This is a genomic window from Neisseria sp. HMSC056A03, from assembly GCF_001815685.1.
Classification (GTDB): domain Bacteria; phylum Pseudomonadota; class Gammaproteobacteria; order Burkholderiales; family Neisseriaceae; genus Neisseria; species Neisseria subflava.
The window spans coordinates 1-57,671 of the sequence record NZ_KV821587.1; the positions used below are offsets into that span (position 1 = coordinate 1).

Sequence of the window (57,671 nt, forward strand, 5' to 3'; positions counted from 1 at the left end):
AATTTGACGAAACGAAAAATTATGCGAACTTAGACTAGTGTGATGTAATAGTCTTTTCTACAGATTATGGCCACAACCAAGCCCATGTGCTTCGTTCTTCTCCTTGCAGTAAAACCAAAGTTCGGCAAGCTGAGGCTGTGTTCATGCATTCGAAGCCGATTCCGTAGGCTGATAAGGCTACGGTAATTTTTGGATGTAGGAATTGTTGTTTTGCTCCTGTACCTATAATAATGACTTCTGGACGGTTTTCTGCTGTTTCAATTGCTGATATAAAAATTTGTTCGTTTAATTCTTCGATGGTTGCTTGAGGAATGATGCTAATTTTGCCATCTTGCCAGCAAATGGGTTCTGAGTATGTTTGTTCACCGATTTGCAATATGCCTTGTGAGGATGAAAAAAATGATGCGGTTTCATCAATATGGTTTTCTGTGATTTTCATGGCAATTCCTGTTTTTATGGTAGAACGATTTTCAGACGGCCTTGGGAAACCTTGCAAAAAAAGGTGCAAAATCAAGCAATATCAGGTAGGATTCAACGTTTGACCTTGTGCATTGATGCTTTGCTCTGAATTTACGATTGCAAGCGATTATAACAAGCCTTGGTTTTTCGTGAATATTTTAAAGTATCGGCTCAAAAGGAGACACAATGAAGCCAGTAAATATCGGTCTTTTAGGTTTGGGTACAGTTGGTGGCGGTACGGCCACTGTATTGCAGGACAACGCTGCGGAAATCAGCCGTCGCTTGGGACGTGAAGTCCGTATTTCTGCTGTTTGTGATTTGAGCGAAGAAAAAGCCAAACAAATTTGCCCGAATGCTGCTTTTATCAAAGATCCGTTTGAGCTGGTTCAACATCAAGATGTTGATGTCGTTGTTGAATTGTTTGGCGGTACCGGTATTGCCAAAGATGCGGTATTAAAAGCGATTGAAAACGGCAAACACATTGTTACTGCCAATAAAAAACTGTTAGCTGAATACGGCAATGAAATTTTCCCTTTGGCAGAAGAAAAAAATGTCATGGTGCAATTTGAAGCTGCTGTTGCCGGCGGTATCCCTATCATCAAGGCTTTGCGTGAAGGATTGGCTGCAAACCAAATCCGCAGTATCGCCGGTATTATTAATGGTACCAGCAACTTCATTCTTACTGAAATGCGTGAAAAAGGCAGCGCGTTTGCAGACATATTGAAAGAAGCTCAGGCTTTAGGCTATGCAGAAGCTGACCCTACTTTTGATATTGAAGGTCATGATGCCGGCCATAAAATCACCATCATGAGCGCATTGGCATTTGGCACGCCGATGAACTTTTCTGCCTGCTATTTGGAAGGTATCAGTAAACTCGACAGCCGCGATATCAAATACGCTGAAGAGTTTGGCTATCGCATCAAATTGTTGGGTATTACCCGTAAAACCGACAAAGGCATCGAGTTGCGTGTACACCCTACTCTGATTCCTGAAAGCCGTCTGCTGGCTAACGTTAACGGCGTGATGAATGCTGTCCGCGTCAATGCTGATATGGTTGGTGAAACCTTGTATTATGGTGCGGGCGCCGGTGCATTACCAACCGCCTCTGCCGTGGTTGCCGACATCATTGATATTGCCCGCCTGATTGAAGCGGAAACCGATCATCGTGTCCCTCACTTGGCATTCCAGCCTTCGCAAGTTCAAGCGCAAAATATTCTGCCTATGGATGAAATCACCAGCAGCTACTATCTGCGCGTTCAAGCAACTGACGAACCGGGCACTTTGGGTCAAATTGCCGCACTCTTGGCCAAAGAAAATGTTTCTATCGAGGCTCTGATTCAAAAAGGCGTGATTAATCAAAGTACTGCCGAAATTGTGATTCTGACCCACACCACAGTGGAACACAATATCAAACGCGCTATCGCAGCGATTGAAGCTCTGAGCTGCGTGGATGCTCCGATCACCATGATCCGCATGGAAAGCCTGCATGACTGAGCAACAACCGGAAAGGCCGTCTGAAGAGCAACTGGCGGCCAGAAAGAAAGCCAAGGCAAAAATCCGCACCATCCGCATTTGGGCATGGATTATTTTGTCTTTGCTGACTCTGACCGCCCTGCTCTCACAATGCGCCATGAACAAGCCGCAGATGAAGCAAAATGTGGTGGAGTCTTGCGTGAAAAACATTCCTTTTGCTGAAAAATGGCAGACTGATTTGAAAGCAAAAGGTTTGGATGCGCAAAACGAGAAATTGGCTCAAGACTATTGTGTCTGCATGTGGAATCAGCCCTTAAGCAAACTCTCTGACGAGCAAATCCGTAACTTCGGCAAAATCAGCCCTGAGGAGCAACTCAAACTCTTGGGTGGCGCGGAAGCTTTTGAGGCACGCGATAAGCAGTGCGTGGCTGATTTAAAGGCTGAGTAAACCAAAATATCGGTTTAAGCCAAAGCTACAAGGCCGTCTGAATTTCAGACGGCCTTTCTTATACTGAATAAATAGTAATAAGAATTGATTTCATTATATTTTAAGTTTAAGATAGCTAGGTGAATTGCTTTTCTATGGTTATTGCCATGCGTTACCACTTTCCTATTGCCGTTGATATTTATGATTTTTTGTATACCGGCCGATTTGACTATCTGGAAATCGGACAATCGGCGGAGTCTATTTTGCAGATGTTTCCTGCGCCTGATTGCGTCCCTAAAGGCTTGTTGGTGCAAAATGGCTGGAATATTTGGCTTTATGGCGATATCGAACTGCATTTCTCCGACAATCGGCTGACTCAGATTCGCGCTGATTTTCAGCCTGATGCTGCATTAAGCGGTGGCCGTTGGGTAAAGTTGAATCCGTGGTTTTTTGCAAATGGCTGCCTTGATGTTTATGCTGTTATTCAGCGATTGGTGCAACGCAATATTGACTTTATTAAAACAGAAACGCATACCAATTTAATTTTGCAGCTGCAAAGCGGGGTTGAATTAATTTTTGAAAAATGTCGTGGTATGAAACTTGCCTCGTTCCGCAAACAAAAAGCCTCCCTGCCCCATTGGGCGCGAGAAACAGCTTCTTAAATAAACAATGCCGTCTGAAAACATCATTTCAGACGGCATTATCAGTTACAAACCATTCAATAATTGTCGGATTTTCGTCATCGTCATAGAAGTCTGTTCATTACAGCCCTCAGTCCCTATTCCACTATCAAAGCAATCAATGCTGCTGACGCTGCAAAAGTGGGCATAGGCCATTTTTAACTCCCTAGCCAAAACGGCTTCGGGCATGCCGGTCATACCGAGTACATCTACGCCGTCACGTCGATAACGGACGATTTCTGCGCGGGTTGGACGGCGCGGGCCTTGCAGACAGCCATAAACGGCGGAGTCGTAAATCGGCACATTGTGCGCTTTCGTGATATTCAACAATTCTTGTCGTAATTCATCGCAATAAGGGTTGAAAAAATCGGTATGGACAACCGGACATTCTTGGCCTTCAAAAAAAGTATCTTTACGGCCATAGGTATAGTCGATCAAATCGTCCGGCAACACCAAACTGCCGTTTTCAAAATCGGGATTGATACCGACGACTGAAGAAATGGCAATGATGTTTTCGACGCCTAAAGAGTGTAACGCCCAGATATTGGCGCGGTAGTTGATTTCATGCGGCGCGATGGTATGGCTAAAGCCGTGTCGGGCGAGGAAAACAATATCCAAGCGCCCCAACCTGCCGAACAAAATAGGGCTGCTGGTTAAGCCGTATGGAGTGCGTACAATTTTTCGTTCAGTAATTTCAAGTTCCGGCAGTTTGGTCAAACCGCTGCCACCGATAATGGCTAACATATAGACTTCCTTTGTTATCAATGGCCGTCTGAAACTTGGATTTCAGACGGCCTTAATATTATTGATTTATTTATGTTTGTAGAAATGGCTGCCGAAATAGGCAGATGCGCCTTCACGCAATAAAACCAATGTTACGGCGGCAAGCGGCAGGCCGGCAAGCATACCGACAAAACCCATCAGTTGTCCGAAAGCCATCAACGAGAAAATTACCCAGAAAGGCGACAAACCGATGCGGTCGCCGACGATTTTAGGTGTAATGAAGAAGCTTTCCAAGAATTGGCCGACACCGAATACAGCCCAGACCATCAACAAGCCCTGCCATGAGCCATATTGCAAAAGCGCGGCGATTGTTGCCAGCAAAAGGCCGGTAAATGCGCCCAAATACGGAATAAATACCAAAATACCGGCAATCATACCGATGGCAAAGCCGGAATCCAAACCGACCAGCATCAAGCCCAAGCCATAAACCAAGCCCATAATCATCATAACCATCAGCTGGCCGCGCAGAAACTCGCCCAAAACTTCATCCATATTGCCGCTGATACGCGTGTAGGTCTCGATAAAACGGCGTGGAACCAGTTTGCTGATTCCGGAAGACCAGCGTTTCCAATCCAACAAGAAGTAATATAGCAACAAAGGCAACAACACCAAATTGCTGACGCCGCTGATCACGTTGCCGCTTTGACGCATCAAGGTAGGAATCCATTCTTTGAGCGTATTGCTCAACTCATCCGTATGCGACTGCAACCATGCAATAATCGATTCTTGATCGATTTGAATATAATCCCCGCTGACGCTGTTGAGCCACGGCAGCAGTTTGTTTTGAACAAAGCCCACGATTTGTGGCAGGCGTTCGGCCAGATTGTTAAACTGGTTCAACAACATAGGTACGATAATCAAAACCAACGACAGCAATATCAGCAAAGCCAGTGCCATAATAATCATAGAGGCCGGCGCGCGACGGATACGCTTCAATTGCAGCCACTCAACCAAGGGATTCAAAACATAGGCCAAAACGGCGGCCACAATAAACGGCGTCAAAACATCGCCCAAGGCATATAAAAGCCAAATAAAGGCTGCGATGACGCAAGCCATAATAATCCACGGTTTTGCGCCGCGCGTTTTCTTTTGATACATAAAAAGGTATTCCCCAGTTGATGCTTAAGGTTTTCAAAATAAATAAGCAGTATAACAGATTCACAAAGGCCGTCTGAAAGTGAGACGGCTATTAAGATAAAATAAAAATTGTTGACAATAATGCCAAAAAATTCAGCCTGAATCCTCCAATTTAAGATAAAATACGCTCCGACAATCTACCCCCATACCCGAATAAGGAAATCCAATGAGCACTTCTTTGAGCTATCGTGACGCAGGCGTGGATATCGACGCAGGCGATCAACTGGTCGAAAACATCAAACCTTTTGCCAAGCGTACAATGCGCCCTGAAGTGTTGGGTGATTTGGGCGGTTTCGGCGCTTTGGTCGAAATCGGCAAAAAATACAAAAATCCGGTATTGGTTTCCGGTACGGACGGCGTCGGCACCAAGCTGAAACTGGCATTCGACTGGGACAAACACGATACCGTCGGCATCGATTTGGTTGCCATGAGCGTCAACGACATTTTGGTTCAAGGTGCAGAACCTTTGTTCTTCTTGGACTATTTCGCTTGCGGCAAACTGGATGTTGCCCGCGCGACTGATGTGATTAAAGGCATCGCCCAAGGCTGCGAAGAATCCGGTTGCGCTTTGATTGGCGGTGAAACTGCCGAAATGCCGGGCATGTATCCCGAAGGCGAATACGACTTGGCCGGTTTTGCCGTCGGCGTGGTTGAAAAAGAACGCGTCATCAACGGCCGCAGCATTCAGGCCGGAGACGTTGTTTTGGGCTTGGCTTCCAACGGCGCACACTCCAACGGCTACTCTCTGGTACGCAAAATCATCGAGCGCGACGACCCCGATTTGGATGCGGAATTCGACAACGGCAAAACCTTGCGCGAAGCTATCATCGCCCCTACCCGCCTGTATGTGAAACCTATCCTTGCCGCTTTGGAAAAATTCACCATTAAAGGCATGGCCCATATTACCGGCGGCGGCATTACTGAAAACGTACCTCGCGTTTTGCCTGAAAATACCGTCGCACAAATCGATGCCAAAGCGTGGGAATTGCCTAAACTGTTCCAATGGCTGCAAAAAGCAGGCAATGTGGAAACCCAAGAAATGTACCGTACATTTAACTGCGGTATCGGCATGGTCGTTATCATTGCCAAAGAAGATGCCGATGCGGTACAGGCATTCTTGAGCGAACAAGGCGAAACCGTTTACCGATTGGGCGCAGTTCGTGAGCGCAACGGCGACGAACATCAAACCCAAGTGGCTTGATTAAGATGTAATTAAAAAAGTGCGGATGATGAATCCGCACTTTTTATTGTTTATGGTCTAAGAAAATCTCCGCTCTAGCCTGCTTCTTCCATAAAGCCGGCCAATTGAGCCGTATCATGGGCAATCATCAGCTCTTCATTGGTTGGAACGACCAAAACAGCCGGCATAGAACCTGTCGGGCTGATGATACCGGAGTTGCCGTAGCGTTTGTCCATATTGGCTTTGGTGTCGATGTGCAGACCTAAGAAATCCAAGTAGGAAACGGTTTTGGCGCGGATATTACGCGAGTTTTCGCCGATACCGCCGGTAAACACGAGCGCGTCAACGCCGCCACAAGCTACTGCCATCGAAGCAATGTATTTGGCAAGGCGGTAAGTCATTACTTCCAGAGCCAAGCGTGCGCCTTCATGGCCTTCATCTGCAGCGATTTCCAAAGAACGACAGTCGTTGGAGAGTTCGGAAATACCGAGCAAGCCTGATTTTTTGTTCAGCATTTCATCAACTTGTGCAACATCCAAACCGGCGTGTGAAGTCAGATAGCTGTATACGCCCGGGTCGATGTCTCCGCAGCGCGTACCCATTACCAAGCCTTCGATCGGCGTGAAGCCCATACTGGTGTCAACGGATTTGCCGTTTCTAATGGCGGTAATGGATGCGCCGTTGCCTAAGTGGGCAATAATCATGCGGATATCTTCCAACGGTTTGCCCAAGATGCGTGCAGCTTCAGGGGCGACGTAACGCATACTGGTACCGTGGAAACCGTAGCGGCGGAAAGCGTATTTTTTACGCAATTCGCGCGGAACGGCATAAGTGTAGGCACGCTCGGGCATGGTTTGGTGGAATGAAGTATCCATCACGCCGACATTGGGCAGGCCTGGGAAATGCTCTTGTGCAGCCAAAATGCCGTTGATATTGGCAGGGTTGTGTAGCGGAGCGAGCGGAATGCAGGCATTGAGCTCGTCCATTACCGCTTGGTCGATCAAAACAGACTCGCTGTATTTTTCGCCGCCGTGGGCAATACGGTGACCAATGGCTTTAATACGGTCGTGCAGGCCGTGTTTTTCAAGCTCTTTCAACAGCATACCTACGGCACCGGCATGATCGTTACGGCTGGTCAAAGCTGTTTGGCATTTTTTGCCGTCTTTGCTGAACGTAATGACTGCTTCGGGCGTACCCAAACGTTCGCCGAGACAGCTTAAGAGAACTTTACCGTTTTTACGGTCGATAACGGCACCTTTGAGTGAAGAGCTGCCGCAGTTCAGAACAAGAATGAGTTGGTTGGACATGGTGTTTCTCCTTTGAATTTTTGATTGTTTTTTTGGTTTCAGGCCGTCTGAAAAGAGCAAAAACATTTGAGAGCTTTCCAGATTGCCTTTGGTTTGGTGTTTAGTCAGGCTTCATGCCCAATCCTAATCTCCATTGCAGGTATCGCTACCTGACTAAAATCTGCTTATTTGGTTTTCAGACGGCCTTGTTTAATGGCTTGGCCGTCTGAAAACTTAAAAGCAATCTTCCGGCACTCGGACTTGTCCTTCCATAATCACGCGTGCGCTACGGCTCATGACCGCTTTGGTGGCCGTCCATTGTCCGTCCTGACATTCGGCGGCGGCACCGACACGCAGTGTGCCTGACGGATGACCGAAACGGACTTCTTTACGCGCTCCGCCTCCGGCTGCAAGGTTGACCAGCGTTCCGGGCACGGCGGCGGCGGTAGCGATGGCAACTGAAGCGGTGCCCATCATGGCGTGGTGCAATTTGCCCATGCTCAGCGCGCGTACCAATAAGTCGATGTCGGCAGCTTTGACGTTTTTACCGCTTGAAGCGGTGTAATCGGCCGCAGGGGCGACAAAAGCGACTTTCGGAGTATGGGCACGAGTGGCAGCTTCGGATACGTCGCTGATCAAACCCATTTTCAGCGCGCCATATGCGCGGATGGTTTCAAATTTTTCCAGGGCTGCGGCATCGTTGTTGATGTCGTCTTGCAACTCTTTGCCTGTATAGCCCAAATCTGCGGCATTCAGGAAAATGGTTGGAATACCGGCATTGATAAGCGTGGCTTTCAGACGGCCTATATTCGGCACATCAATTTCATCGACCAAATTGCCGGTTGGGAACATACTGCCTTCGCCATCGGCCGGATCTAAAAATTCGATTTGTACTTCGGCAGCCGGAAACGTTACGCCGTCAAGCTCGAAATCGCCTGTTTCCAAAACTGCGCCGTTTTGCATCGGTACATGGGCAATAATGGTTTTTTCGATGTTTTTCTGCCAGATTTTGACGGTACACAGGCCGTCTGAAGGGATTTTGGATTTATCGACCAAGCCTTGCTCGATGGCAAATGCGCCCACGGCGGCGGTCAGATTGCCGCAGTTGCCGCTCCAATCGACAAAAGGTTTGTCGATGGAAACTTGTCCGAACAAATAATCGACATCGTGATCGGTGCGTTCGGATTTGTCCAAAATCACGGCCTTGCTGGTGGACGAACTGGCATTGCCCAAACCGTCAATCTGTTTGCCGTAAGGGTCGGGGCTGCCGAGTACGCGCAAGAGGATTTTGTCGCGTGCCTCGCCTGCTTCCTGCGCTGCGGCCGGCAGATCGGTACGTTTGAAGAAAATGCCTTTAGATGTACCGCCGCGGTAGTAAACGGCTGGAATTTTAATTTGCGGCATTTCGAGTTCTCCTTTGTATTTCTAGTATGGTTTTTTCAGACGACCCCTCAAACATTCGAGGCCGTCTGAAAACCTTTTTGAGCGTAGCCCGGGCATTTTGACGATACCCGATTTACCTTACGCTGCATTTCCTTCTAAGAAGTCTTGTGCGAAACGTTGCAACACGCCACCGGCTTCATATACCAACACTTCTTCTGCGGTATCGAGGCGGCAGGTAACCGGAACTTCGACGGTTTCGCCGTTTTTACGGTGAATCACGAGGGTCAGGTCGCAGCGCGGTCTGCGTTCGCCGACAACGTCGTAGGTTTCCGTACCGTCCAGTTGCAGGGTGCGGCGGTTGGTACCCGGTTTGAATTGCAGCGGCAATACGCCCATACCGATCAAGTTGGTGCGGTGGATACGCTCGAAGCCTTCGGCAACAATCGCTTCCACACCGGCGAGGCGTACGCCTTTTGCAGCCCAGTCGCGGCTTGAGCCTTGACCGTAGTCCGCACCGGCAATGATGATGAGCGGCTGTTTACGGTTCATATAGGTTTCGATGGCTTCCCACATACGCATCACTTGACCTTCGGGTTCAACGCGTGCCAGCGAGCCTTGGCGTACGCTGCCGTCTTCATTTCTCACCATTTCGTTAAACAGTTTCGGATTGGCGAAGGTTGCGCGTTGGGCGGTCAAGTGGTCGCCGCGGTGGGTTGCGTAAGAGTTGAAGTCTTCTTCAGGCAAACCCATTTTTGCCAAATATTCGCCTGCAGCACTGCTGGCCAAAATCGCATTGGATGGCGAGAGATGGTCAGTGGTGATGTTGTCGGGCAAAATCGCCAGCGGGCGCATACCGCTCAATGTGCGTTCCCCTGCCAGTGCGCCTTCCCAGTAAGGTGGGCGGCGGATATAGGTGGACATAGGACGCCAGTCGTACAGCGGGCTTGGTGCTTTTTGCGCCGTGCCGGTGTCAAACATCGGGATATAAACGTCGCGGAATTGTTGCGGTTTCACATATTCGGCAACGATGGCATCAATTTCTTCATCGGTAGGCCAAATATCTTTCAGGCGGATTTCTTTGCCGTCTGCAACGCCGAGTACGTCGTTTTCAATATCGAAACGGATGCTGCCTGCCAGCGCGTAGGCAACGACCAACGGAGGCGAAGCGAGGAAAGCCTGTTTCGCATACGGATGGATACGGCCGTCGAAGTTGCGGTTGCCTGACAATACGGCGGTGGCGTACAAATCGCGGTCGATGATTTCTTTTTGGATTTTCGGATCCAGCGCGCCGCTCATGCCGTTACAGGTGGTACATGCGAAGGCAACAATACCGAAGCCGAGTTTTTCCATTTCAGGCAGCAGGCCTGCTTCTTTCAAATAGATTTCGGCTACTTTTGAGCCCGGGGCAAACGAAGATTTCACCCAAGGTTTGCGTTGCAAGCCAAGACGGTTGGCATTACGTGCCAACAGCGCGGCGGCGACAACGTTGCGCGGATTGGAAGTATTGGTACATGAAGTAATCGCGGCAATAATCACTGCACCGTCAGGCATTTGGCCGTCTGAAGGCTCTTCGTAAGGTTTTGCCAAGCCTTTGCTGGCCAAATCAGCAGTCGCAAAACGGGCATGTGGGTTACTTGGGCCTGCCATGTTGCGAGTTACGCTGCTCAAATCAAATTTCAAAACGCGAGGATAAACGGCGGTTTTCAAGGCATCTGCCCACAAGCCTGCGGTTTTGGCGTAGATTTCTACCAATTTCACTTGCGCGTCGTCACGACCGGTCAGTTTCAAATAATCAATGGTTTGCTCATCAATAGCGAACATCGCGGCAGTCGCGCCGAACTCAGGGGTCATGTTGGAAATAGTGGCACGGTCGCCGATGGACAGGCTTCTTGCGCCTTCGCCGAAGAATTCGACAAATGCGCCAACCACGCGCTCTTTACGCAAGAATTCGGTCAGTGCCAACACAATGTCAGTGGCAGTAATGCCCGGCTGGCGTTTGCCGGTCAGCTCAACGCCGACAATATCAGGCAGACGCATCATGGATGCACGGCCCAACATTACGGTTTCGGCTTCCAGACCGCCCACGCCTACGGAAATCACGCCCAATGAATCGACGTGCGGCGTATGTGAGTCAGTACCGACACAGGTATCAGGGAACGCTACGCCGTTTTTAACTTGGACAACCGGCGACATTTTTTCCAAGTTGATTTGGTGCATAATGCCGTTGCCCGCCGGAATCACGTCCACATTTTCAAATGCGGTTTTTGTCCAGTTAATGAAGTGGAAACGGTCTTCGTTGCGTCTGTCTTCGATTTCGCGGTTTTTGCGGAAGGCATCAGGATCGTAACCGCCGCATTCAACGGCCAAAGAGTGGTCAACGATAAGCTGGGTTTGCACCACCGGATTCACTTTGGAAGGATCGCCGCCTTTTTCGGCAATCGCATCGCGCAGGCCTGCCAAATCCACCAACGCTGTCTGACCCAGAATATCATGACACACCACGCGTGCCGGATACCAAGGGAAGTCGATTTCCTGTTTTCCCTCAATCAGCTGGCCCAGCCAGCTTTGCAGCGTAGGCAGGTCGACTTTGTCTGCGCGGTTGACCAAGTTCTCAGCCAAGATGCGGCTTGTGTACGGCAGCTTGTCGTAAGAGCCTGGTTTGATGTCTTCACACGCCTGACGCGCGTCGTAATATTCCAAATCCGTACCGGGCAAAGCTTTGCGGTAGCGTTGGTTGGCAGTCATGTCGGTTCTCCTAAATCTATTATTTTTTTGGTTTGAGGTTTCAGACAGCCTGTTGATTCGGACCTTCAGGCCGTCTGAAATCATAAATTCTGTTTTATTGCTTGTTGTCTGAAATCTATTCACGGTATGAAAAAAAATTGCTGCTCCGCTACCATCATTCCCGTATAGACGGAAATCCAAACTTAAATCTTTCAGTACTCTTTACAGCAGAACATTTCACCTTTTGAATTTCTGCCTGTATGGGAATGACGACAGCAGAGCAGCATGTTTTCCAAACGGCCGGCTCTCTCTCTCGCATACTGCACTAGGCCGTCGAAAAACGAAAACATCATTTATTCATTGTTTTCAAACGGCATTTCGAGATGGGGCGGGCAGGCGGCCCACCCTGCTGTTACGCATATTAGCGGTTTTCAATCTCCACGAATGCCAAATCTTCAGGGCCTGTGTAGTTTGCGCTCGGACGGATGATTTTGCCGTCTTTGCGTTGCTCGAGAACGTGTGCGCTCCAACCGGTTGTACGGGAAATCACGAACAGCGGTGTGAACATAGCGGTCGGTACGCCCAATTTTTGGTAGGAAACGGCAGAGAACCAGTCCAGATTCGGGAACATTTTTTTCTCTTCCCACATCACGCTTTCCAAGCGTTCGGCAATGTCAAAGAGGCGCATATCGCCGGTTTCGTTACTCAAACCGCGTGCCACTTCTTTAATGACGACGTTGCGCGGGTCGGAAATGGTGTACACCGGATGACCGAAACCGATCACGATTTCTTTGCGGCCGATGCGTTCGCGGATGTCGGCTTCGGCTTCGTCGGCATTGCGGTATCGTTTTTGAATATCGTAAGCCACTTCGTTCGCGCCGCCGTGTTTCGGACCTTTCAACGCACCGATTGCACCGGTAATGCAGGAGTACATATCAGAGCCTGTACCGGCAATTACGCGGGCGGTAAAGGTAGAAGCGTTGAACTCGTGTTCTGCATACAGAATCAGTGAAACGTGCATGGCTTTGATGTGTGATTCGCTTGGGCGTTTGCCGTGCAACAGATGCAGGAAATGACCGCCGATGGTCTCTTCGTCGCTTTCAACTTCAATGCGTTTGCCGTTGTGCGAATATTGATACCAGTACAAGAGGATGCTGCCGAGGCTGGCGATCAGTTTGTCGGCGATGTCGCGCGCTTCGCTTTCCGGATGGCTTTCGCGTTCAGGATGAACGCAGCCCAGCATGGATACGCCGGTACGCATCACGTCCATCGGATGGGTATGTGCAGGCAGGCTTTCCAAAACTTTAATCACACGGATAGGCAGGCCGCGCATGGATTTGAGCTTGGCTTTATAAGCGGCCAGCTCGAATTTGTTGGGCAAATGACCGTGAATCAGCAGGTGGGCGACTTCTTCAAACTCGCATTTTTGTGCCAAGTCCAAAATGTCGTAACCGCGATAGCTCAAATCGTTACCGGTACGGCCAACGGTACACAATGCGGTATTACCGGCCGCAACGCCAGAAAGCGCAACGGATTTTTTAGGTTTGAACGTTGGGGTTTGAGTAGTTTCAGTCATGGTATTTCTCCTTTGTATTTTTATGGGTTTTATTTTTCAGACGGCCGATGCGGATTTGTTGAAAGGCCGTCTGAAAGCGGTTACTTATTTTTGAAACAATTTATCCAGTTTTTGCTCGAAGGCATGATAGTTCAGATGCTCATACAATTCGGCACGAGTTTGCATAGTGTCAACCACTGCGGCTTGAGTGCCATCGCGCATAATCGCTTCATAAACATTCAGAGCGGCTTTGCTTGCTGCGCGGAACGATGACAGCGGATACAGAACCAGCGACACGCCGTTTTCAGCCAGCTCGCTTTGGGTATAAAGCGGAGTAGAACCAAACTCGGTAATGTTGGCCAATACAGGCACTTTCACTGCATCTGCAAATTGGCGGTACATTTTCAAATCGGTCATGGCTTCAGGGAAAATCATGTCCGCACCGGCTTCGACACAAGCCTGAGCGCGTTCGATAGCGGCATCCAAACCTTCTACCGCCAGCGCATCGGTACGCGCCATAATCACGAAGTTCTCATCAACACGCGCATCTACGGCAGCTTTGATACGGTCGACCATTTCATCTTTAGAAACGATGGCTTTGTTCGGACGGTGGCCGCAGCGTTTTTGCGCTACCTGATCTTCGATGTGAACCGCTGCAACACCAGCGCGTTCAAAGTTACGAATAGTACGGGCAATATTGAATGCACCGCCCCAACCTACATCGATGTCCACCAGCAAAGGCGTATCTACGTTGTCCGTAATGCGTCGCGCGTCAATCAGCACGTCTTCCATTGTGGTAATGCCCAAATCAGGGATACCGCAAGAGCAGGCTGCCACTCCGCCGCCGGACAGGTAAATCGCTTTGAAACCGCTTTGAGTAGCCAATCGTGCAAAATAAGCATTGACGCAACCGACTACGGCAAGTGGATTTGATTCTTTCACAGCTTGACGGAAACGCGCTCCGGCAGAGTGTTGGCTCATCATAATTTCTCCTTTATAGACTTTTTTCAGTATTAATCGGACGGCTCGGTTTTTCACAACTTAAAACGAACCGTTTAAAAAGAAATAATCGTTTTAAAAACTGTTTTCAGACGGCCTATAAAATTTCAATCATCAACCATCCAAAAAATTTAAAACCAATAAATACAAATAGTTATCAAGACCAATAAATACAATAAGGCTGAAGCGGGGGGTATACGTTTTTTAATTTTTATTAATCAATATATGAATGACTGTTGGGGATACAGATATTTTAAAACCCGAAGCGTTCGTAGGAATGCGGAAACTGGATTCGGGTTGAGAGCCTTCAGACCGTCGGGACTGCCAATAAACTGGCGGCGACGGGAGTGGCAGAGACGGGAGAAAATCTATAACAAGAGAGAGTGGTTTGATACAGATTCATGATGATGTTCCTTTGTAGTGCGATGTAGTTTTTATTTATGGAAACAAATTTAAAAAATAAAACCGGTCTTGTCAAACACTTTTTTCAAAAAAATTATAAAAAATTCAGTTATTAATAAACGATTTTTTTGCAACAAATGTAAAAAACGGACAGGCTGTACCACATCAAATCCTTATGTGGCCTAGCTTCTGTCCGTTTTGTACTTTTGACTGATAGTCAGAATGATTGTAAACAATCTATCTAAAAATAATTTATAATTAATTCATTTATAAAGAACTTTTAAATATGCCGTCTGAAAAAAATTAAAATTTTTGCCTTTAAATTTTCAGACGGCCTTTGCCTGATGACTACTCTGCACTAAATGCCGTCTGAAAAGTCTGTTTGCCAATGGTAATGTCGACAGTGTAATCATGGCGGCCTTCGACGCAAAACGGCAAGCGGACTTGCACAGCCTGCCAACTTTGCGGCGATTGTTGCGTCAGGTTGTAGCGATTGAAGCCCATGTCCATGTTTTTCATACTGAAACTGATACTGACCGCGCCCGTATTCTTCGGCACATTCTCAACCACAATATCAAAAGGCTCGTGTGTATTGATGGAGGTCGCTCGTACTTTTGAACCGTCAGGCAGGACGCAGCCTTGTGTCAGACTACATTCGACTACATTCGCTTTTGACTGTTGCCGTTGCCACCAATCCAGGAGCAGCAGTTTGGCCGCCGCAAACACAATCAGTAAAACAGCGGCAATCAGTAGTTTTTGATTTTTACTCATTTCAGACGGCCTCAATGTCATTATTGGTCAAAACGGCATGCACACCCATGCTCTGCCACTGTTCACGATAAATGGAAACCATACTCTCGGGAGCTGCCGCAATCAACGGCGTAGCCACACCTTGCGCCAAAATATCGACAACTTGCTTGGCTGCCGCTTCATTCGCTACTTTCCATACGACAGCATCGGCATTTTGCACCTGCTGCCATTGTTCGGCATTTTCAATGATTGGCCATACGCTGGGTGCTTCTATCGGCTTGCCTTGTTGCCAATCGGCAAAATCCAGCAATACGGCAGATGCGGTTTGATGCTGAGCCGACAGATACGGTGCAACATGATATTCGCCCATGCTGTTTTGACCGCAGAATCCGCTTTTCAGACGGCCTTGAAGCTGGCGCGGAATAGAGAGGGAACGTAATAATGCGCTATTGGCAGGCAACATCGGCGCAACGGTAAAATCCCCTGCCTTTTGCCATGCCCATTTCTGCCCTTCCCTCGATTGGATTTCGCCCGTCCATTGGTTGGCTTCCACCCATAAAAAATGCAGGCGTACATGTGCGTGTTCGTAGGAATGGACTTTGGTCAGCCACGGCGTAGCGGCAAGGATACGGATGCCGAGTTCTTCTTCAAACTCGCGCTGCAAGGCTTGAAAATCGCTTTCGCCTGCCTCAACCTTGCCTCCGGCAAATTCCCAATAACCGGCATACGGTTTACCCTCTGGGCGGGAACTGAGCAGGTAGCGGCCGTTTTGGTCGAGTAAAATTCCGGCTACCACTTGCACCAATGGACGTGTGTCTTCAGTCATCATGAGCTTATTCTTATATGCGGCAGGCAGCGACACCTGCCGATTTATGCGTAAAAAAACGATGTCGGGCCTATACGCCCGACCTTCAACAAATACCTAACCCTTCAGGCCGTCTGAAAAGAATTTTCTATTTCAGAATACTTAAATCCGGCCTTATTTTTCCGCAATGACAAAAGCCATAACGGTATCCTCTTCATCGCTCATACTGAGATGGCAGCTTCGGATACCCTGTTCTTCCAGCCATTTGGTCAAAGCAGGTGCAAAAAACAACTCTGGTTTGCCCAATGCGTCATGTCCGACACCGATATTGCGGAAAGACACCACGCCGCGTATACCCGTACCGACGGCTTTGGCAAAAGCCTCTTTGGCGGCAAAGCGTTTGGCAAGATAGTTGACCGGTTTGCCTGCCTGCGGAAATTCCAACAGCTCTTCCGGGCTGAGAATGCGTTGCGCAAATACCAGTCCGAATTTTTTGTTCAGGCGGATAATGCGTTTGAGGGAAACAATGTCTGTACCGATTCCGTAAATCATGGGTCTGCTCCTTGTTTAAATAGTCAGGCCGTCTGAAAGTGTGAATACCGGCCAAAGCCAATTGCCTTAGCCGGTATGGCTGATGCCGTTAAGGCAGCATTCTGGCTCTGAACATGACTTCCTTCATCTGGCGGACAGCTTCTGGCAGGCCGAGGAAGAGTGCTTGGGAAATCAGTGAATGTCCGATGTTCAGTTCGCGGATGGCGAGGATTTGAGCGATCGGCGTAACGTTGTGAATGGTCAGGCCGTGTCCGGCGTTGACGACCAAACCCAAATCGCTGGCGTAATGCGCGCCGTTTTGAATGCGCTCGAATTGTTTCATTTGCTCGGCGTGGCCGTGCGCATCGGCATACGCGCCGGTGTGCAACTCAATAACGGGCGCGCCGACATCATAAGCGGCTTGGATTTGCGCGTTGTCGGCATCGATAAACAAGGACACGCGGATGCCTGCATCGGTCAGGATTTTGGTGAACTCGGCCACTTTATCCTGTTGCGCCAATACGTCCAAACCGCCTTCGGTGGTCACTTCTTGGCGTTTTTCAGGAACGAGGCACACATCCTCCGGCATGACGTTGAGCGCGTTTTCCAGCATTTCTTCCGTCAGCGCCATTTCCAAATTCAGGCGCGTGCGGATGGCGTTTTTAACGGCGAACACGTCCGCATCTTTAATATGGCGGCGGTCTTCACGCAAGTGCATGGTAATCAAATCTGCGCCGTGGGTTTCCGCAATCAGCGCCGCTTCGACAGGGCTGGGATAAATCGTACCGCGCGCATTGCGGACGGTGGCAATATGGTCGATGTTTACGCCTAACAACATAATAATGTCCTTTCTTTAAGGTTTCAGACGGCCTGAATCTTCACCTACCAAAGGCCGTCTGAAAAAATTCAACTGCCCAAACCAAACTGCTGCAACTGCTGCAAAACCTGCCGAGATTTGATGCCCTCGGGGAGAAGGTTGTCAATCAAAAGCCGCGTTACTTTCAAAGCCTGACCGAGGCTTTCCTGATGAACAAAACTGCCTTCCCTCAAATCGATTAAAGTCGCGCCCAATACGGCCACGCCCTTATTGAGCGCATGGAAACGGTCGGCCTCGGCCAGGGGAACCACAGCTTCTTCAGGCGTGAGCCAATAAGTTTCATCGCTGTTGATTTCATTGCCGTTGCCGTCATGGAACAAATCGGGGGCAAATCCCAAGCGTGTCAACAGCGACCACTCAAAACGGCGCAAAGCGGCAATATGGTTGGCCTCGCAGCAGATGGTTTTCATGGTTTCCGCCAAAACATCGTAAAGCTCGGGCAACGGATCTTCGCGGACGGTCAATTTCAGCATCAACTCGTTCACATACAATCCGCTGAACAAAGCCCTGCCCTGTGGCTGCGGCCACCCGCCTATCCATTCGGCGCGATGCAAAGTCTTCAACTCTTGCGAGCCATACCAAGACGCGCTCACCGGCACAAACGGCACCAACACGCCGCGCAATTCACTCTGCCGTTTGCGCGCGCTTCTGGCCAACAAAGCCACCCGCCCATAACGGCGGCTGAAAGCCTCCACCCACAAGCTGCTCTCGCGCCACGGGGCGGAAGCAAGCAGAAAGATAGGTTCGTGGTTGATGCGGTTTGGTTGCGCCATAAGGGTTTGGAAAGATAAAGATTGTGTCGATTATAACGGAAAATCGACGCAAAAAGGCCGTCTGAAAATCCGCCTTCTATAAAGGCCATCTAAAAACCTTTATAATCCGTTTTGAATGAACAACCGACTTTCCTGTGTTTATGCCGAAATTCCCTTTTAAATCCGCTCTTTCCCTGCTCTCCGCAGCCCTATTATCCGCCTGCTCGCTGGTGAAATATCAGCCTGTCACCGGTATTGATACGGTCGACCTGCAACGCGGCTACCGCTTTGAAACCAGCCGGCTTCAGCGCAACGACGAAGACGATACGCTTATTGTATTGATGTTCTCCGGAGGCGGCACGCGCGCGGCGGCATTGGGTTATGGCGTGTTGGAGCAGCTTCATAAGCAACAGATTACCATCGGCGGCAAAAAACAATCTTTGATGTCGCATGTCGATGTGGTGGTCGGCGTATCCGGCGGTTCGGTTTTGGCGGCTTATTTTGCACTCAAGGGCGAAGAAACCATTCCCTTGTTTTATAAACGTTTCCTACACCAAAACTTCCAACGCCAAGTCGTCAAACAAGCCTTTTCCATGTCCAACCTGCCCCGACTGGCCTCGCCTGAATACGGACGCGGCGATCTGTTACAGGAGCAATTTGAAAACTACCTTTTCGGCAAAACCACTTTCCGTGATTTGGAAAAAAATGCCAAAGGCCCGTTTGCCATCATTTCCGCCACCGATATGGGCATAGGCGAGCGTTTTAATTTCACGCAGGAATATTTCGACCCGATGTGTATCGACTTGGCCGACTTGCGACTTGCCCGCGCCGTTGCCGCTTCAAGCTCCGTGCCTATGGTGTTTGCACCGATTACGCTCAATAACAACGGCGGCCATTGCCAATACACGCCGCCGCTGCAAATTGTCTCCGACAGCGAAGCCGGTAAAAAACAACTGCAAACCCGAAAAGAATTTCTCGAGCGTTTCCAAAAATACAGCGACAGCAAAAACCGTCCCTACATCCACCTTATCGACGGCGGCTTGACCGACAATCTGGGTATGCGCAGCCTTTTGGACATGACGGAAATGTATCCGGAAAAACTCCTGACGCATAAAATCAAACAAAACAAAATCCGCCATATTGTCGTCATCAACGTCAATGCCCAAAACGAAGTCAGCAGCGATTTGGATAAAAGCGCGGCCGTACCCGGTTTCCGCGATGTTGTTTCCGCCATCGTGAATATCCCGATCGACCAACATTCGCAAGAATCTTTGCGTCGCTTCAGGGCTTTTGTCGACCAATGGAACAAAGACAAACAGAACGAAGACATCTATTTCTCTTTCGTCAGCCTGAATCTCAAAAACCTTCCGCCATCCCAGCTGAGGGACAAGGTGTTGAATATCCCGACCAGTTTCTATCTGCCGCCGGAAGACGTGAACAATCTGCGTACCGCCGCTGCCGAACTGATGAAGCAGTCGCTGGACTATCGCAACCTGCTGGCAGAATTTGCGGCACACCCCAATCCAGACACCATCTTCGCAGCCCCGCCTCTAGATGCGCAAGAGTTCAAGCCATTGAACGAAAAAGAAAAGCAGTAGTAAACTGTTCCATAAAGTGTAGCTCTGTTAAAATATATGCTTCATCTTATATTTCAGACGGCCTCAATACCCAAGGCCGTCTGAAACACTTAACAATAAATAGAATCCAACCATGACCGAATTAAACACTCCCATCGTTACCGATATTGACCGCCCTATCCTCGTTCCACCGGGCGGCCATAAAAAAGTCTTACTGCATTCCTGCTGCGCTCCATGTTCCGGCGAAGTGATGGAAGCCATGCTTGCCAGCGGCATCGACTACACCATTTATTTTTACAACCCCAATATCCATCCGCACAAAGAATATATGTTGCGCAAAGAAGAAAATATGCGCTTTGCGGACAAATTCGGCATCCCCTTTGTCGATAAAGACGACGACTACGAAAACGACCGTAAAGAATGGTTCGCCAAAGCCAAAGGCATGGAATTTGAACCCGAACGCGGTATCCGCTGCACCATGTGTTTCGACATGCGTTTTGAAAAAGCGGCGCAATACGCCCATGAAAACGGCTTCCATGTTTTCACCAGCTCACTGGGCATTTCACGCTGGAAAGACATGAAACAGATCAACGGCTGCGGCCATCGCGCCGCCGAGCCGTACGATGACTTGGTTTATTGGGATTTCAACTGGCGCAAAGGCGGCGGCAGCGCACGCATGATTGAAATCAGCAAACGCGAGCATTTCTACCAACAAGAATATTGCGGTTGCGCCTACTCCCTGCGCGATTCCAATGCCCACCGCAAATCGCAAGGCCGCATCCCCATTAAGCTGGGCGTGTTGTATTACGGTGATGAATCCACCCAATACGAGCCTCAAGCCGAAAACAAAATCATTGTTGAGAAATAAATATCAAAGGCCGTCTGAATGTTTCAGACGGCCTTTGTTTAAATCAGATGATTAACGGCGGCGGAATTTACCGTGATCAAAATCATCAAATGCCTGATAAGCAGCTTGGCATTGAATTTTTTGCTCGGCATAAGGCAAACCGCGGAATGCTTTTGCCGCTTTACGGTTTTCCCTCAATTCGGCCTTGTTGCCTTTGTAGCGATACCAAGCGGCACGGCGCTCAAGGTATCTCTTACAAGCAGGATGCAATTTGTTTTTCTTCGCCTGTTGGTGTTTGCTCACATGATGGCCATGCGGTTTGGCCGCCGCTTCGGCAGAATAAGTACCCAAGCTCAATAGGGCAAACACAGCCAGTGCAGAACCTAAAGTTTTAAATGCCAACATGATTCGCTCCCGGTTTAGGTCGGATAGTTCTTCCATTATATGCCTCGCCTGATACATTAACAAACCGCCTAATGCGTTGCATGACAGACGATTGTCAGTAATTACGACATTATCCTTCTTGCTTTGCAAAATTTAACACTCCTTCCATTTAGACAGACGCCGAATATAAATTTCTTTATTTCATAAGCCTCTAGCCAATGTCTGACCAAATGTGATGCAAACTCAAAATAATGCCAAATCGCCACAAAGCCACATGAAACCTAGCCCGAGCCTTCCCCCTCCTTAATCAGCCCCCGAAAAAAGCGCATTGTCAAGTCTAGTTAAACAAAGAAAAATACATTATATTGTGCCGTTCAAAGCAATCACATACCGTATCTTGTGTTTTTTAATGGGGAGACTGAACAATGAATGCAGCAACGAATATTAAAGTAACCAAACGCGACGGACGCTTGGAAGATATCAATTTAGACAAAATCCACCGCGTTGTTACTTGGGCGGCGGAAGGCTTAAAAAACGTCTCCGTATCGCAAGTCGAGCTCAAATCACATATTCAGTTTTACAACGGTATCCGTACCGACGATATCCATGAGACCATCATCAAGGCCGCGGCCGACCTGATCTCACAAGATACGCCCGATTATCAATATCTGGCCGCCCGCCTCGCCATTTTCCATCTGCGCAAAATCGCTTATGGCGAATTCGAACCGCCTCATCTCTACGATCACGTTAAAAAACTGACCGAAGCAGGCAAATCCGACCGCCACATCATCGCAGATTACAGCCGTGAAGAATTCGACGAGCTGAATGCCTATATCGACCACAGCCGCGATATGACCTTCTCTTATGCTGCCGTGAAGCAGCTCGAAGGCAAATATCTGGTTCAAAACCGCGTTACCCGCCAAATTTATGAAACGCCGCAGTTTTTATACATTTTGGTGGCCATGTGTCTCTTCAGCAAATACCCGAAAGAGACCCGTTTGGATTACGTCAAACGCTTTTACGACGCCGTTTCCACATTCAAAGTATCGCTGCCGACCCCGATTATGAGCGGCGTGCGTACGCCTACCCGTCAATTCTCAAGCTGCGTACTGATTGAGTGTGACGACAGCCTCGACTCCATCAATGCTACCACGAGCGCGATTGTGAAATACGTTTCCCAACGCGCAGGCATCGGCATCAACGCCGGACGTATCCGCGGCTTGGGCAGCGAAATCCGCGGCGGCGAAGCGCAACACACCGGCTGTATCCCATTCTTCAAAATGTTCCAAGCAGCGGTTAAGTCCTGCTCGCAAGGCGGCGTACGCGGCGGCGCGGCAACCTTGTTCTACCCCTTGTGGCACATCGAAGCCGAAAGCCTGTTGGTATTGAAAAACAACCGCGGCGTGGAAGATAACCGCATCCGCCAGCTTGATTACGGCGTACAAATCAACCGCCTGCTGTACACACGCCTGATTAAAGGCGGCAACATCACGCTGTTCTCGCCCAATGAAGTCCCCGGCCTGTACGACGCGTTCTTTGCCGACCAAGACGAATTCGAGCGTCTTTACACGAAATACGAGCAAGACCCGAACATCCGCAAACGTACCTTGTCGGCTACCGATTTGTTCTCCACGCTGATGCAGGAACGTGCTGGAACGGGACGTATCTACATCCAAAACGTTGATCATTGCAACACGCACAGCCCGTTTGACCCGCGCGTCGCGCCCGTGCACCAGTCCAACTTGTGCATGGAAATCGCCCTGCCAACCAAACCGCTGGACAACATCAACGACCCGAACGGCGAAATTGCCCTGTGTACCCTGTCTGCCTTCAACTTGGGTGCATTAAACAGCTTAGACGAGCTGGAAGGGCTTGCTGATTTGACCGTGCGCGCTCTCGATGCCTTGCTGGATTATCAAGACTATCCGGTTGAAGCCGCCCGCACCGCGACCATGAACCGCCGCACGCTCGGCATCGGTGTCATCAACTACGCCTACTATCTGGCGAAAAACGGCGTCCGTTACAGCGATGATTCCGCACTCGGCCTGACCCACCGTACCTTTGAAGCCATGCAGTATTACCTGCTCAAAGCATCGGTGAACCTTGCCAAAGAATACGGCGCGTGCCCGCTGTTCAACCAAACCGTTTATTCGCAAGGCAAACTGCCCATTGATACTTACAAAAAAGACTTGGATGCCGTGTGCAGCGAACCGCTGTTGTGCGACTGGGAAAGCCTGCGCGCCGACATCGTCAAATACGGCCTGCGCAACTCCACCCTGACCGCACTCATGCCGTCTGAAACCAGCTCGCAAATCGCCAACGCCACCAACGGCATCGAGCCGCCGCGCGGGTTGGTAACGGTCAAAGCATCGAAAGACGGCATCCTGAAACAAGTCGTGCCGGAGTTTGAAGCCCTGAAAGACGCATACGAAACCCTGTGGCAGCTTCCAGGCAACGAAGGCTACCTGAAACTCGTCGGCGTAATGCAAAAATTCGTCGATCAGGCAATTTCCGCCAATACCGCCTACGACCCGGGTAAATTTGAAGGCAACAAAGTTTCCATGAAACAAATGCTCAAAGATCTGCTGACCGCCTACAAATACGGCGTCAAAACTCTGTACTACCACAACACCCGAGACGGCGCGGATGATACGCAGACCGATATTCAGGATGACGGCTGTGCTGGGGGGGCTTGTAAGATTTGATAAGAGGGATTTCAGACGACCTCACGAGGTCGTCTGAAATAATAAATAACATAGGGGGAAAACAAATTGAAGAATATACCTGAACAATCTATTGTCGCTCTTTTTATAGATGCAGATAACGCACCTTTTGGGAAAATTGATTTTATTCTTAATGAGCTTGCAAATTATGGTTCAGTAATGATAAGAAAAATTTATGGGAATTGGAAAAGTGAACAATTAAAAGGTTGGGAAGCTGTCTTATTGGATTATGCTCTAGCACCTGTTCAACAGTTTGATTATACAAAGGGTAAAAATGCAACGGATATGGCGATGACCATAGATGTAATGGATTTATTATTTCAAGATAAAATAGACGTTTTTTGCATTGTTTCTTCCGATTGTGATTTCACACCGTTAGCAATGAGAATAAAAATGGAGGGGAAACAAGTCATTGGTTTTGGCGAACATAAAACACCTAAGTCGTTGGTTGCTGCATGTAGCAAATTTTTATTTTTAGATGCAAGTTTTGATAAAAGCAGTGGGACAAATGCTCAACCAGCTGAAATTCGGAAGAGAGCTGCTAATGAACTTAAATGTGATACTACATTAATGAATTTATTAAGAGAAGCCATTGCCAATAGTTGTGATGAAGACGGTTGGGCATCATTAAGTAATGTTGGGAAGATTATCAATAACCAATCATCTTTTGATAGTAAAAATTATGGTTATACGAAGTTGGGAGATTTAGTGCGTGTAATTGATATTTTTGAAACTAGGTTGTCAGAAAATCGTTCACAAATGTATATCCGAAATAAAAGAGCAAAGTAAAAAATGAAAGTTATTTAAATAATGGCTTATGATTGAGGTTTGTGAATAATTTTTAGATGGTCTTGTTTTGAATATCAAAAGGCACTCTGAAAACTAAATATTATTTTTTAAAAAGAGAAACACCATGTCCTGCGAACACCTAGTCATGTCATACAGCACCTTTTCCAAAACCAAAAACGATGCGCTTAAAGAGCCGATGTTTTTCGGTCAGCCGGTAAATGTTGCCCGTTATGACCAGCAGAAATACGAAGTATTTGAAAAACTGATTGAAAAACAACTGTCTTTCTTTTGGCGGCCGGAAGAAATCGACGTGTCGCGCGACCGTATCGACTATGCCAACCTGCCCGAACATGAAAAACATATTTTCATCAGCAATCTGAAATACCAAACCTTGCTCGATTCGATCCAAGGCCGCAGCCCGAATGTTGCGTTCTTGCCTTTGGTGTCTATTCCCGAGCTGGAAACGTGGATTGAAACGTGGAGCTTCAGCGAAACCATCCACTCGCGCAGCTACACTCATATCATCCGTAATATCGTGAATGATCCTTCAGTCGTGTTTGATGATATTGTGCAAAACAAATACATTATCGCCCGAGCTGAAGACATTGCCTGCTATTACGATGATTTGATTGAATACACTCAGTATTACAATCTGTTGGGTGAAGGCACGCACAATGTCGGCGGCAAGCTCGTTAACGTGTCTTTGCGCGAGTTGAAGAAAAAACTCTATCTCTGCCTGATGTGCGTCAACGTATTGGAAGCCATCCGCTTCTACGTTTCATTCGCCTGCTCGTTCGCCTTTGCCGAGCGTGAATTGATGGAAGGCAACGCCAAAATCATCAAACTGATTGCCCGTGACGAAGCCCTGCACCTGACCAGCACCCAGCATATGCTCAACCTGATGCGTGCAGGTGCCGATGATCCTGAAATGGCTGAAATTGCGAATGAATTGCAGGACGAGTGTTTCAACCTCTTCAAAAAAGCAGCCGAGCAGGAAAAAGAATGGGCTGCCTATCTGTTTAAAGACGGCTCAATGATTGGCCTGAACAAGGAAATTCTGGCTCAATACGTTGAATACATTACCAATCTGCGTATGCAGGCGGTTGGCCTTCCTGCCGGATTTGAAGGTGCGACCCAAAATCCTATTCCTTGGATCAACGCATGGCTGTCTTCTGACAATGTACAGGTTGCGCCGCAGGAAGTGGAAATTTCTTCTTACTTAATCGGTCAGATTGATTCGGAAGTCGGCGCGGACGATTTGGGCGATTTCGAGCTGTAAACCGCGTTTCAGACGGCCTTTGGGCGTAACCGGCCGTCTGAAAATCTCTTTTCAATCCTCAAGGTATAACCAAAAATGAAGATTTATGGCGACATTGCGGTAAAAGCAGCTGAATCATATTCTAAATATGAAGATATGGAACAAGCTTGGACAGAGATTGCGGCATCATTTCCCATCAAGGAGTCAATTAGAAAAAAAGGATGCCCAAAGAATGCATTTTTGGGATTGTGTCGTGCGGGGTTGGTTAAAGGAATCAACCCGGAAAAAGTCAAAACCAAACATTCCAAAAACGGAGAATATGCCGTTGTAGCGGTCAGCCTTTTAAAAAATGATCCCGAATGGGCAAATCAGAAAAAATCCGTTTTCTGGCGCGAAATTGTGGGTAATGAAAAAAAAATATAACAGCCAGCTTCATGTCGTTTTGGCCTTGTGGGAAAAAGGCTTGATTATTTGAATTTATATATTTAAGGCCGTCTGAAACATTGTTCAGACGGCCTCTATGCCCTAAAACACACATGGCACTCATTAGCACACACGACAAAACCTTCCAACTCCAACAAGGCGAAACCTTATTGGAGGGCTTGGAGCGCACTGGACACGAAGTTGAATACCAATGTCGCAGCGGTTATTGCGGTTCATGCCGGGTCAAAATCTTGGATGGGAAAGTCTCTTATGATAATTTTCCACTCGCTTTTGTCGCGCCCGGAGAAATTTTGCCGTGCTGCTGCCGGGTTACTGAAGACATCAAGCTTGATTGTTGTGAGCGCATCAAAGAGCCGGATTTATTTGATGTCGATTTATTTGAAGACAAATAAAAAATGCCGTCTGAACATTGTGGCCGAAATCTTTGATTTCATTTCCACCGTTCAGACGGCATTTTGTTTAAGCAACCTTATTTACGTTCGCCAACCGGCAAAACCGTCTTGCCGAAAGATTCGTTGATAACCTCTGCCGCTGCCAAGTAGAACGCACCAAGTGCAGTTACCAAGCCTAAGTAACCGCCGATATGGACGATGCTATGATTTTCCATGCCATCGCCAATACCCAGGGCAAAGAACGTCAGTGTCAAGAAAAAGAAAATACCGCTCAATACTTTAGGCTTGGTCAAGGTGGCCACAAACATCATCAGCGAAAACATACCCCATACGCAGAGATACCAACCGATAAATGCCGGGGCTGTTTCACCTTTGAAAAAGATGGTAAACAAAGCCCATGTCCACCAGAAGGCACCATAGCTGATAAAAGCGGTAAAGCCAAACGTATTGCCTTTCTTGAACTCAAACATACCGGCAATAACTTGGGCGATACCACCAAAGGCGAGAGCCATGCCCAAAACTAAGCCGACACCCTCTTGAGCAGTAAAAAAGCCGCCGTTAATCAGACTGAGCAACCAAGTTGTCAATGCAAAGCCACACAGGCCTACTGGACCTGGATTCGCCAGGTTTTCTTTAGTAGTAGTCATTTTATTTCTCCTCTAATTATTAAAATAGGAAGCCTATTGTTACAGGTTTTATTTAAAATTAAAAGAAATAAATTTAAAAAAATCAGGCCGTCTGAAAAATATTTTTCAGACGGCCTTAAATGTTAATAATTAAACTATCCTAAAATAGCCAGGATTTTCCTCAATTCATTGGCATCAATTTGACCGGGAGCTGACGTTTTTCCTGCTGCACCAAAGGTTACGGCTGAGCCGAAAGCCGAGCCGGCCAGACGACTGATCGCACCGATTTTATTCATAGACATAGTAATAATCGGGCAGTTTATACTTTGTGAAACATCATATGTTGCCTGTAATAAGGTCAATACATCTTGCGGCGATTGCGGCATCACGGCAATTTTGCAGATATCCGCGCCCCACTCGGCCATTGTTTTCAGACGGCCTGTAATGTCTGCCAAAGACGGCGTGGCTTGGAAATCGTGATTACAAAGTAAGGCGGCAGTTTGATACTCATGCGCCAAAGCAATGGTTTGTTTTACGCCGCTTTCCTCGGCACAAAGCTCGATGTCGATAATATCGGCTTGTTTGGAACGGATGATTTTTTCCAATAATTCAAAATAATAGTCGTCAGCACAAGGCGTATTGCCTCCCTCTTGCGCCCTTCTAAACGTAAACAGCAAAGGCTTGTCAGGAAAAGCCTGTCGGACAATGCCTAATTGCTCGGCAATAAAATCGGCATCAAGCGCTTCTTGAAAAAAATCCGCACGAAATTCAATAATTTCAAAAGCCGTATCTTTCAATACACGCAAAGCCTGATCCAATTCCTGCGTATTAGCGGCCACCAGCGGCACGGCAATTTTAGGCAGACCTTTGCCGATCTCGATATTTTTGATGATGACAGATTTCATATTGTTCCTTTTTGCTGTTCAAACCAATCAGTGCAGATGCTCGTAAATGGTTTCCGCCAAGGCTTTGCTGATGCCTTCAACTTTTTCCAAGTCCTCGCGGCTGGCGGCAATCACGCCGCGTAAACCGCCGAATCGGGTGAGCAATGCTTGGCGGCGTTTGCTGCCGATACCGGGGATTTCGCTGAGTGAGGAAGTAACGCGTGCTTTGTCGCGTTTTTTGCGGTGGCCTGTGATGGCAAAGCGGTGCGACTCATCGCGTACGGTTTGCAATAAATGCAAAGCCGGGCTATTGGGCGGCAGGCGGAAGACTTCGCCGGTAAAAGGCAGTATGAGTTCTTCCATGCCGGCTTTGCGCTCGGGGCCTTTGGCGATACCGACCAAAGGTATGTGCAGCCCGAGCTCTTCCCATACCGATACGGCTACGCCGATTTGCCCTTTGCCGCCGTCAATCAACACGACATCAGGCCATTTGACGCTTTCGCCGTTGGCTTCGGCTTCCTGCATTTTGCCGTAACGGCGCGTCAACACTTCGCGCATGGCGGCGTAGTCGTCGCCGGGCTTGGCGGTTGTGATGTTGTAGCGGCGGTATTGCGAAGGCTGGATGTTTTGCTCATCGTACACAACGCAGGACGCAATAGTGGCCTCGCCTTGCGTGTGGCTGATATCGAAACATTCAAGGCGGTTGAGGCCGTCTGAATCCATGCCGAGGATTTTTGCCAGTTCATCAATACGGTGTTGCTGGCTGCTTTGTTGCAGGCGGCGTTGGGCAATTGCCATTTGTGCATTTTGTTCCGCCATTTTCAACCAGACTTTGCGTTCGCCTATGGTTTTGGTGACAAACTGCATTTGCTTGTCGTGTTCGCCTTCCAAAGCCTCTTTCAGCGCATCGGGAACGGGAAAGTTGCTGATGATAATGTCGGGTTTGCTTTTGCCCAAATAATGTTGGGCGACGAAGGCTTCGGCGTAATCTTGTCCGTTTGGCTCGGGATCGTTTTTGGTGTCGGGGAAAAAGCTTTTATCGCCTACATGCCGTCCGCCGCGTATGCTGACCCAGTGTACGCAAACCAGGCCGTCTGAAACCGCCAGCGCGAGTAAATCAATATCGTTTGGATTGTTTGTATTTTTACTGTCGATAAACTGATTACTCTGCATGATGCCGAGCGCTTGGATTTGGTCACGGTAACGGGCTGCTTCCTCAAATTGCAGATTAGCGGCGGCAGTTTGCATTTTGTGTTGCAAGGTGCGCGTCAGTTCGTCGGTTTTGCCATTGAGGAAAGTTACTGCTTCACGCACGCTGTCGCGGTAATCTTCTTCGCTGATGTGGCCGACACAAGGCGCGGTGCAGCGTTTGATTTGGTAAAGCAGACAAGGACGGTCGCGGTGCTCGAATACGCTGTCTTCACAGGTACGCAGCATAAAGACTTTTTGCAACACTTGAATGCTGTCGCGCACGGCATTGCTGTTGGGATACGGGCCGAAATATTGATTTGGCTTTTTCAGCGTGCCGCGGTAATACGCCATTTGCGGATATTGATGGCCGCTGAGCATCAAATAAGGATAGCTTTTGTCATCACGGAAAAGAATATTGTATTTCGGCGACAAGGCTTTGATGAAGTTGTTTTCGAGAATCAGCGCTTCGGCTTCGGAACGCGTGATGGTGGTTTCAATATGGTGAACCTGTTTTACCATCAATGCGATGCGCGGCGAATGGTCGTTTTTTTGGAAATAACTGGAAACGCGCCGCTTGAGATTGACCGCTTTGCCGACATACAAAACATTGTTGTCTTCGTCAAAAAAACGGTACACGCCCGGCAGATTGGGCAGATTTTTCAGAAAAAGAGGTAAATCGAACGGTTCGGTTGCGCTCACGGGATTTTCTTTTGGAATAAGCAGGCCGTCTGAAAACTTTTCAGACGGCCTTTTTCATTGACGTTTAAGATTCTTGAGACGGAGTATCTTCAGCTTCTACTGCTTGGTTTTCAGCTGCATCGCTTTCCAAAGCGGCTTCATCTTCAGCCTCTTCGGCCACGCGTTCCAAGCTGACCAAGGTTTCGCCTTCATCCAGATTAATCAGGCGGACACCTGCGGCAGCACGGCCGGTCTCGCGGATTTGCTCAACTTTGGTACGAATCAGGACGCCGCCGCTGGTAATCAGCATCAGGTCGTCGGTTTCGCTGACCAAAGTCGCGGCAACCAAATCGCCGTTGCGCTCGCCGGTATTGATGGCGATATTGCCTTGGCCACCTTTATTTTTACGGCTGTAATCGGCAATCGGCGTACGTTTGCCATAGCCGTTGGCGGTAGCGGTCAATACTTGCAAATCGCTTTGCTCGGCTTCAGGGGCGAAGGTAATCAGGCTGACAATCTTGCCATCGGCTGGCAGGCGCATACCGCGCAAACCGCCGCTACCACGACCGGACGGACGGACACCGTGTTTGCCGCTTGGCAATGCGTTTTCGGCATTTTCATCATCCAGGCCGTCTGAATCTTCGTTTTCGATTTCAATATCGGCATCTTCTGCTTCATCGTTACCGGATTTTTCCCAATATTCGTTAAAGCGGATGGCTTTGCCCAAGTTGGAGAACAACATAATGTCGTCCGCACCGCCGGTTTGTGCTGCGCCGACCAAGTAATCGCCTTCTTTAAGCGCAATGGCTTTGATGCCTTGGCTGCGGACGTTTTTAAACGCAGACAGCTGGACTTTTTTCACCATGCCTTGTGCAGTGGCAAAGAAGACGTATTGGTCTTCCGGAAACTCGCGGACGGCCAAGATGGCGCTGACTTTTTCGCCTTCTTCCAATTGGATAACATTGTTAATCGGACGGCCTCGGCTGTTGCGGCCGCCTTCCGGCAGTTTGTACACTTTAATCCAATGGCACTTGCCAAAATTGGTGAAGCACATCAAATAATCATGCGTGTTTGCAACAAACAGGGTTTCGATAAAGTCTTCGTCTTTGGTTGCCGCCGCCTGTTTGCCACGGCCACCCCGACGTTGCGCCTGATAATCGGTCGTCGGCTGGGTTTTGATGTAGCCGCCATGAGTCAGGGTAACGACCATTTCGCGTTGCGGAATCAGATCTTCATCGGCGATATCGCCGCCAAACGGATTGATTTCGCTGCGACGTTCATCGCCAAAGTTGGCTTTAATGTCTGCCAATTCTTCGCGGATGATTTGGGTAACGCGCTCTGGTTTGGAAAGAATATCCACGAAATCAATGATTTTGCTCATCAGGTTTTTATATTCGCCGACAATTTCTTCCTGATCGAGGCCGGTCAGATTACGCAGGCTCATACGCAAAATGGCATCGGCTTGCAATTCGCTCAGATAATAGCCTTGGCTGTGCAGCCCCAAATTCTCCGGCAAGCCTTCAGGGCGCATCATTTGCAGATCTAAATCCGTACGGCTGAGCATGTCTTCAACCAAGCTGCTGCGCCATGGGCGGGACAGCAGTTTTTCTTTGGCTTCCGGCGCATTGGCAGATTCTTTGATCAGACGGATGATTTCGTCGATATTGGACAATGCAACTGCCTTACCTTCGGCAATATGGCCTTCATGACGCGCCTTTTTCAGGCGGAATAAAGTACGACGGGTAACGACTTCACGACGGTGGCGCAGGAACTCGGACAGGATTTGTTTCAGGTTTAGCAAGCGCGGCTGACCATCAACCAAGGCTACCATGTTGATACCGAAACTGTCTTGCAGCTGGGTCATTTTGTAGAGTTGGTTCAAAACGACTTCGGCATTTTCATTGCGTTTCAATTCGATCACGACACGCATACCGGATTTATCGGACTCGTCGCGCAGGTCGGATACGCCTTCCAACGTTTTTTCGCGTACCAACTCGCCGATTTTCTCAACCAGCTTGGCTTTGTTGACTTGATATGGAATTTCATCGATAACGATGGCTTCGCGTTCGCCGTTTTTACCGATAGGCTCGATATGGGTTTTACCGCGCATCACCACGCGGCCGCGGCCGGTTTTATAGCCTTCGCGCACGCCGCTTAAGCCGTAAATAGTTGCGCCGGTCGGGAAATCGGGCGCTTGGATGATGTTGATCAGCTCGTCGATTTCAGTTTCAGGCTCGTCCAACAAACACAGGCAGGCATTGATGGTATCGCCTAAATTGTGTGGCGGAATATTGGTTGCCATACCGACGGCAATACCGGACGAGCCATTGACTAACAGCGCAGGGAAACGGGTCGGCAATACCAGCGGCTCATGTTCGCTGCCGTCATAGTTGGGGCCGAAATTAACGGTTTCTTCTTCAATATCCGCCAGCATTTCATGAGAAATTTTTTCCATGCGGATTTCGGTATAACGCATGGCTGCTGCGGCCAAGCCGTCGACAGAACCGAAGTTGCCCTGACCGTCGATCAGTACATAACGCATGGAGAAGTCTTGCGCCATGCGGACGATGGTGTCGTAAACGGCTGTATCGCCGTGGGGGTGGTATTTACCGATAACGTCGCCGACGATACGCGCCGATTTTTTATAGGCGGAATTCCAGTTGTTTTTCAACTCGTGCATCGCGTACAAAACGCGGCGGTGTACCGGCTTGAGACCGTCGCGGACATCCGGCAGGGCTCGTCCCACAATTACGCTCATGGCGTAATCGAGGTAGCTCTTGCGCATTTCGTCTTCAAGGCTGACAGGCAGGGTTTCAAGTGCAAATTTATGGTCGTTGCGGATGGTTGCGTCGGTCATGATTATCTGTAATTTCGTATGGCAAAAATCTTGTTGATTCTACCACAAAACAAGCGGTTTATGGCTTTTGCGTGAAGGCCGTCTGAAACAGAATTTCAGACGGCCTTCGTTATTTAATAAATTGAATTTAGTTGCAGCCAGAATCTTGGTTCGCAGCCTGCAAACTCAACTCTTTGCGCTTCTTAGCCCTTTCATAACGGCAGCGTTGGCGCGGTGTATTGATTTCCAAAGGCGGTACAGGAACCGGCTTACCGTCCTCAACGGCAACCATGGTGAAGTAGCAGCTGTTGGTATGACGCACTTCGCCGGTGTGGATGTTTTGCGCCTCTACACGGATGCCGACTTCCATAGAAGTACGGCCGGTGTAGTTGATGCTGGCGTAAAAGGTTACCAGTTCGCCGACATGAATAGGCTCTTTAAACAATACTTTATCAACAGACAGAGTAACGCAATAGGTACCGCTGTAACGGCAGGCGCAGGAATATGCCACTTGGTCAAGCAGGCGCAGAAGATCGCCGCCGTGAACATTGCCGCTGAAGTTTGCCGTATAAGGCATCATCAGCTCGGACATGATCAGTTCATGGGAAGGTAGTTGGCGTTCTGGTTTCATAGTTTCTTATCCTTTTGATATTTATTTTTTAATTGTCTGAAAACTTCAGACTGCACGTGTGCAAAATCATTCTACCGTTTTTAAACGTTGACTTTCAACTCCTTGCCTACCCATTTACAGCCATTTTCTACGCGAAAAGAAAATCAGCAGTCCGATGATGATGCACAGCATCACACCCAAAACCATGAAATAGCCGTAATGCCAATGCAGCTCGGGCATGTTGTCGAAGTTCATGCCGTAGATGCCGGTGATGACGGTCAGCGGCATAAAGATGATGGTAATAACCGTCAACACGCGCATTTGCTGGTTCATGCAGTTGGATTGGAAGGAAAGATAAATGTCCATCATACTCAACACCATATCACGCGAGGCATCAAGCGACTCGATAAGCTGCATATTGTGGTCGTACACATCGCGCAGATAGACGGTCGATTCGCCTTTGAAAATAGCAAAATCACCGCGCACGGCCAGTTGGTAGAACACATCGCGCAATGGCAAAAGCGTGCGCCGCAGACGGACGGCATCGCGCTTGAGGCGGTGAATCTTACTGAGAATATCGCTGTTTTCATTTTTAAACAGGGACTTGTCTATTACTTCTACACGGTTGTTGTACGACTCCAAAACAATGAAATAGTCGTCCACAATACGGTCAAGCAGGCAATAAGCAAGAAACGCTGTATTTTTGTTCAAAATATTGTGCGGATTTTCGTGCATCTGCCGGCGGAGATGGCTGAACAAACCCAGCGGTTTTTGTTGGAAAGACAACACAAAATCTTTGCCGATAATCACATACACTTGGTCGGAATGGAGCTTGCCTGTGGAGGTATAGTGGTAAACCTGTGCGGCAGTAAAAACATAGCTGCCGTAGTCTTCGATTTTCGGACGCTGTTTGCGGCTAAGAATATCTTCAATAACCAGCTCATGGATACCATAAGGCTCAAGCGCGTGTTTAAGTAAGGTGACATCATTGATGCCGACAAAATGCAGCCAATTGATTTGACCTTCTTGCGGACGGACAATATCGGGCAAGTTTTTTCCAGCAAGATAATCATGCTGAACAAAGGTATCGACGGAATACAGGGTTTGATGGATAGCAGATCGCGGCGCATTGTCGGTATTGCTGCGCTGCATGGCTTGGTCTTGCAGAGTATCGATTGTCTCAACTGGATTGGCTGCTTTGCTCATAAAAATAAATCATGTTTTTTAGTTAGAATGAATTGTACAGACAGAAAAGGCCGTCTGAAAACTGATTTTCAGACGGCCTGACAATATCGATCAATACTTTAATTAGGCTTGAGGCGCGGTTTTCTCCAGCTCCACTGCGGCGGCAAGCAAGGACAGGCGCGCCATTACGCCGTAAACGTAGAGGCGGTTGTGTTCGTTGTCCACGTCGCAGTCTTTTTCGGAGCGTGGCATGCCGAGCGAGTCCCATTGTTCAAATACGCGCTTGCAGGCTTCGGGGGCTTCTTGGGAATTGTCGCCGCTACCGGTGGGAATGCTGTTGGACAGTGGGACGAACACCATACCGCCGGCGTTGAGGTTTTCGTCTGCACCACGCCCTTCGTGTACGCGGAAGAAGCCGCCGATAACGAAACGGTCCATCATATAAACGACGGGTTCGCACACGGCGCCGTTCATGGTTTCGTAGGTATAAATACCTTCTTGGACAATGACTTCGCTAACTTCCAAGCCTTCTTTGACTTTCGCCATTTTGTTGCGGTTTTTACGGTTCAAGCCGCGTACTTCATCCGCAGATTTAACACTCATCACGCCCATGCCGTAAGTACCTGCATCGGCTTTGACGATAACGAAAGGCTGGTCGGTAATACCCAATTCGTCGTATTTGGCTTGAGTTTTCGCCAATACGCGCTCTACTGCGCCTGCCAACGCATCCTCGCCTTCACGCTCTTGGAAATCCAAACCACTGATTTTTTCAAAATAAGGATTGATTTGCCATTCGTCGATGTCAATCAACTTGGCAAAGTCGGCAGCAACTTGGTTGTACGCGCCGAAATGTTCGGTTTTACGGCGAGTCGTCCAGCCGCCGTGCAATGGAGGCAATACGGTTTGGCTGATGTCTTTGAGAATTTCAGGGATACCCGCAGACAAGTCGTTGTTCAACAGGACGACGCAAGGTGAGAATCCGTCTGCAAGATGGACGCGCTCACGGGTACGCAATAAAGGCTCAAGCAAAATTTTATCGCCCAACGCAGTTTCAAACTCAGTTGGCTCAGTCACTTCAGGATTCAAGCTACCCAAGCGCACTTCATATCCTGCCGAACGCAAAATCTCGCTGAGTGCGTAAACGTTTTGCAGATAGAATGTGTTTCGTGTGTGGTTTTCAGGAATAATCAATACGGATTTGGCCGTTTCACAGGCGCGCTGTACTGCATCCTGCGCGGCAACCGCCGCCAGCGGGATAAAGTTGGGATTCAAATTATTGAAGCCGCCCGGAAACAGGTTCATATCGATAGATGAAATTTTGTAACCGGCATTACGGATGTCAACCGAACCATAAAACGGCGGACGGTGTTCGTTCCATTGCGAACGGAACCATGCTTCGATTTTGGCGTGGTTGCACAAGATTTTCGCTTCAAACGCCTGAAGTTGCGACAGATGTTCGGCAGCCATTACCGGTAATTTCATTCTCTATACCTCTTTGTTAAGTGTGGATATTGAGTGAGAATGATAGAACTTTTTAGTGCATTTCGACAAGTATTCTTTCAGATAAGATGCATCTTTTTGTCAACAATTCTACAATTTGTCTAATTTTTAATAAGGTTTTTTGAAACTTTGCAACAAATTTTAAAAATTGGACAAATTTCTATTGCACAGCCCCTATAAAAAGCCTAAAATCCGCCCATAAACGCAAACCATCATTCATACCTAACAATAGCAAAGAATACTCATCATGAGCGCACAAACCCTTTACGATAAACTTTGGAACAGCCACGTCGTCCGCGAAGAAGAAGACGGCACTGTCCTGCTTTACATCGACCGCCACCTGGTTCACGAAGTAACCAGCCCGCAAGCATTTGAAGGCTTGAAAATGGCCGGCCGCAAACTCTGGCGTATCGACAGCGTGGTCTCTACAGCCGACCACAACACCCCGACCGGCGACTGGGACAAAGGTATCCAAGATCCGATTTCCAAACTGCAAGTCGATACTTTGGACAAAAACATTAAAGAGTTTGGCGCACTCGCCTACTTTCCGTTTATGGATAAAGGCCAAGGCATCGTACACGTTATGGGCCCGGAGCAAGGCGCTACCCTGCCCGGCATGACCGTTGTCTGCGGCGACTCGCACACTTCCACCCACGGCGCATTCGGCGCATTGGCGCACGGTATCGGCACTTCCGAAGTCGAGCACACCATGGCGACCCAATGTATTACCGCAAAAAAATCCAAATCCATGCTGATTGCCGTTGAAGGCCGTCTGAAACCCGGCGTTACCGCCAAAGACGTAGCACTTTATATCATCGGCCAAATCGGTACGGCCGGCGGTACGGGCTACGCCATCGAGTTTGGCGGCGAAGCCATCCGCAGCCTTTCTATGGAAGGCCGCATGACCCTGTGCAATATGGCGATCGAAGCCGGTGCGCGCTCAGGCATGGTTGCCGTAGACCAAACCACCATCGACTATGTAAAAGGCAAACCTTTCGCACCTAAAGGCGAAGCGTGGGACAAAGCCGTCGAATACTGGCGCACGCTGGTGTCTGACGAAGGCGCCGTATTCGATAAAGAATACCACTTCAACGCCGAAGACATCGAGCCTCAAGTAACTTGGGGCACCTCGCCTGAAATGGTTTTGGACATCAACGGCAAAGTGCCTAATCCTGTCGAAGAAGCCGATCCGGTCAAACGCAGCGGCATGGAACGCGCCCTTGAATACATGGGCTTGGAAGCCGGTACGCCATTAAACGAAATCCCTGTCGATATCGTCTTTATCGGCTCTTGCACCAATAGCCGTATCGAAGACTTGCGCGAAGCCGCCGCTATCGCCAAAGGCCGTAAAAAAGCGGACAATGTACAACGCGTGTTGATTGTTCCCGGCTCTGGTTTGGTTAAAGAACAGGCGGAAAAAGAAGGCTTGCACAAAGTATTTATTGAAGCCGGTTTTGAATGGCGCGAGCCAGGTTGCTCTATGTGCCTCGCCATGAATGCCGACCGCCTGACCCCGGGACAACGTTGCGCCTCCACTTCCAACCGTAACTTTGAAGGCCGTCAAGGCAACGGCGGACGCACCCACCTCGTCAGCCCTGCCATGGCAGCCGCAGCCGCGGTTACCGGCCACTTTACCGACATCCGCACTATGGCTTAAAGTATTTTCAGACGGCCTTTATTGATCAGGCCGTCTGAAACAATACCTTGCCCAAGTAAGTTTTCCTATTGCGAAAAACGTCCGAAAACCTTCTCAATCATTGATAACTCGAAAGGAATCTAGTATGAAAAAACTGTTTGCATTGGCTGCCGCAGCCCTCATCCTGTCAGCTTGTTCCAGCACTTGGTCCGGCGCAAAAAACGATGCCAACCGCAATTGGGACAAAACCAAAGAGACTGCCGAACGCGTAGCCGATAAAACCAAAGAAACTGCTGAACACGTTGCCGAAAAAACCGGCGAAGCCGTTAAAAAAGGCGGCAATGCAGTGGGTCGCGGCATGAGTCATGTTGGAGAAAAAATCGAAGCCGCTACCGAATAATTCGGTAAATCAGGCCGTCTGAACCTCCTGACTCCGTTTCAGACGGCCTGATACTTTATTATTTGTTCAGACATTTTCACGATTCCAAGCAAAAGGAAGAAACAATGAGTAATCCGTCAAGCTGGTTTGGTATTCACGCTCATGATTTGGATCGCGCCAAAGCCTTTTACGAATCCGTATTCGACAAGCCCCTGCAAGACGTTGGCGGCAACGGATTCCGTTTCATCATTTTTCCGGCCGATTACACCCAACACGGTACGGCCGGAATGATTTGGCACGACAGCAACGCCCAGCCCGGCCACGGTGGTACAACCATTTTCTTCAATTGCCCGGATTGTGCCGAAACAGCAGAAAAAGCCGTCGCAGCAGGCGGCAAACTGTTACAAGAGAAATTCCGCATTGCCAACGGCTTTGCAGCATTTATCGAAGATACAGAAGGCAACCGAATCGGTTTGCACAGCACACGCTAACCCGAATAGCCATATAATTTCCCATTATTACTATAAGAATCTGACATGAAAGCCTTTACCAAAATTACCGCCATCGTTGCCCCGCTCGACCGCAGCAACGTCGATACCGACGCCATCATCCCCAAACAATTTCTGAAATCCATCAAACGCAGCGGCTTCGGTCCCAATGCCTTTGACGAATGGCGTTACCTCGACCACGGCGAACCGGGCATGGACAACAGCAAACGCCCATTGAATCCGGATTTCTCTCTGAACCAGCCACGCTATCAAGGCGCACAAATCCTGTTGACGCGTAAAAACTTCGGTTGCGGCTCTTCACGCGAACACGCCCCTTGGGCATTGGACGACTACGGCTTCCGCGCCGTCATCGCCCCCAGCTTTGCCGACATCTTCTTCAACAACTGCTACAAAAACGGCCTTTTACCTATCGTTTTGACAGAAGAACAGGTTGACCAGCTTTTCAAAGAAGTTGAAGCCAACGAAGGCTATCAGCTCTCCATCGACCTTGCCGAACAAACCCTGACCACCCCTAGCGGCGAAACATTTACATTCGATATTACCGAACACCGCAAACACTGCCTCTTAAACGGCTTGGACGAAATCGGCCTGACCCTGCAACACGCTGACGAAATTCACGCCTTCGAAGAAAAACGCCGTCAAAGCCAGCCTTGGCTGTTTAACGGTTGATATACAAAAGGCCGTCTGAAAAATGTAAGTGTTTCAGACGGCCTTTACTGAATGCTTTGGGATAGTCCATGAGATCATTCGACGAATTAATCCAAACCCAAGACCCTGCGTGGCCATTGATTCAAGAGTGGATTGCAGAAGCGACAAACAGTATTGAAGTTCTGCCACGTACGCTTGAAAAGGCAAAGGAAGAACTTGTCAAAACCCAAGTAACGATACGTTCGTTTATGGGTGCTGTCGTTTATGAAACCGGCGGTATCCTTATCGATGACGGCTGGTTACGGATACTTGGTTCTGGCAGCGCGAAGCTACCTCGTGGTTTGGGAAGTTGGAATCTAAGCCGTACACAATCCGAGCCAGCAGGCCCTGCTCCCTATTATCTGTTTGCCGATGATGTTGCTGGAGGCTATTTTGCGATTAATGGCGGGGGATTGAATGGCAAAGTAGGTAATGTTTTCTACCTACCACCGGATACACTGGAATGGGAAGATTGCGGTAAAGGTTATGGCGACTTCTTAAATTGGGCATTGACCGGCGATTTACGGTTGTTTTACGAAAACCTGCGTTGGGAAAATTGGCGCGAAGAAATCCATGATTTGAATGGCAACAGCGTTTACACGTTCTTTCCGTTTTTATGGACTGAAGAAGGCAGCGATATAAACCAAGTCAGCCGCAAGCATATTCCTATCGCTGAACATTATGCCTCCACTTTGGATCTGCAAAACACAACTCCATAAAAAGCCCTTTCAGACGGCCTTGTTGTCAGAATCCCAATAAAGCGTCCTTAAAACGTCTTCTTCACATCCTGAAGTTTAATTTCTACCTAACCACACCATGATTACCGACACCATAAGCAATGCCACCCGCTACGCTGCCTTGCATCCCGACTTTGCCGAAGCCTTCCATCTGTTGCAGACCTTGGATTTTGCCAAGCTGCCGGATGGCCAAGTGCCATGCGAGAATCCCAATATCCGTATTTTTATCGGCAGCGAACCGATGAGGACGCAGGGAGAAGCCCAGCCTGAAGCGCACTTAAAACACATTGATATTCAAACGCCGATTGATGGCAGCGAAACATATGGCTGGATAGATAGAGGCCGTCTGAAAAACGGTTTAGGCTACAACGAAAAGCGCGATATCGAGTTTTTCGACTGTGAGCCGGAAACTTGGCTGATCTTGGAGCCTGGCGAATTTGCGCTATTTTTCCCGAATGATGCGCATGCCCCATTGGTCGGCGACAGACCGAACATACGCAAAGTTGTTTTTAAAATCCGTGTTGAGACCGAACGTCTATAATTTTTCAGACGGCCTTATCCCCTTATTCAGGACAAAATATGTCTTTTTTCAACAGGTTGTTCCGCTCCAAACCTAAATTAATGACTTGGCAGGAATTTGTCGAATACTTTGCCCGTCGCATTCAAGAAGAATTGCATCTTGAGGCAAAAATCGACTGGGGTGAAAATATTGCGTCTTCGCCGATCATCGTCCATTTTTCCGAAGACGATGAAGCATCATTCAGCACATATTTGAGCAACCATTACACAAGTTATCTGCAAAATCCCGAGGCCTTGGAGGCTATTGTTGCAGCCAATTTAGCGGTTATCTATAAGATTCAAGACACTGATGCCAGTGTTTCAGCACAACAAATTCTTCCGACGATTAAAAATACGATTTATTTGGAAAACGCCAGACTGATTACAAATACGGATGAAGCCGAACCTGCCGATTACCTGGTATATAAACCGATTGCAGGCGATATCATGTTGCTTTATATGGTGGATACGGAAGAATCCATGCATACGCTCAATCGTGAGCATATGGAAGAGACCGGTATTGAAGATGAAGACGCCTTGTATCGTACCGCAATGGATAATTTGCGCCAACGGATGAATGGACGTGTCCAAATTCATCATGCCGAAGGTTGGTCATTGGCCCAAATCCATTTGGACAACGACTATGATGCTTCCCTGATTTTGCTTTTGGACGAAGTACTTAGAGACGATCCTATGCTGCCTGCCAATCCTGTTTTTGCAGTCCCGGCACGCAACGCCCTGCTCGTTTGCAGCCCGTCCGATGAAGAAGCTTTGCAGGCGATGGCGAATATCGCCCTGCAGGCATTTGAAGAATCTGCCTACGCAATTTCTACCCAGCTTTACCAGTACCATAATGGTACAATCAGCGTTTTCAGAGCAAATTGATTTAAGGCCGTCTGAAAAACTGACAGCCTGCCCTTTACCTAAAACCTTCCCATAAGGAAACCCGAAATGACCAAACATATCGCTATCTTGCGCGGCGACGGCATCGGCCCTGAAATCGTTGCAGAAACCGTCCGTGTACTCGACAAACTTATCGAACAAGGTTTGGATGTCAGCTACGAATACGCGCCTTTGGGCGGTGAAGCCTATGACGAATACGGCCATCCTTATCCAGAATTCACGCAAAACCTTTGCCGTAAAGCTGATGCGGTCTTGCTTGGTGCAGTTGGTTCTCCTCAATACGACAATCTCGACCGTCCGCTGCGCCCTGAACGCGGCTTGTTGGCTATTCGTAAAGACTTGAATCTTTTTGCCAATTTGCGCCCTGCCATTTTGTATAAAGAGCTGGCCAATGCTTCCACTCTGAAACCGGAAATCGTAGCCGGCCTCGACATCCTTATTGTACGCGAACTGACCGGCGATATTTACTTTGGCGAACCGCGCGGCATCCGTGTTTTGGAAAACGGCGAACGCGAAGGCTACAACACCATGAAATACAGCGAAAGCGAAATCCGCCGTATTGCCCACGTTGCCTTCCAATCCGCCCAAAAACGCAGCAAAAAAGTCTGCTCCGTAGGCAAAGCCAACGTTTTGGAAACCACCGAACTGTGGCGCGAAATCTTTGAAGAAATCGGCAAAGAATACCCTGATGTAGAGCTTTCCCATATGTACGTCGACAACGCTGCCATGCAGTTGGTACGCGCGCCGAAACAGTTTGACGTGATTGCCACCGGCAACATCTTCGGCGACATTCTGTCTGATGAAGCCTCCATGCTGACCGGCTCCATCGGTATGCTGCCTTCCGCTTCTTTGGACGAAAACGGCAAAGGCCTGTACGAACCGTCGCACGGCTCAGCTCCCGACATTGCCGGTCAAAACAAGGCCAATCCGCTGGCAACCGTATTGTCTCTTGCCATGCTGTTGCGTTACAGCCTGAACGACGAAGCACGCGCGCAACAAGTTGAAAACGCTGTACAAAAAGTACTGCAACAAGGCTTGCGTACCGGCGACATTTACGAAGAAGGCACCAAACTGGTTTCCTGCTCGGAAATGGGCGATGCCGTATTGGCCGCTTTGTAAGAAGGCCGTCTGAAAAAAAGCGTGGGGCTAATCCCACGCTTTTTTATATGCAAAAACTTTTAACCATAAAAAAGGGCGTGTTTTCACACGCCCTTATATCTTTTTCAGACGGCCTTCAGATTGAAAAAATCAACCTCTTTTGTGTTTGCCGCCAAAGCTGTCGTTAGACTTGCGCTTGCCTTTAAAGCCTTCGCCACCTTTTTTAAAACCGTCAGCTTTTTTGAAACCGTCTTTCTTAAAGCCATCTTTCTTGAAACCGTCTTTTTTATGGCCTTCGCCGCGAGCTTTACCGCCGAAACCTTCTTTAGCCGGTTTCTTATCGCCACGCCAGCCACCTGATTTACGATCGCCCCAACTGCCTTTACCTTTCGGTTTGCCACTGGCAGGTTTGCGTTTGCGTGTCGGTTCCATGCCTTCGATGGTCAGCTCAGGCAATTTACGGCCGATGTATTTTTCAATTTTGTGTACTTTGACGTATTCGTTCACTTCGGCAAAAGTAATCGCAATACCGGTACGGCCTGCGCGGCCGGTACGGCCGATGCGGTGAACGTAGTCTTCAGCCTGTTTCGGCAAGTCGTAGTTGATAACGTGGGTAATGGTCGGTACGTCGATACCGCGTGCGGCTACATCGGTGGCAACCAAAATTTTGCAGCGGCCTTTACGCAAGTCCATCAGCGTGCGGTTGCGCCAGCCTTGCGGCATATCGCCGTGCAGGCAGTTGGCGGCAAAACCTTTTTCGTACAATTCATCCGCGATGACTTCAGTCATGGCTTTGGTTGATGTGAAGATCACGCATTGATCGATATTGGCATCGCGTAAGATGTAGTCGAGCAGGCGGTTTTTATGGCGCATATCATCGCAGTACAACAGCTGCTCTTCAATTTTGCCTTGATCATCCACACGCTCAACTTCAATAGTTTCAGGGTCTTTGGTCAGTTTGCGCGCCAGTTTGCCCACCGCGCCGTCCCAAGTGGCGGAGAACAACAAAGTCTGACGGTCACTCGGCGTCGCTTCCACGATGGTTTCGATGTCATCGATAAAGCCCATGTCCAACATACGGTCGGCTTCGTCCAGAATCAGCACTTCCAAACGATCAAAATCAACTTTACCGCTCTGCATCAAATCCATCAGACGGCCCGGCGTGGCGACAATCAGGTCAACCGGTTTGCTCAAAGCACGGGTTTGGTAGCCGAAAGATGCGCCGCCGACAATGCTGACAGTACGGAACCAACGCATATTTTTAGCATACGCCAGCGCGTTTTTTTCCACTTGAGCCGCCAATTCGCGGGTCGGAGTCAACACCAAAGCACGCGGGCCTTTGCCCGGTTTTTCGCTGCGCTTGGTCAGTTTTTGCAAAGTCGGCAGCAGGAAGGCTGCGGTTTTGCCTGAACCGGTTTGTGCCGAAGCCATAATGTCGCGGCCGTCCAAAGCAAACGGAATCGCTTGCGCCTGAATCGGGGTCGGGCTTTCATAACCCTCGCTGCTTACGGCAGACAAAATGTTTTTATCAAGGTTCAAATCGGCAAATTTAATAGACATATCTATCCTAAGAGACAACAACGCGCACGCCTGAACAATTTCAGACGACCTGAAGCAAAGGAAAGTAACGATACGGGAAACGTGAAGTTACAGGGTTGTCGCAAGCATCTTGCTTGTGGTTAACATCGACGACAACCTGCACAGAAAAGGCTTTGCAAATATGCAAGCAATAAAAGAAACGCGCCCGAAACGGCGGTTTAGGTTGGATGACGATGGCTTCGTATCAAAAGACGAACGGCGGATAATATAGATTTTATGGATAACAGTCAAGCCAAAAGACATCAAGTGCGTTAAAATCCAAACCCTTCCCAATACTTATTCAGGCCGTCTGAAACCATGACCGACATTACCCCCTTTGCCAACCGCTTGGGCAAAAACATCAAACATCTTATGAAATGGGCAAAACGCAACAATATCGAAGCCTGGCGCATTTACGACCGCGATATTCCCCAATTTCCCTTTGCCGTCGATGTTTACGGCGACCAAATCCATCTTCAGGAATACGATACCGGCTGGCTGATGCAGCCCGAAGAATACGAAGCATGGCTTGAGGATGTATTGGAAGCCATCGGTTTTGTGACCGGTTTTGCGCTCGAACAAATCCACCTCAAACGCCGCGAACGCCAAAAAGGCCTGCAGCAATACGAGAAAACCGGCAAAACCGGCGATGACTTCGTGATTACTGAAAACGGTCGCAAGTTTTGGGTCAACCTCGACAAATACCTCGATACCGGCCTTTTCCTCGACCACCGCAACACGCGCAAAAAAGTTGGCGAAACCGCAGCAGGCAAACGCTTCCTCAACCTGTTTTCCTACACAGGCAGCTTCACCGTCTATGCAGCCACCGGCGGCGCGGTAACTAGCGAAACAGTCGATTTGTCCAACACTTATCTCGATTGGGCGAAACGCAATTTCGAACTCAACGGCATCGACCCCGAACAACACCAAATCGTCCGCGCCGACGTGTTCCAATACCTACAAAACGCCGCAGATGAAGGCAAAAAATTCGACATGATTGTCATGGATCCGCCCAGCTTTTCCAACAGCAAAAAGATGCTCGACATCCTCGACATCCAGCGCGACCAAAAAAAACTGATTGACGGCGCAATGAGCCTGCTCGCTTCAGACGGCATTCTGTATTTCTCCAACAATCTACGCAGCTTTGTGTTGGACGATTCTGTATCGGAACAATACGCCGTCAAAGACATTTCCAAACAATCCGTTCCCGACGATTTCCGCAACAAGAAAATCCATCAGTGCTGGGAAATCAAGCATAAATAAGCATCAGGCCGTCTGAAAGCCAGTTTTCAGACGGCCTGATTGCCATATTGAATCTCTCAACCAATAGGCGCATAATTCAAGAGATTGTTGACAATATCAAAAGGAAAAGAACATGCAAAACTACCTGACACCCAATTTCTCATTCGCCCCCATGATTCCGGAACGCGCGCTCGGCAGCCGGGTTTGGGATACCGAAGGACGAGAATACATTGACCTGTCAGGCGGTATTGCTGTGAACGCGCTGGGCCATTGCCATCCCGATTTGGTCGCAGCCTTGGCCGAGCAGTCGCAAAAACTCTGGCACATTTCTAATATCTATACCACCCAATCGGCGCAAGAATTGGCCAAGAAATTGGTCGAAAACACCTTTGCCGACAAAGTGTTTTTCTGCAATTCCGGCGCAGAAGCCAATGAAGCCGCGCTGAAACTGGCGCGCAAATACGGCCGCGATCATTTTGGCGAACACAAAACCGAAATCATCTCCTGCCTCAACAGCTTCCACGGCCGCACCCTGTTTACCGTATCCGTCGGCGGCCAGCCCAAATACAGCAAAGACTACGCGCCGCTGCCGGCCGGCATTACCCACGTTCCCTTCAATGATGTTGCCGCATTGGAAGCAGCCGTCAGCGACAAAACCTGCGCCGTGATTATCGAGCCGATTCAAGGCGAAAGCGGCATCCTGCCTGCCACCCAAGAATATCTTCAAGCCGCACGCCGTTTATGCGACAAACACGGAGCATTGCTGATTTTGGACGAAGTGCAAACCGGCATGGGCCATACGGGCAAACTGTTTGCCTACGAGCATTACGGCGTGACACCCGATATTCTCAGCTCCGCCAAAGCCTTGGGCAGCGGCTTCCCGATTGGCGCAATTCTGACCACCGATAAAATCGCCCCAACCTTCGGCCCCGGAACACATGGCTCGACCTTTGGCGGCAACCCAATGGCGTGCGCGGTCGGCAGCCGTGCGTTTGACATCATCAATGCGCCCGAAACATTGGCACACGTTAAACAACAAGGCCAAAAACTTCAGACGGCCTTGCGTGAATTGGGCGAAAAGACCGGCGTATTTAAAGAAGTCCGCGGCATGGGCTTGCTGCTCGGCTGCGTGTTGGCAGACAAATACGAAGGCAAGGCTTCGGAAATCACCGCCGCTGCTTTAAAACACGGCCTGATGGTACTGGTTGCCGGCGCCAATGTGGTGCGCTTTGCCCCCAGCCTGCTGCTGAACGATGAAGACATGGCCGAAGGCTTGAAACGTTTTGAAGCGGCTTTGGACGAATGGTTGGCCTGATTTTTAAAACCCAATATCCAAATCAGCCAACAGCTTTTGTTCCTAATTGATGCCATATAGTGAAGGCCGTCTGAAAGACTATTTTGAGTTTTTCAGACGGCCTTTTTCAATATTGAAAACAACATCCGCCTACATGCTTTGTCATTTGATGTTTGTTAAAAAATCGTACCGCCTCTTCGTGTTACTCTTGGTAAACAATTTGATTTTACGAAGAAAAGGAGCAGGAGATGGTATCGTTGAAAACTCAAATCGCCGGTTTTTCTTTTGACAACTGTCTGATGAATGCCGCTGGTGTATCGTGCATGACTGTTGAGGAATTGGAAGCAGTCAGACAGTCTTCGGCAGGCACTTTCATTACCAAGACAGCAACGCTTACCCCTCGTCAAGGCAATCCCGAGCCGCGTTATCGGGACGTGCCTCTCGGCAGCATTAATTCGATGGGCTTGCCGAATCAAGGCATTGATTACTATCTGGATTACCTGCTTACCCTTCAAGAGTCTCAGCCGGAACGGACATTTTTCCTATCATTGGTCGGCCTGTCGCCCGGCGAAACACATATCCTGTTGGAAAAGGTGCAAAACAGCGGGTTCAACGGTATTACCGAACTCAACCTATCCTGCCCAAACGTCGCCGGCAAACCGCAAATCGCCTACGACTTTGAAACAACCGAGATGATTTTGGATAATGCCTTTACCTACTTCGACAAGCCCTTGGGCATCAAATTGCCGCCGTATTTCGATATTGCCCATTTCGATCAAGCGGCGAAAGTGTTCAACCGCTATCCCCTAAAATTCGTCAACTGTGTCAACTCCATCGGCAACGGCATGTATATTGAAGACGAATCCGTCGTGATCCGCCCGAAAAACGGCTTCGGCGGCATAGGCGGCCAATACATCAAACCGACTGCGCTCGCCAATGTCCACTCGTTCTATCAAAGACTGGATCCATCTATCCAAGTCATCGGAACAGGCGGCGTTTACAGCGGCCGTGATGCATTTGAACACATCTTGTGCGGCGCAAGCATGGTGCAGATCGGCACGGCGCTACACCAGCAAGGCGTGGACATTTTTGAACGGGTTTCCCTTGAATTTAAAGCCATCATGGCGCAAAAAGGCTACGAAAAACTGGAAGACTTCAAAGGCAAATTGAAATATTTTGCATAAGGTTTACTCTAAAAAAACGCCCAAGGCCGTCTGAAAATTTCAGACGGCCTTGTTGTATAATTGCTCCCCACATTACCCGTCTTCCCCTTCAATGAAACTCAACCCCCAACAGCAAGCCGCGGTCAAATATCTAGGTGGTCCCCTGCTCGTCCTTGCCGGCGCAGGCAGCGGCAAAACCGGCGTGATTACGCAAAAAATCAAGCATTTGATTGTCAATGTCGGCTATCTGCCGCATACCGTCGCCGCGATTACCTTTACCAATAAAGCCGCTACGGAAATGCAGGAGCGCGTCGCCAAAATGCTGCCCAAATCGCAAACACGCGGGCTGACGATTTGCACCTTCCACTCTTTGGGCATGAAGATTCTGCGCGAAGAGGCAAACCATATCGGTTACAAAAAAAATTTTTCCATCCTCGACTCTACCGATAGCGCCAAAATCATCGGCGAGCTCTTAGGCGGTACGGGCAAAGAAGCCATATTCAAAGCGCAGCATCAAATCTCCCTTTGGAAAAACGATTTAAAAACGCCTGAAGAGGCAGTTCAGACGGCCGCTAATGTGTGGGAACAACAAACAGCACGCGTCTATGCGAGTTATCAGGAAACCCTGCAAAGCTATCAGGCGGTGGATTTCGACGACTTAATCCGCCTGCCCGCCGTGCTGTTGCAGCAAAACAGCGAAGTGCGCAACAAATGGCAGCGGCGGCTACGTTATCTGTTGGTTGACGAATGCCAAGATACGAATACCTGCCAATTTACGCTGATGAAACTCTTGACCGGCGCGGAAGGCATGTTTACCGCCGTCGGCGACGACGACCAATCCATCTACGCATGGCGCGGTGCGAACATGGAAAACCTGCGCAAAATGCAGGAAGACTATCCGCAGATGAAAGTCATCAAGCTGGAGCAAAACTACCGCTCCACCGCGCGGATTCTCAAAATCGCCAACAAAGTGATTGAAAACAATCCCAAGCTGTTCACCAAAAAACTTTGGTCGCAGTTCGGCGAAGGCGAAATCGTCAAAGTCGTTGCCTGCCAAAACGAACAACACGAAGCCGACTGGGTCGTCAGCCAAATCGTCAAACAGAAGCTGGTTGGCGGCGACAAAACCCAATACGCCGATTTCGCCGTCTTATACCGCGGCAACCATCAGGCGCGGATTTTTGAAGAAGCCTTGCGCAGCGCGCGCGTTCCCTACCAACTCTCCGGCGGACAAAGCTTTTTCGACAAAGCCGAAATCAAAGACGTGTTGTCCTATTTGCGCCTGCTTGCCAATCCCAATGACGATCCTGCCTTCCTGCGCGCCGTCACCACGCCCAAACGTGGTATTGGCGACGTGACTCTGGGCAAGCTCAATACCTACGCACACGAACACGAATGCAGCCTATATGAAGCCGCGCAAACAGAAGAAGCGCTTGCCCTGTTGAACCATACCAACCGCCAACACCTGCAAGCTTTCATGGATATGATTGAAAACTACCGTGCCAAAGCCGAAACCAGCGAAGCAGGCGAGCTTATTCATAACCTGCTGAAAGAAATCGACTACGAAAACCACCTATTGGCCAACGAAGAAGGCAAAGCAGGCGAAATCAAATGGCGCAACGTCAGCGACCTGACCGGCTGGTTGGAACGCAAAGGCGAGCAAGATGGTAAAAACATCATCGAGCTTGCCCAAACCATCGCCCTGATGACGCTTTTGGAGGGTAAAAGCGAAGAAGAAGTCGATGCTGTCAAACTCTCCACCCTGCACGCTTCCAAAGGTTTAGAATACCCCTACGTTTTCCTTGTCGGTTGCGAAGAAGGCATCCTGCCGCACAACGACAACATCGAAGAAGACAACGTCGAAGAAGAACGCCGCCTGATGTACGTCGGCATCACCCGCGCCAAACGCCAGCTTACGCTGACCCACTGCGTCAAACGCAAAAAACAAGGCACATGGCAGTTCCCCGAACCCAGCCGCTTCATAGACGAAATGCCGCAGGAAGACATCAAGATTTTAGGGCGCAAAGGCGGCGAGCCGATTGTGAGCAAGGAAGAAGGAAAAAGTAATTTAGCAGGATTGCTGGATATGTTGGGAAATAAAAGAAAAGGGTAAAGCAAGGCCGTCTGAAAGTAAGGTTTCAGACGGCCTTATTGTCAGCAAAATGTCAAAGTCAACAATTAAATAATTTTCACTTTATATCGTTACGCCTATTTATCCCCACTTCTCCCGATTCTTCAAAAATAAACAAAAATAATCTAATAATCAGGTACAAAATAAAAAACTGGGCGGCACGATTGCCTTATTCCCCTTCAATTTACAAGCAAAAATTGTCAACACTTGAAGTATAAATTCACAAGCAAAATTGCATTTTTAAGGTATAATAATGGATTCCCCAACTGCATTTTGTGAGCTGAATCCATGTCTGTTGTTCTGCCCTTGCGCGGTGTAACCGCCCTTTCCGATTTCCGTGTTGAAAAACTCTTCCAAAAAGCAGCTGCTCTCGGCCTGCCCGAAGTCAAATTAAGCAGCGAATTTTGGTATTTTGTCGGTAGCGAAAAAGCACTTGATGCCGCGACAGTCGAAAAACTGCAAGCCTTGTTGGCGGCGCAAAGCGTTGAACAAACGCCCGAAGCGCGCGAGGGCTTGCATTTATTTTTGGTAACGCCCCGTTTGGGTACGATTTCGCCGTGGGCTTCCAAGGCGACCAATATCGCGGAAAACTGCGGTTTGGAAGGCATAGAGCGCATCGAGCGCGGCATGGCGGTGTGGCTGGAAGGTCGTCTGAATGATGAACAGAAACAGCAATGGGCGGCTTTGCTGCACGACCGCATGACTGAATCCGTGCTGCCCGATTTTCAGACGGCCTCCAAATTATTCCACCATCTCGAATCCGAAACCTTTTCCACCGTCGATGTTTTGGGCGGCGGCAAAGAGGCTTTGGTCAAAGCCAATACCGAAATGGGTTTGGCACTCTCCGCCGACGAAATCGATTATCTGGTTGAAAACTATCAGGCTTTGCAGCGCAATCCGTCCGATGTTGAGCTGATGATGTTCGCGCAGGCAAACAGCGAACACTGCCGCCACAAAATCTTCAACGCCGATTTCATCCTCAACGGCGAAAAACAGCCGAAATCCCTCTTCGGCATGATACGCGATACGCACAACGCGCATCCCGAAGGCACGGTCGTCGCCTATAAAGACAATTCGTCCGTGATTGAAGGCGCGAAAATCGAGCGTTTCTATCCGAATGCGGCGGAAAACCAAGGCTACCGTTTCCACGAGGAAGACACGCACATCATCATGAAAGTGGAAACGCACAACCACCCGACCGCTATCGCGCCGTTTGCCGGTGCGGCAACAGGTGCGGGCGGTGAAATCCGCGACGAAGGCGCAACGGGCAAAGGCTCACGTCCGAAAGCAGGCTTGACCGGCTTTACCGTGTCCAACCTCAACATTCCCGACCTCAAACAGCCGTGGGAACAAGACTACGGCAAGCCGGAACACATTTCCTCGCCGCTGGACATCATGATCGAAGGTCCCATCGGCGGTGCGGCGTTCAACAACGAATTCGGCCGCCCCAACCTCTTGGGCTACTTCCGCACTTTTGAAGAGAAGTTTGAAGGTCAAGTTCGCGGCTACCACAAACCGATTATGATCGCCGGCGGCTTGGGCAGTATTCAGGCGCAGCAGACGCATAAAGACGAAATCCCCGAAGGCGCGTTGCTGATCCAACTGGGCGGCCCGGGCATGCTCATAGGCTTGGGCGGCGGCGCGGCTTCTTCGATGGATACCGGCACGAACGATGCCTCTTTGGACTTCAACTCCGTACAACGCGGCAACCCCGAAATCGAACGCCGCGCGCAGGAAGTGATCGACCGCTGCTGGCAGCTCGGCGACAAAAACCCGATTATCTCCATCCACGACGTCGGCGCGGGCGGCCTGTCCAACGCCTTCCCCGAACTCGTTAACGATGCCGGACGCGGCGCGGTATTCAAGCTGCGCGAAGTGCCGCTGGAAGAACACGGCCTCAACCCGCTGCAAATCTGGTGCAACGAATCGCAAGAGCGTTATGTGTTGTCGATTTTGGAAAAAGATTTGGACACCTTCCGCGCCATCTGCGAACGCGAACGCTGCCCGTTTGCCGTAGTCGGCACGGCGACCGACGACGGCCACTTAAAAGTACGCGACGACTTGTTCTCCAACAACCCCGTCGATTTGCCGCTGAACGTCTTGCTCGGCAAACCGCCCAAAACCACACGCAGCGACAAAACCGTAAGGTCGTCTGAAAAACCGTTTAACGCGGGCAATATCGACATCACCGAAGCCGCCTACCGTGTTTTGCGCCTGCCTACCGTAGCCGCCAAAAACTTCCTGATTACCATCGGCGACCGCAGCGTCGGTGGCATGACCCACCGCGACCAAATGGTCGGCAAATACCAAACCCCCGTAGCTGACTGCGCCGTGACCATGATGGGTTTCAACACCTATCGCGGCGAAGCAATGTCTATGGGTGAAAAACCGACCGTCGCCCTGTTTGACGCGCCCGCCTCGGGCAGAATGTGTGTCGGCGAAGCCATCACCAACATCGCGGCGGTCAACATCGGCGACATCGGCAACATCAAACTTTCCGCCAACTGGATGGCGGCGTGCGGCAACGAGGGCGAAGACGAAAAACTCTACCGCACCGTCGAGGCCGTCTCCCAAGCCTGTCAGGCATTGGATTTGAGCATTCCCGTGGGCAAAGACAGCCTGTCGATGAAAACCGTGTGGCAGGACGGCGAAGAGAAAAAATCCGTCGTTTCACCGTTGAGCCTGATTATCTCCGCGTTCGCGCCTGTGAAAGACGTGCGCAAAACCGTTACGCCCGAATTGAAAAACGTCGAAGACAGCGTATTGCTGTTTATCGATTTGGGCTTCGGCAAAGCGCGTATGGGCGGCTCGGCGTTCGGTCAGGTCTATAACAATATGAGCGGCGAAGCGCCCGACTTGGACGATACAGGTCGTCTGAAAGCCTTTTACGGCGTGATTCAACAGCTTGTTGCCGAAGACAAACTCTTGGCGTATCACGACCGCAGCGACGGCGGCTTGTTTGCGACGTTGGTGGAAATGGCGTTTGCGGGGCGTTGCGGCTTGAATGTGGATTTGACTTCACTGGTTGCCAACCAAGCCGACGTCAACGAAGCCAGCATACGCGCATTGTTCAATGAAGAACTGGGCGCAGTGATTCAAATTGCCAAACAAGATGTTGCGGCAGTAGAAGCCTTGTTCAAAGCGGCAACGCTGCCCTTGCATACCGTTGCCACCATCGGTACTGACGAAAAAATCGTTATCCGCAATCAGGCAGGCATCGTGTTGGAACAAACCCGCGCCGACCTGCAACGCGCATGGCAGAAAACCAGCCACGCCATCCAACGCCTGCGCGACAACCCTGCCTGCGCCGACAGCGAGTTCGCCCTGATTGGCGACAACGACCGCAGCGCATTGTTTGCCGACGTGAAGTTCGACGTGAACGAAGACATCGCCGCGCCGTTCATCAACAGCAGTGCGAAACCCAAAATCGCCATCCTGCGCGAACAGGGCGTGAACGGGCAAATCGAAATGGCCGCCGCCTTTACCCGCGCCGGATTCGATGCCTACGACGTACATATGTCTGACCTGATGGCAGGCCGTGTCCACCTTGCCGACTTCAAAATGCTGGCGGCGTGCGGCGGCTTCAGCTACGGCGACGTACTCGGCGCGGGCGAAGGCTGGGCGAAATCCATCCTGTTCCACCCCGCCCTGCGCGACCAGTTCGCCGCCTTCTTCGCCGACCCGAACACGCTGACATTGGGCGTGTGCAACGGCTGCCAAATGGTCAGCAACCTCGCCGAAATCATCCCCGGCACGGCAGGCTGGCCGAAGTTCAAGCGCAACCTGAGCGAACAGTTCGAAGCGCGCCTGAGCATGGTTCACGTCCCCAAATCAGCCTCCCTGATTCTGAACGAAATGCAAGGCTCCAGCCTGCCCGTCGTCGTCAGCCACGGCGAAGGCCGCGCCGACTTCGCGCTTCACGGCGGCAAAATTTCAGACGGCCTCGGCATCGCGCTGCAATACGTCGACGGACAAAACCAAGTTACCCAAACCTACCCGCTCAACCCCAACGGCTCGCCGCAGGGCATCGCCGGCGTGACCAACGCCGACGGCCGCGTCACCATCATGATGCCCCACCCCGAACGCGTGTACCGCGCCGCGCAAATGAGCTGGAAACCGGAAGACTGGACAGAACTGTCCGGCTGGTACCGCCTCTTCGCCGGAGCGAGGAAGGCTTTGGGTTAACCGGCAGGCTGATTTGATTCGGCTTTAAAGAAAAGGTCGTCTGAAAACGATTTAGCGGATTCTGTTATATCTGTTTTCAGACGACCTTTATATATTCTTTTACGTATAAGACCGAACCAATGCGTATGAAGACCGAACCAACCGCCGTCATTCCCGCGCAGGCGGGAATCCAGACCTCTGTATTTCAGAAATACTCAAAGACTACTGTAAATCCAAGCTTCTGGATTCCCGCCTGCGCGGGAATGACGACCTAGATTTTTTTGTCCCGAACCTATATATACAAAAAAACTTAGTTGAATTTATAGAAAGATTTGGAGAAACTTATGTCTGACATAGTAATTTTTAAAAACATGCCGAATGATGATGAATTTATTGAATGGATTGAGAACAACCAAAATGGTTTTGTACTAAACATAAACAAAGGTAAAACCAAACCTATATACCCTATGTTGCACAAAGCTAGTAGTGGTTGTGGCAGCTTTCCAACTGAAAAAAAAGGCGAAAATTGGACAACAAAAGGTTCAGATTATTTTAAAGTTTGTTCCAACTCCCGAGAGAGACTCAGAAAATGGAGTTGGAATGAATATGATAGAGAAAATAGATGTAAAGCTTGTTTTAAAAAGGAATTAGACGAAGAAAATACAGCTTGGCTAACTGAAGAACCAAATTTTTACACAACTTCTATCCCACACTTAGGAAAAAATATAGCTGAACTCGAAAACCGTTTAGCCTCCGAAACTAGCCCAGAAAAGCAAACCGAACTAAAAAGCTTAATAAAAGTCCGCAGAGGGCAAAATCAATTCCGGCAAGACGTATTCAAACTATATCCGAGCTGTCCACTGACAGGTCTAGATATCGAGTCTTTACTCATTGCCAGCCATATCAAACCTTGGAGTGTGTGCAATAATAACGAACGTTTAGATCCCTTCAATGGTCTGATGCTCGCACCCAATATCGACGCATTATTCGATAAAGGACTAATTACGTTTGATCCCGACGGTACGATAAAAATCAGTCCAAAAATCGATCTGGAAAATCAAAAGCGACTTGGAATTTCTTCCCGTATGAAATTAAAAATTCGACCGAAAAGCGAAAAATATTTTGAGTATCACCGCAACCATGTTTTCCAAAAATAAGAATAAATAGTGTTGAACAGTCCGTTGATTTAAGGTCGTCTGAAAACGATTTAGCGAACCATGCTCTATCTGTTTTCAGACGACCTTTTTGCGTCCTTTTGCGTACAAATACTAACCAATTACCGTCATTCCCGCGCAGGCGGGAATGACGGCGGCGAAGTGTTTTTTGGATTCCTATTAGCGTATTCTGCAAGCAGAAGCATCATTCTGTATAATTCCCACTTTTAAACTATAATCGACATATTCAGACGGCCTTTTCCGACATTATGACTCGACAAGCCTTTATCCTCAGCGATTGCGAATTTCCCGAATGCGGAGAAAAGCCTTACGCCCTGTTGACCGCGAATCCGACGAAGGAACACCACTTCATCGCCCAAACCGAGCAGCGGCAGCATGCGCATAATCCGCAGGTCAGCCCGCAAAACCAAAACGTTTACCGCCTGCCGCTGTCTATGTTCCATACTGGCGAAAAAGCCCGCGGTAAAGAACAAAACCGCAGCGAAGCGATAAGCGTCAACATCATCGGCAACTTGGCCGCGAAAAACCTCTATACGCTGACCTTTGTCGAAGACTCCGCCAACCAATACAATCTGGAAAGCTGGTTCAACCGTCATGAAAGCGGCTACGAAGAGGCCTGCAATCATCTGCGCACCTTACCTGCAGGCCGTCTGAAAACACCTACGGCAAATGCCGATACCGTCAAAGTACCGGATACCTTGTGGCGGATATTGCGGCTGAAATTCCTCGGCATTCTGCGCAATCCGCACAACCATAAAAACCTGTTTGCCCACCGCCTGCACCAAACACTTCGGGCGCGGCTGCCGGAAGTCGGTTTTGAATTTGTCCGCTTGATCAGCAAACGCGACCCCAAGCGCATTGAAGCCATTATGCAGGACTACCGTTTCACTTTTCTCGGCTATGTTGATTGGCTGGGCGGGCTTTACGGTATGTTGAGCGAAGGCGTGGTGCAGCCGTCGCTGTTTGAACGGTTGTTTTGCAACATCTTTGCCGAACCCGAAGCCGTGAAAATCGAATTGTTCCGCTATCCGGAAAACACGGGGCTGTGCCTGTTTGGCGACAGCAGTTTCTGCCTGCAAGCCTCGGCCAAACTATTCAGCGTCGGCGTTAATATTTCGCACGATATGTTTGCCGTCATCCATCTGCAAACCAACCGTTGGCACGCGTTTAAGAATACCTTTCATCACGACGCGCCCAAACTGCAAGGCCAAGTGCGGATTATCGATGGCGACCAAACCCAAAGATTGCTGTTCAACCGACTGTGCATCCATCAAGCCCATGAAGCCGTGTTCGGCCAAAGCCCGAATATCAAAGATTATTTGGAGGCCGTCTGAAACCCCTAACCAGAAGAAAGCATATGAAAATCACGCCAATCCAAGCCCTAAACGACAACTACATCTGGATGATTCAAGAAGGCAATCATGCCGCCTGCGTCGATCCGTCTGATGCCACACCCGTTTTGAAATTCCTCGTCCACAACCGTCTGATGCTGGCGCAAACATGGATTACCCATCCACACCCCGACCATACCGGCGGCGCGAAAAGCCTGTTCCACGGCTTTTTAGAATCCCCAATCTATGGCGAAAGCGACATCGACGTAGCGACGCATACCGTTACCGCAGGTACGCAGTTCCCGTTTGGCGAAGGCTTGGTTACCGTTTGGGCAACCCCCGGCCATACCGACCGCCACATCAGCTATCTGTTGGAAAATTCAGACGGCCTGCACGTTTTCTGCGGCGATACCTTGTTCTCCGCCGGTTGCGGCCGCGTATTTACCGGAACGATTGAGCAGCTTTACGACAGCTTCCACCGATTCAACCAACTGCCCGAAGAAACGCTGTTTTATCCGGCGCACGAATATACAGCCTCCAATCTGCGCTTTGCCCTGCATATCGAGCCAGACAATGCCGACATTCAGACGGCCTTGGCCACAGCCGAACACACGCCGACACTGCCTGTCAGCCTGGCACACGAACGCAAAGTCAATCCGTTTTTCCGCGTACACCTACCTCAAGTTCAGGCACGTGCCGAAGAATTGAGCGGACGAAAACTTAACAGCGAACTCGAAGTCTTTGCTGCTTTGCGTGAATTGAAAAATCAATTTTAATTGGGCTTGATCCCTAAAGAATAAGGCCGTCTGAATAATATCTGTTCAGACGGCCTTTATTATTTAGAGATTATTCCCATTCAATCGTGGCAGGCGGTTTGCCGCTGACATCATAAACCACGCGGTTGATGCCTTTGACTTCGTTGATGATGCGGTTGGACACGCGGCCGAGCAGCGAATATG

Annotated in this window: 50 protein-coding genes (1 of these 50 running past the window's edge); 27 read left to right on the forward strand and 23 right to left on the reverse strand. The window is 49.3% G+C overall.

Translation table 11 applies throughout. The features are described from left to right. Positions 1 to 64: 64 nt before the first annotated feature. Entirely contained in the window at positions 65 to 439 is a 375-nt protein-coding gene (locus HMPREF3052_RS00660; RefSeq protein WP_003686305.1) for an Mth938-like domain-containing protein, read from the reverse strand. A 206-nt stretch (positions 440 to 645) separates the two neighbouring features. Between HMPREF3052_RS00660 and HMPREF3052_RS00665 the strand changes: the two genes are divergently transcribed. The 3 genes from HMPREF3052_RS00665 (at position 646) to HMPREF3052_RS00675 (ending at position 3,021) form a co-directional block, all read left to right on the forward strand. After that, positions 646 to 1,953 (forward strand): homoserine dehydrogenase, encoded by a 1,308-nt coding sequence (locus HMPREF3052_RS00665; protein ID WP_070747758.1) that lies wholly within the window; start codon positions 646 to 648, stop codon positions 1,951 to 1,953. After that, the gene (locus HMPREF3052_RS00670) at positions 1,946 to 2,380 is read left to right on the forward strand and encodes a hypothetical protein (RefSeq protein ID WP_070747761.1); all 435 of its coding nucleotides are present in this window, start codon (positions 1,946 to 1,948) and stop codon (positions 2,378 to 2,380) included. Before HMPREF3052_RS00665 ends, HMPREF3052_RS00670 begins: the two co-directional genes overlap by 8 nt. Positions 2,381 to 2,514: 134 nt before the next feature. Beyond that, positions 2,515 to 3,021 carry a hypothetical protein gene (locus tag HMPREF3052_RS00675; RefSeq protein ID WP_083318761.1) on the forward strand — a complete coding sequence of 169 codons (507 nt, stop codon included), beginning with the start codon at positions 2,515 to 2,517 and terminating at the stop codon, positions 3,019 to 3,021. A gap of 45 nt (positions 3,022 to 3,066) precedes the next feature. Here the strand turns inward: HMPREF3052_RS00675 and HMPREF3052_RS00680 are convergent, their stop codons facing one another. Together HMPREF3052_RS00680 and HMPREF3052_RS00685 are read right to left on the reverse strand one after the other, a co-directional pair. Continuing rightward, complete coding sequence (locus HMPREF3052_RS00680; RefSeq protein WP_070747764.1) at positions 3,067 to 3,783, reverse strand: S-methyl-5'-thioinosine phosphorylase; 717 nt, start codon at positions 3,781 to 3,783, stop codon at positions 3,067 to 3,069. A 66-nt stretch (positions 3,784 to 3,849) separates the two neighbouring features. Next, positions 3,850 to 4,920 (reverse strand): AI-2E family transporter, encoded by a 1,071-nt coding sequence (locus HMPREF3052_RS00685; protein WP_070747767.1) that lies wholly within the window; start codon positions 4,918 to 4,920, stop codon positions 3,850 to 3,852. Positions 4,921 to 5,125: 205 nt separating this feature from the next. Between HMPREF3052_RS00685 and purM the strand changes: the two genes are divergently transcribed. Further along, positions 5,126 to 6,160 (forward strand): phosphoribosylformylglycinamidine cyclo-ligase, encoded by a 1,035-nt coding sequence (gene purM, locus HMPREF3052_RS00690; protein WP_049351030.1) that lies wholly within the window; start codon positions 5,126 to 5,128, stop codon positions 6,158 to 6,160. Between the two features lie 74 nt (positions 6,161 to 6,234). Here purM and HMPREF3052_RS00695 read toward each other — a convergent pair whose 3' ends face one another. The 10 genes from HMPREF3052_RS00695 to recO form a co-directional block, all read right to left on the reverse strand. Beyond that, on the reverse strand, positions 6,235 to 7,446 hold the full coding sequence (locus HMPREF3052_RS00695; RefSeq protein ID WP_070747770.1) for an acetate kinase: 1,212 nt from the start codon (positions 7,444 to 7,446) through the stop codon (positions 6,235 to 6,237). Positions 7,447 to 7,659: 213 nt separating this feature from the next. Further along, a complete protein-coding gene (gene prpF / locus HMPREF3052_RS00700) occupies positions 7,660 to 8,829 on the reverse strand; it encodes a 2-methylaconitate cis-trans isomerase PrpF (protein ID WP_070747773.1) in 1,170 nt (389 codons plus the stop codon). 117 nt (positions 8,830 to 8,946) lie between these two features. After that, on the reverse strand, positions 8,947 to 11,553 hold the full coding sequence (gene acnD, locus HMPREF3052_RS00705; RefSeq protein WP_070747776.1) for a Fe/S-dependent 2-methylisocitrate dehydratase AcnD: 2,607 nt from the start codon (positions 11,551 to 11,553) through the stop codon (positions 8,947 to 8,949). A 400-nt stretch (positions 11,554 to 11,953) separates the two neighbouring features. Continuing rightward, on the reverse strand, positions 11,954 to 13,108 hold the full coding sequence (gene prpC / locus HMPREF3052_RS00710; RefSeq protein WP_070747779.1) for a bifunctional 2-methylcitrate synthase/citrate synthase: 1,155 nt from the start codon (positions 13,106 to 13,108) through the stop codon (positions 11,954 to 11,956). A gap of 84 nt (positions 13,109 to 13,192) precedes the next feature. Continuing rightward, positions 13,193 to 14,068 (reverse strand): methylisocitrate lyase, encoded by an 876-nt coding sequence (prpB, locus tag HMPREF3052_RS00715; protein ID WP_002233567.1) that lies wholly within the window; start codon positions 14,066 to 14,068, stop codon positions 13,193 to 13,195. Between the two features lie 768 nt (positions 14,069 to 14,836). Next, positions 14,837 to 15,259 carry a hypothetical protein gene (locus tag HMPREF3052_RS00720; RefSeq protein ID WP_070747782.1) on the reverse strand — a complete coding sequence of 141 codons (423 nt, stop codon included), beginning with the start codon at positions 15,257 to 15,259 and terminating at the stop codon, positions 14,837 to 14,839. 1 nt (position 15,260) lies between these two features. Continuing rightward, the gene (locus tag HMPREF3052_RS00725; protein ID WP_283126934.1) at positions 15,261 to 16,064 is read right to left on the reverse strand and encodes an NUDIX domain-containing protein; all 804 of its coding nucleotides are present in this window, start codon (positions 16,062 to 16,064) and stop codon (positions 15,261 to 15,263) included. A 153-nt stretch (positions 16,065 to 16,217) separates the two neighbouring features. Then, on the reverse strand, positions 16,218 to 16,595 hold the full coding sequence (acpS, locus tag HMPREF3052_RS00730; protein WP_070747788.1) for a holo-ACP synthase: 378 nt from the start codon (positions 16,593 to 16,595) through the stop codon (positions 16,218 to 16,220). 88 nt (positions 16,596 to 16,683) lie between these two features. Continuing rightward, positions 16,684 to 17,412: a pyridoxine 5'-phosphate synthase gene (gene pdxJ / locus HMPREF3052_RS00735; RefSeq protein ID WP_070747791.1), complete on the reverse strand. Its 729-nt coding sequence runs from the start codon at positions 17,410 to 17,412 to the stop codon at positions 16,684 to 16,686. A 68-nt stretch (positions 17,413 to 17,480) separates the two neighbouring features. After that, the gene (gene recO, locus HMPREF3052_RS00740; protein ID WP_049329067.1) at positions 17,481 to 18,224 is read right to left on the reverse strand and encodes a DNA repair protein RecO; all 744 of its coding nucleotides are present in this window, start codon (positions 18,222 to 18,224) and stop codon (positions 17,481 to 17,483) included. A 140-nt stretch (positions 18,225 to 18,364) separates the two neighbouring features. On the opposite strand from recO, the gene HMPREF3052_RS00745 reads away from it, so the two are divergent. Beyond that, positions 18,365 to 19,801, forward strand: a complete 1,437-nt coding sequence (locus HMPREF3052_RS00745; protein ID WP_070747794.1) for a patatin-like phospholipase family protein — start codon at positions 18,365 to 18,367, stop codon at positions 19,799 to 19,801. A gap of 112 nt (positions 19,802 to 19,913) precedes the next feature. Further along, positions 19,914 to 20,648 carry an epoxyqueuosine reductase QueH gene (locus tag HMPREF3052_RS00750; RefSeq protein ID WP_004464372.1) on the forward strand — a complete coding sequence of 245 codons (735 nt, stop codon included), beginning with the start codon at positions 19,914 to 19,916 and terminating at the stop codon, positions 20,646 to 20,648. Between the two features lie 51 nt (positions 20,649 to 20,699). On the opposite strand, the gene HMPREF3052_RS00755 is transcribed toward HMPREF3052_RS00750, so the two are convergent. Then, positions 20,700 to 21,032: a stress response protein gene (locus tag HMPREF3052_RS00755; RefSeq protein ID WP_070747797.1), complete on the reverse strand. Its 333-nt coding sequence runs from the start codon at positions 21,030 to 21,032 to the stop codon at positions 20,700 to 20,702. Between the two features lie 404 nt (positions 21,033 to 21,436). Here HMPREF3052_RS00755 and nrdA point away from each other — a divergent pair, with 404 nt between their 5' ends. The 5 genes from nrdA (at position 21,437) to yfaE (ending at position 26,617) form a co-directional block, all read left to right on the forward strand. Then, on the forward strand, positions 21,437 to 23,716 hold the full coding sequence (gene nrdA, locus HMPREF3052_RS00760; RefSeq protein ID WP_070747799.1) for a class 1a ribonucleoside-diphosphate reductase subunit alpha: 2,280 nt from the start codon (positions 21,437 to 21,439) through the stop codon (positions 23,714 to 23,716). Positions 23,717 to 23,782: 66 nt separating this feature from the next. After that, positions 23,783 to 24,523, forward strand: coding sequence for an NYN domain-containing protein (locus HMPREF3052_RS00765; protein WP_070747802.1), 741 nt, complete (start codon positions 23,783 to 23,785; stop codon positions 24,521 to 24,523). 145 nt (positions 24,524 to 24,668) lie between these two features. Beyond that, positions 24,669 to 25,802 (forward strand): class Ia ribonucleoside-diphosphate reductase subunit beta, encoded by a 1,134-nt coding sequence (nrdB, locus tag HMPREF3052_RS00770; protein ID WP_141756588.1) that lies wholly within the window; start codon positions 24,669 to 24,671, stop codon positions 25,800 to 25,802. 75 nt (positions 25,803 to 25,877) lie between these two features. Next, entirely contained in the window at positions 25,878 to 26,204 is a 327-nt protein-coding gene (locus HMPREF3052_RS00775) for a DUF6979 family protein (RefSeq protein WP_283126931.1), read from the forward strand. A 113-nt stretch (positions 26,205 to 26,317) separates the two neighbouring features. Beyond that, a complete protein-coding gene (gene yfaE, locus HMPREF3052_RS00780; RefSeq protein ID WP_070747808.1) occupies positions 26,318 to 26,617 on the forward strand; it encodes a class I ribonucleotide reductase maintenance protein YfaE in 300 nt (99 codons plus the stop codon). Positions 26,618 to 26,694: 77 nt separating this feature from the next. Here yfaE and HMPREF3052_RS00785 read toward each other — a convergent pair whose 3' ends face one another. The 7 genes from HMPREF3052_RS00785 to gshA form a co-directional block, all read right to left on the reverse strand. Then, positions 26,695 to 27,264, reverse strand: coding sequence for an acetate uptake transporter (locus HMPREF3052_RS00785; protein ID WP_070747811.1), 570 nt, complete (start codon positions 27,262 to 27,264; stop codon positions 26,695 to 26,697). Between the two features lie 134 nt (positions 27,265 to 27,398). Beyond that, a complete protein-coding gene (gene aroD, locus HMPREF3052_RS00790) occupies positions 27,399 to 28,148 on the reverse strand; it encodes a type I 3-dehydroquinate dehydratase (RefSeq protein WP_070747814.1) in 750 nt (249 codons plus the stop codon). 27 nt (positions 28,149 to 28,175) lie between these two features. Next, complete coding sequence (gene uvrC / locus HMPREF3052_RS00795; protein WP_070747816.1) at positions 28,176 to 30,017, reverse strand: excinuclease ABC subunit UvrC; 1,842 nt, start codon at positions 30,015 to 30,017, stop codon at positions 28,176 to 28,178. Positions 30,018 to 30,081: 64 nt separating this feature from the next. Next, positions 30,082 to 32,853 carry a DNA gyrase subunit A gene (gene gyrA / locus HMPREF3052_RS00800; protein WP_070747819.1) on the reverse strand — a complete coding sequence of 924 codons (2,772 nt, stop codon included), beginning with the start codon at positions 32,851 to 32,853 and terminating at the stop codon, positions 30,082 to 30,084. 127 nt (positions 32,854 to 32,980) lie between these two features. Beyond that, positions 32,981 to 33,463, reverse strand: a complete 483-nt coding sequence (locus HMPREF3052_RS00805) for an acyl-CoA thioesterase (RefSeq protein WP_070747822.1) — start codon at positions 33,461 to 33,463, stop codon at positions 32,981 to 32,983. A gap of 114 nt (positions 33,464 to 33,577) precedes the next feature. Further along, complete coding sequence (gene corA / locus HMPREF3052_RS00810; protein WP_070747825.1) at positions 33,578 to 34,648, reverse strand: magnesium/cobalt transporter CorA; 1,071 nt, start codon at positions 34,646 to 34,648, stop codon at positions 33,578 to 33,580. A gap of 102 nt (positions 34,649 to 34,750) precedes the next feature. Next, a complete protein-coding gene (gshA, locus tag HMPREF3052_RS00815) occupies positions 34,751 to 36,109 on the reverse strand; it encodes a glutamate--cysteine ligase (protein ID WP_070747828.1) in 1,359 nt (452 codons plus the stop codon). 265 nt (positions 36,110 to 36,374) lie between these two features. On the opposite strand from gshA, the gene leuC reads away from it, so the two are divergent. The 8 genes from leuC to leuB all read left to right on the forward strand — a co-directional run bounded on the left by leuC (position 36,375) and on the right by leuB (position 42,655). Next, the gene (gene leuC / locus HMPREF3052_RS00820; RefSeq protein WP_070747831.1) at positions 36,375 to 37,784 is read left to right on the forward strand and encodes a 3-isopropylmalate dehydratase large subunit; all 1,410 of its coding nucleotides are present in this window, start codon (positions 36,375 to 36,377) and stop codon (positions 37,782 to 37,784) included. A gap of 124 nt (positions 37,785 to 37,908) precedes the next feature. Then, positions 37,909 to 38,163, forward strand: coding sequence for a hypothetical protein (locus HMPREF3052_RS00825; protein ID WP_070583933.1), 255 nt, complete (start codon positions 37,909 to 37,911; stop codon positions 38,161 to 38,163). A gap of 104 nt (positions 38,164 to 38,267) precedes the next feature. After that, positions 38,268 to 38,633 (forward strand): VOC family protein, encoded by a 366-nt coding sequence (locus HMPREF3052_RS00830; protein ID WP_003686332.1) that lies wholly within the window; start codon positions 38,268 to 38,270, stop codon positions 38,631 to 38,633. Between the two features lie 45 nt (positions 38,634 to 38,678). Continuing rightward, entirely contained in the window at positions 38,679 to 39,320 is a 642-nt protein-coding gene (gene leuD, locus HMPREF3052_RS00835; protein WP_003677355.1) for a 3-isopropylmalate dehydratase small subunit, read from the forward strand. A gap of 68 nt (positions 39,321 to 39,388) precedes the next feature. After that, entirely contained in the window at positions 39,389 to 40,057 is a 669-nt protein-coding gene (locus HMPREF3052_RS00840) for a DUF2625 domain-containing protein (RefSeq protein WP_070747834.1), read from the forward strand. A gap of 97 nt (positions 40,058 to 40,154) precedes the next feature. Next, positions 40,155 to 40,616, forward strand: a complete 462-nt coding sequence (locus tag HMPREF3052_RS00845) for a NanQ anomerase/TabA/YiaL family protein (protein ID WP_070747837.1) — start codon at positions 40,155 to 40,157, stop codon at positions 40,614 to 40,616. Positions 40,617 to 40,654: 38 nt separating this feature from the next. Further along, entirely contained in the window at positions 40,655 to 41,518 is an 864-nt protein-coding gene (locus tag HMPREF3052_RS00850; protein ID WP_003686337.1) for a DUF1444 family protein, read from the forward strand. Between the two features lie 66 nt (positions 41,519 to 41,584). Then, the gene (gene leuB, locus HMPREF3052_RS00855) at positions 41,585 to 42,655 is read left to right on the forward strand and encodes a 3-isopropylmalate dehydrogenase (RefSeq protein WP_004520344.1); all 1,071 of its coding nucleotides are present in this window, start codon (positions 41,585 to 41,587) and stop codon (positions 42,653 to 42,655) included. 129 nt (positions 42,656 to 42,784) lie between these two features. On the opposite strand, the gene HMPREF3052_RS00860 is transcribed toward leuB, so the two are convergent. After that, entirely contained in the window at positions 42,785 to 44,194 is a 1,410-nt protein-coding gene (locus HMPREF3052_RS00860) for a DEAD/DEAH box helicase (protein WP_070747840.1), read from the reverse strand. Between the two features lie 336 nt (positions 44,195 to 44,530). Between HMPREF3052_RS00860 and HMPREF3052_RS00865 the strand changes: the two genes are divergently transcribed. The 8 genes from HMPREF3052_RS00865 (at position 44,531) to gloB (ending at position 57,488) form a co-directional block, all read left to right on the forward strand. Then, the gene (locus HMPREF3052_RS00865; protein WP_070747843.1) at positions 44,531 to 45,475 is read left to right on the forward strand and encodes a class I SAM-dependent methyltransferase; all 945 of its coding nucleotides are present in this window, start codon (positions 44,531 to 44,533) and stop codon (positions 45,473 to 45,475) included. A 112-nt stretch (positions 45,476 to 45,587) separates the two neighbouring features. Then, positions 45,588 to 46,769, forward strand: coding sequence for an aspartate aminotransferase family protein (locus tag HMPREF3052_RS00870; protein ID WP_070747846.1), 1,182 nt, complete (start codon positions 45,588 to 45,590; stop codon positions 46,767 to 46,769). Positions 46,770 to 46,996: 227 nt separating this feature from the next. Then, positions 46,997 to 47,932 carry a dihydroorotate oxidase gene (locus HMPREF3052_RS00875; RefSeq protein ID WP_070747850.1) on the forward strand — a complete coding sequence of 312 codons (936 nt, stop codon included), beginning with the start codon at positions 46,997 to 46,999 and terminating at the stop codon, positions 47,930 to 47,932. Positions 47,933 to 48,023: 91 nt separating this feature from the next. Then, positions 48,024 to 50,024, forward strand: coding sequence for a DNA helicase Rep (rep, locus tag HMPREF3052_RS00880; protein WP_070747853.1), 2,001 nt, complete (start codon positions 48,024 to 48,026; stop codon positions 50,022 to 50,024). Between the two features lie 306 nt (positions 50,025 to 50,330). Next, on the forward strand, positions 50,331 to 54,227 hold the full coding sequence (gene purL, locus HMPREF3052_RS00885) for a phosphoribosylformylglycinamidine synthase (RefSeq protein WP_070747855.1): 3,897 nt from the start codon (positions 50,331 to 50,333) through the stop codon (positions 54,225 to 54,227). A 323-nt stretch (positions 54,228 to 54,550) separates the two neighbouring features. Then, positions 54,551 to 55,363 (forward strand): HNH endonuclease, encoded by an 813-nt coding sequence (locus HMPREF3052_RS00890; RefSeq protein WP_070747858.1) that lies wholly within the window; start codon positions 54,551 to 54,553, stop codon positions 55,361 to 55,363. 266 nt (positions 55,364 to 55,629) lie between these two features. Further along, complete coding sequence (locus HMPREF3052_RS00895; RefSeq protein WP_070747861.1) at positions 55,630 to 56,715, forward strand: hypothetical protein; 1,086 nt, start codon at positions 55,630 to 55,632, stop codon at positions 56,713 to 56,715. Positions 56,716 to 56,738: 23 nt separating this feature from the next. Further along, the gene (gloB, locus tag HMPREF3052_RS00900) at positions 56,739 to 57,488 is read left to right on the forward strand and encodes a hydroxyacylglutathione hydrolase (protein ID WP_070747863.1); all 750 of its coding nucleotides are present in this window, start codon (positions 56,739 to 56,741) and stop codon (positions 57,486 to 57,488) included. A 70-nt stretch (positions 57,489 to 57,558) separates the two neighbouring features. Here the strand turns inward: gloB and guaA are convergent, their stop codons facing one another. After that, positions 57,559 to 57,671, reverse strand: the 3' portion of a protein-coding gene (gene guaA, locus HMPREF3052_RS00905) for a glutamine-hydrolyzing GMP synthase (RefSeq protein WP_070747866.1). It continues 1,453 nt past the right edge of the window; only the last 113 of its 1,566 coding nucleotides appear in the window; the start codon falls outside the window, past its right edge; its stop codon occupies positions 57,559 to 57,561.

Bases quoted from the DNA above. Each gene is read 5' to 3' on its own strand.
- HMPREF3052_RS00860 (WP_070747840.1), bottom strand. From the start codon at position 44,194: ATGTCTATTAAATTTGCCGATTTGAACCTTGATAAAAACATTTTGTCT.
- yfaE (WP_070747808.1), top strand. From the start codon at position 26,318: ATGGCACTCATTAGCACACACGACAAAACCTTCCAACTCCAACAAGGC.
- HMPREF3052_RS00890 (WP_070747858.1), top strand. From the start codon at position 54,551: ATGTCTGACATAGTAATTTTTAAAAACATGCCGAATGATGATGAATTT.
- HMPREF3052_RS00870 (WP_070747846.1), top strand. From the start codon at position 45,588: ATGCAAAACTACCTGACACCCAATTTCTCATTCGCCCCCATGATTCCG.
- HMPREF3052_RS00805 (WP_070747822.1), bottom strand. From the start codon at position 33,463: ATGAAACCAGAACGCCAACTACCTTCCCATGAACTGATCATGTCCGAG.
- prpB (WP_002233567.1), bottom strand. From the start codon at position 14,068: ATGAGCCAACACTCTGCCGGAGCGCGTTTCCGTCAAGCTGTGAAAGAA.
- gyrA (WP_070747819.1), bottom strand. From the start codon at position 32,853: ATGACCGACGCAACCATCCGCAACGACCATAAATTTGCACTTGAAACC.
- HMPREF3052_RS00750 (WP_004464372.1), top strand. From the start codon at position 19,914: ATGACCGAATTAAACACTCCCATCGTTACCGATATTGACCGCCCTATC.
- prpF (WP_070747773.1), bottom strand. From the start codon at position 8,829: ATGCCGCAAATTAAAATTCCAGCCGTTTACTACCGCGGCGGTACATCT.
- nrdA (WP_070747799.1), top strand. From the start codon at position 21,437: ATGAATGCAGCAACGAATATTAAAGTAACCAAACGCGACGGACGCTTG.
- prpC (WP_070747779.1), bottom strand. From the start codon at position 13,108: ATGACTGAAACTACTCAAACCCCAACGTTCAAACCTAAAAAATCCGTT.
- HMPREF3052_RS00825 (WP_070583933.1), top strand. From the start codon at position 37,909: ATGAAAAAACTGTTTGCATTGGCTGCCGCAGCCCTCATCCTGTCAGCT.
- corA (WP_070747825.1), bottom strand. From the start codon at position 34,648: ATGAGCAAAGCAGCCAATCCAGTTGAGACAATCGATACTCTGCAAGAC.
- acnD (WP_070747776.1), bottom strand. From the start codon at position 11,553: ATGACTGCCAACCAACGCTACCGCAAAGCTTTGCCCGGTACGGATTTG.
- HMPREF3052_RS00725 (WP_283126934.1), bottom strand. From the start codon at position 16,064: ATGACTGAAGACACACGTCCATTGGTGCAAGTGGTAGCCGGAATTTTA.
- HMPREF3052_RS00745 (WP_070747794.1), top strand. From the start codon at position 18,365: ATGCCGAAATTCCCTTTTAAATCCGCTCTTTCCCTGCTCTCCGCAGCC.
- nrdB (WP_141756588.1), top strand. From the start codon at position 24,669: ATGTCATACAGCACCTTTTCCAAAACCAAAAACGATGCGCTTAAAGAG.
- HMPREF3052_RS00755 (WP_070747797.1), bottom strand. From the start codon at position 21,032: ATGTTGGCATTTAAAACTTTAGGTTCTGCACTGGCTGTGTTTGCCCTA.
- acpS (WP_070747788.1), bottom strand. From the start codon at position 16,595: ATGATTTACGGAATCGGTACAGACATTGTTTCCCTCAAACGCATTATC.
- HMPREF3052_RS00665 (WP_070747758.1), top strand. From the start codon at position 646: ATGAAGCCAGTAAATATCGGTCTTTTAGGTTTGGGTACAGTTGGTGGC.
- purM (WP_049351030.1), top strand. From the start codon at position 5,126: ATGAGCACTTCTTTGAGCTATCGTGACGCAGGCGTGGATATCGACGCA.
- HMPREF3052_RS00830 (WP_003686332.1), top strand. From the start codon at position 38,268: ATGAGTAATCCGTCAAGCTGGTTTGGTATTCACGCTCATGATTTGGAT.
- pdxJ (WP_070747791.1), bottom strand. From the start codon at position 17,412: ATGTTGTTAGGCGTAAACATCGACCATATTGCCACCGTCCGCAATGCG.
- recO (WP_049329067.1), bottom strand. From the start codon at position 18,224: ATGGCGCAACCAAACCGCATCAACCACGAACCTATCTTTCTGCTTGCT.
- HMPREF3052_RS00785 (WP_070747811.1), bottom strand. From the start codon at position 27,264: ATGACTACTACTAAAGAAAACCTGGCGAATCCAGGTCCAGTAGGCCTG.
- HMPREF3052_RS00840 (WP_070747834.1), top strand. From the start codon at position 39,389: ATGAGATCATTCGACGAATTAATCCAAACCCAAGACCCTGCGTGGCCA.
- HMPREF3052_RS00865 (WP_070747843.1), top strand. From the start codon at position 44,531: ATGACCGACATTACCCCCTTTGCCAACCGCTTGGGCAAAAACATCAAA.
- rep (WP_070747853.1), top strand. From the start codon at position 48,024: ATGAAACTCAACCCCCAACAGCAAGCCGCGGTCAAATATCTAGGTGGT.
- aroD (WP_070747814.1), bottom strand. From the start codon at position 28,148: ATGAAATCTGTCATCATCAAAAATATCGAGATCGGCAAAGGTCTGCCT.
- HMPREF3052_RS00675 (WP_083318761.1), top strand. From the start codon at position 2,515: ATGGTTATTGCCATGCGTTACCACTTTCCTATTGCCGTTGATATTTAT.
- HMPREF3052_RS00895 (WP_070747861.1), top strand. From the start codon at position 55,630: ATGACTCGACAAGCCTTTATCCTCAGCGATTGCGAATTTCCCGAATGC.
- HMPREF3052_RS00850 (WP_003686337.1), top strand. From the start codon at position 40,655: ATGTCTTTTTTCAACAGGTTGTTCCGCTCCAAACCTAAATTAATGACT.
- HMPREF3052_RS00720 (WP_070747782.1), bottom strand. From the start codon at position 15,259: ATGAGTAAAAATCAAAAACTACTGATTGCCGCTGTTTTACTGATTGTG.
- HMPREF3052_RS00695 (WP_070747770.1), bottom strand. From the start codon at position 7,446: ATGTCCAACCAACTCATTCTTGTTCTGAACTGCGGCAGCTCTTCACTC.
- HMPREF3052_RS00670 (WP_070747761.1), top strand. From the start codon at position 1,946: ATGACTGAGCAACAACCGGAAAGGCCGTCTGAAGAGCAACTGGCGGCC.
- gshA (WP_070747828.1), bottom strand. From the start codon at position 36,109: ATGAAATTACCGGTAATGGCTGCCGAACATCTGTCGCAACTTCAGGCG.
- HMPREF3052_RS00845 (WP_070747837.1), top strand. From the start codon at position 40,155: ATGATTACCGACACCATAAGCAATGCCACCCGCTACGCTGCCTTGCAT.
- HMPREF3052_RS00875 (WP_070747850.1), top strand. From the start codon at position 46,997: ATGGTATCGTTGAAAACTCAAATCGCCGGTTTTTCTTTTGACAACTGT.
- gloB (WP_070747863.1), top strand. From the start codon at position 56,739: ATGAAAATCACGCCAATCCAAGCCCTAAACGACAACTACATCTGGATG.
- HMPREF3052_RS00685 (WP_070747767.1), bottom strand. From the start codon at position 4,920: ATGTATCAAAAGAAAACGCGCGGCGCAAAACCGTGGATTATTATGGCT.
- HMPREF3052_RS00660 (WP_003686305.1), bottom strand. From the start codon at position 439: ATGAAAATCACAGAAAACCATATTGATGAAACCGCATCATTTTTTTCA.
- purL (WP_070747855.1), top strand. From the start codon at position 50,331: ATGTCTGTTGTTCTGCCCTTGCGCGGTGTAACCGCCCTTTCCGATTTC.
- leuB (WP_004520344.1), top strand. From the start codon at position 41,585: ATGACCAAACATATCGCTATCTTGCGCGGCGACGGCATCGGCCCTGAA.
- leuD (WP_003677355.1), top strand. From the start codon at position 38,679: ATGAAAGCCTTTACCAAAATTACCGCCATCGTTGCCCCGCTCGACCGC.
- HMPREF3052_RS00680 (WP_070747764.1), bottom strand. From the start codon at position 3,783: ATGTTAGCCATTATCGGTGGCAGCGGTTTGACCAAACTGCCGGAACTT.
- leuC (WP_070747831.1), top strand. From the start codon at position 36,375: ATGAGCGCACAAACCCTTTACGATAAACTTTGGAACAGCCACGTCGTC.
- HMPREF3052_RS00775 (WP_283126931.1), top strand. From the start codon at position 25,878: ATGAAGATTTATGGCGACATTGCGGTAAAAGCAGCTGAATCATATTCT.